Origin of the sequence: Streptomyces sp. NPDC048603 (assembly GCF_043199475.1) — a bacterium.
GTDB lineage: Bacteria > Actinomycetota > Actinomycetes > Streptomycetales > Streptomycetaceae > Streptomyces.
In genome coordinates, this window is the sequence record NZ_JBICVY010000027.1 from 1 (window position 1) to 52,024 (window position 52,024).

The 52,024-nt window shown below is 72.0% G+C and carries 49 protein-coding genes and 2 riboswitches; of the genes, 20 read left to right on the forward strand and 29 right to left on the reverse strand.

Annotation, left to right across the window (positions count from 1 at the left end; translation table 11 throughout):
- Nucleotides 1-356: 356 nt before the first annotated feature.
- The 10 genes from ACGFQ9_RS37860 to ACGFQ9_RS37905 all read right to left on the reverse strand — a co-directional run bounded on the left by ACGFQ9_RS37860 (nt 357) and on the right by ACGFQ9_RS37905 (nt 11,103).
- Nucleotides 357-1,223 carry a thioesterase family protein gene (locus tag ACGFQ9_RS37860; protein ID WP_393580403.1) on the reverse strand — a complete coding sequence of 289 codons (867 nt, stop codon included), beginning with the start codon at nt 1,221-1,223 and terminating at the stop codon, nt 357-359.
- A gap of 76 nt (nt 1,224-1,299) precedes the next feature.
- Entirely contained in the window at nt 1,300-1,956 is a 657-nt protein-coding gene (locus tag ACGFQ9_RS37865; RefSeq protein WP_393580404.1) for a trimeric intracellular cation channel family protein, read from the reverse strand.
- A gap of 126 nt (nt 1,957-2,082) precedes the next feature.
- A complete protein-coding gene (locus ACGFQ9_RS37870) occupies nt 2,083-3,210 on the reverse strand; it encodes an ABC transporter ATP-binding protein (RefSeq protein WP_393580405.1) in 1,128 nt (375 codons plus the stop codon).
- Complete coding sequence (locus ACGFQ9_RS37875) at nt 3,207-4,292, reverse strand: ABC transporter ATP-binding protein (protein ID WP_393580462.1); 1,086 nt, start codon at nt 4,290-4,292, stop codon at nt 3,207-3,209. The genes ACGFQ9_RS37870 and ACGFQ9_RS37875 overlap by 4 nt, the downstream gene beginning before the upstream one ends.
- Before the next feature lie 20 nt (nt 4,293-4,312).
- The gene (locus tag ACGFQ9_RS37880) at nt 4,313-5,314 is read right to left on the reverse strand and encodes an ABC transporter permease (RefSeq protein WP_393580406.1); all 1,002 of its coding nucleotides are present in this window, start codon (nt 5,312-5,314) and stop codon (nt 4,313-4,315) included.
- 117 nt (nt 5,315-5,431) lie between these two features.
- The gene (locus ACGFQ9_RS37885; RefSeq protein ID WP_393580407.1) at nt 5,432-7,213 is read right to left on the reverse strand and encodes an ABC transporter substrate-binding protein; all 1,782 of its coding nucleotides are present in this window, start codon (nt 7,211-7,213) and stop codon (nt 5,432-5,434) included.
- 24 nt (nt 7,214-7,237) lie between these two features.
- A complete protein-coding gene (locus ACGFQ9_RS37890) occupies nt 7,238-8,233 on the reverse strand; it encodes an ABC transporter permease (protein ID WP_393580409.1) in 996 nt (331 codons plus the stop codon).
- Between the two features lie 510 nt (nt 8,234-8,743).
- Nucleotides 8,744-9,484, reverse strand: a complete 741-nt coding sequence (locus ACGFQ9_RS37895) for an enhanced serine sensitivity protein SseB C-terminal domain-containing protein (protein WP_393580411.1) — start codon at nt 9,482-9,484, stop codon at nt 8,744-8,746.
- Between the two features lie 63 nt (nt 9,485-9,547).
- Nucleotides 9,548-10,285, reverse strand: coding sequence for an enhanced serine sensitivity protein SseB (locus tag ACGFQ9_RS37900; protein ID WP_393580412.1), 738 nt, complete (start codon nt 10,283-10,285; stop codon nt 9,548-9,550).
- Nucleotides 10,286-10,398: 113 nt separating this feature from the next.
- Nucleotides 10,399-11,103, reverse strand: a complete 705-nt coding sequence (locus ACGFQ9_RS37905) for an AAA family ATPase (RefSeq protein ID WP_393580414.1) — start codon at nt 11,101-11,103, stop codon at nt 10,399-10,401.
- A gap of 269 nt (nt 11,104-11,372) precedes the next feature.
- A riboswitch (glycine riboswitch) is annotated at nt 11,373-11,475 on the forward strand.
- A 208-nt stretch (nt 11,476-11,683) separates the two neighbouring features.
- On the opposite strand from ACGFQ9_RS37905, the gene gcvT reads away from it, so the two are divergent.
- From gcvT to ACGFQ9_RS37925, 4 genes are all read left to right on the forward strand, one after another.
- Nucleotides 11,684-12,799 (forward strand): glycine cleavage system aminomethyltransferase GcvT, encoded by a 1,116-nt coding sequence (gcvT, locus tag ACGFQ9_RS37910; RefSeq protein ID WP_393580416.1) that lies wholly within the window; start codon nt 11,684-11,686, stop codon nt 12,797-12,799.
- Between the two features lie 79 nt (nt 12,800-12,878).
- Complete coding sequence (gene gcvH / locus ACGFQ9_RS37915) at nt 12,879-13,259, forward strand: glycine cleavage system protein GcvH (RefSeq protein WP_393580417.1); 381 nt, start codon at nt 12,879-12,881, stop codon at nt 13,257-13,259.
- Nucleotides 13,260-13,283: 24 nt separating this feature from the next.
- Nucleotides 13,284-14,540, forward strand: coding sequence for a serine hydroxymethyltransferase (gene glyA, locus ACGFQ9_RS37920; protein ID WP_393580419.1), 1,257 nt, complete (start codon nt 13,284-13,286; stop codon nt 14,538-14,540).
- 369 nt (nt 14,541-14,909) lie between these two features.
- Nucleotides 14,910-16,292 (forward strand): L-serine ammonia-lyase, encoded by a 1,383-nt coding sequence (locus tag ACGFQ9_RS37925; RefSeq protein ID WP_393580420.1) that lies wholly within the window; start codon nt 14,910-14,912, stop codon nt 16,290-16,292.
- 72 nt (nt 16,293-16,364) lie between these two features.
- Here the strand turns inward: ACGFQ9_RS37925 and ACGFQ9_RS37930 are convergent, their stop codons facing one another.
- A complete protein-coding gene (locus ACGFQ9_RS37930; protein ID WP_393580421.1) occupies nt 16,365-17,069 on the reverse strand; it encodes a hypothetical protein in 705 nt (234 codons plus the stop codon).
- Nucleotides 17,070-17,234: 165 nt separating this feature from the next.
- On the opposite strand from ACGFQ9_RS37930, the gene ACGFQ9_RS37935 reads away from it, so the two are divergent.
- Entirely contained in the window at nt 17,235-17,783 is a 549-nt protein-coding gene (locus ACGFQ9_RS37935; RefSeq protein ID WP_393580422.1) for a hypothetical protein, read from the forward strand.
- 71 nt (nt 17,784-17,854) lie between these two features.
- On the opposite strand, the gene ACGFQ9_RS37940 is transcribed toward ACGFQ9_RS37935, so the two are convergent.
- Nucleotides 17,855-18,424 carry a DJ-1/PfpI family protein gene (locus tag ACGFQ9_RS37940; RefSeq protein ID WP_393580423.1) on the reverse strand — a complete coding sequence of 190 codons (570 nt, stop codon included), beginning with the start codon at nt 18,422-18,424 and terminating at the stop codon, nt 17,855-17,857.
- Nucleotides 18,425-18,533: 109 nt separating this feature from the next.
- Nucleotides 18,534-18,728: riboswitch (cobalamin riboswitch) on the forward strand.
- A gap of 28 nt (nt 18,729-18,756) precedes the next feature.
- Between ACGFQ9_RS37940 and ACGFQ9_RS37945 the strand changes: the two genes are divergently transcribed.
- From ACGFQ9_RS37945 to ACGFQ9_RS37960, 4 genes are read left to right on the forward strand one after another with little or no spacing between them, the layout of a single operon-like run.
- A complete protein-coding gene (locus ACGFQ9_RS37945; RefSeq protein ID WP_393580425.1) occupies nt 18,757-19,449 on the forward strand; it encodes an energy-coupling factor ABC transporter permease in 693 nt (230 codons plus the stop codon).
- Nucleotides 19,450-19,460: 11 nt separating this feature from the next.
- A complete protein-coding gene (locus ACGFQ9_RS37950; protein WP_393580464.1) occupies nt 19,461-19,820 on the forward strand; it encodes an energy-coupling factor ABC transporter substrate-binding protein in 360 nt (119 codons plus the stop codon).
- A 4-nt stretch (nt 19,821-19,824) separates the two neighbouring features.
- A complete protein-coding gene (cbiQ, locus tag ACGFQ9_RS37955) occupies nt 19,825-20,574 on the forward strand; it encodes a cobalt ECF transporter T component CbiQ (protein WP_393580426.1) in 750 nt (249 codons plus the stop codon).
- Nucleotides 20,565-21,389 carry an energy-coupling factor ABC transporter ATP-binding protein gene (locus tag ACGFQ9_RS37960; protein WP_393580466.1) on the forward strand — a complete coding sequence of 275 codons (825 nt, stop codon included), beginning with the start codon at nt 20,565-20,567 and terminating at the stop codon, nt 21,387-21,389. The genes cbiQ and ACGFQ9_RS37960 overlap by 10 nt, the downstream gene beginning before the upstream one ends.
- 137 nt (nt 21,390-21,526) lie before the next feature.
- Here ACGFQ9_RS37960 and ACGFQ9_RS37965 read toward each other — a convergent pair whose 3' ends face one another.
- Together ACGFQ9_RS37965 and ACGFQ9_RS37970 are read right to left on the reverse strand one after the other, a co-directional pair.
- Entirely contained in the window at nt 21,527-22,429 is a 903-nt protein-coding gene (locus ACGFQ9_RS37965) for an SGNH/GDSL hydrolase family protein (RefSeq protein WP_393580427.1), read from the reverse strand.
- A 108-nt stretch (nt 22,430-22,537) separates the two neighbouring features.
- Nucleotides 22,538-23,185 (reverse strand): TetR/AcrR family transcriptional regulator, encoded by a 648-nt coding sequence (locus ACGFQ9_RS37970; protein WP_393580428.1) that lies wholly within the window; start codon nt 23,183-23,185, stop codon nt 22,538-22,540.
- An 85-nt stretch (nt 23,186-23,270) separates the two neighbouring features.
- Here ACGFQ9_RS37970 and ACGFQ9_RS37975 point away from each other — a divergent pair, with 85 nt between their 5' ends.
- Nucleotides 23,271-23,849, forward strand: coding sequence for a PadR family transcriptional regulator (locus ACGFQ9_RS37975; RefSeq protein WP_393580429.1), 579 nt, complete (start codon nt 23,271-23,273; stop codon nt 23,847-23,849).
- Between the two features lie 75 nt (nt 23,850-23,924).
- Here the strand turns inward: ACGFQ9_RS37975 and ACGFQ9_RS37980 are convergent, their stop codons facing one another.
- The gene (locus tag ACGFQ9_RS37980) at nt 23,925-24,137 is read right to left on the reverse strand and encodes an EF-hand domain-containing protein (RefSeq protein WP_393580430.1); all 213 of its coding nucleotides are present in this window, start codon (nt 24,135-24,137) and stop codon (nt 23,925-23,927) included.
- A gap of 280 nt (nt 24,138-24,417) precedes the next feature.
- On the opposite strand from ACGFQ9_RS37980, the gene ACGFQ9_RS37985 reads away from it, so the two are divergent.
- Nucleotides 24,418-25,161, forward strand: a complete 744-nt coding sequence (locus ACGFQ9_RS37985; protein ID WP_393580431.1) for a tRNA-dependent cyclodipeptide synthase — start codon at nt 24,418-24,420, stop codon at nt 25,159-25,161.
- The gene (locus tag ACGFQ9_RS37990) at nt 25,151-26,344 is read left to right on the forward strand and encodes a cytochrome P450 (protein WP_393580468.1); all 1,194 of its coding nucleotides are present in this window, start codon (nt 25,151-25,153) and stop codon (nt 26,342-26,344) included. The genes ACGFQ9_RS37985 and ACGFQ9_RS37990 overlap by 11 nt, the downstream gene beginning before the upstream one ends.
- Before the next feature lie 81 nt (nt 26,345-26,425).
- On the opposite strand, the gene ACGFQ9_RS37995 is transcribed toward ACGFQ9_RS37990, so the two are convergent.
- The 8 genes from ACGFQ9_RS37995 to ACGFQ9_RS38030 form a co-directional block, all read right to left on the reverse strand.
- The gene (locus tag ACGFQ9_RS37995; RefSeq protein ID WP_393580432.1) at nt 26,426-27,610 is read right to left on the reverse strand and encodes a PQQ-binding-like beta-propeller repeat protein; all 1,185 of its coding nucleotides are present in this window, start codon (nt 27,608-27,610) and stop codon (nt 26,426-26,428) included.
- A complete protein-coding gene (locus ACGFQ9_RS38000) occupies nt 27,607-28,404 on the reverse strand; it encodes a polysaccharide deacetylase family protein (RefSeq protein WP_393580434.1) in 798 nt (265 codons plus the stop codon). Before ACGFQ9_RS38000 ends, ACGFQ9_RS37995 begins: the two co-directional genes overlap by 4 nt.
- A 393-nt stretch (nt 28,405-28,797) precedes the next feature.
- Nucleotides 28,798-29,301: an ATP-binding protein gene (locus ACGFQ9_RS38005; protein ID WP_393580435.1), complete on the reverse strand. Its 504-nt coding sequence runs from the start codon at nt 29,299-29,301 to the stop codon at nt 28,798-28,800.
- A 264-nt stretch (nt 29,302-29,565) separates the two neighbouring features.
- Nucleotides 29,566-30,333, reverse strand: a complete 768-nt coding sequence (locus ACGFQ9_RS38010) for an enoyl-CoA hydratase/isomerase family protein (protein WP_393580437.1) — start codon at nt 30,331-30,333, stop codon at nt 29,566-29,568.
- Between the two features lie 74 nt (nt 30,334-30,407).
- Nucleotides 30,408-31,616 (reverse strand): Ig-like domain-containing protein, encoded by a 1,209-nt coding sequence (locus ACGFQ9_RS38015; protein WP_393580438.1) that lies wholly within the window; start codon nt 31,614-31,616, stop codon nt 30,408-30,410.
- A 184-nt stretch (nt 31,617-31,800) separates the two neighbouring features.
- Nucleotides 31,801-32,478, reverse strand: a complete 678-nt coding sequence (locus ACGFQ9_RS38020) for a L,D-transpeptidase family protein (protein ID WP_393580469.1) — start codon at nt 32,476-32,478, stop codon at nt 31,801-31,803.
- A 178-nt stretch (nt 32,479-32,656) separates the two neighbouring features.
- Nucleotides 32,657-34,525: a choice-of-anchor A family protein gene (locus ACGFQ9_RS38025; protein WP_393580440.1), complete on the reverse strand. Its 1,869-nt coding sequence runs from the start codon at nt 34,523-34,525 to the stop codon at nt 32,657-32,659.
- Nucleotides 34,526-34,656: 131 nt separating this feature from the next.
- Nucleotides 34,657-35,913 carry an Ig-like domain-containing protein gene (locus ACGFQ9_RS38030; RefSeq protein WP_393580442.1) on the reverse strand — a complete coding sequence of 419 codons (1,257 nt, stop codon included), beginning with the start codon at nt 35,911-35,913 and terminating at the stop codon, nt 34,657-34,659.
- Between the two features lie 172 nt (nt 35,914-36,085).
- Between ACGFQ9_RS38030 and glgX the strand changes: the two genes are divergently transcribed.
- On the forward strand, nt 36,086-38,326 hold the full coding sequence (gene glgX / locus ACGFQ9_RS38035; RefSeq protein ID WP_393580443.1) for a glycogen debranching protein GlgX: 2,241 nt from the start codon (nt 36,086-36,088) through the stop codon (nt 38,324-38,326).
- Between the two features lie 389 nt (nt 38,327-38,715).
- Here glgX and ACGFQ9_RS38040 read toward each other — a convergent pair whose 3' ends face one another.
- Nucleotides 38,716-39,240, reverse strand: coding sequence for a MarR family winged helix-turn-helix transcriptional regulator (locus tag ACGFQ9_RS38040; RefSeq protein ID WP_393580445.1), 525 nt, complete (start codon nt 39,238-39,240; stop codon nt 38,716-38,718).
- 69 nt (nt 39,241-39,309) lie between these two features.
- On the opposite strand from ACGFQ9_RS38040, the gene ACGFQ9_RS38045 reads away from it, so the two are divergent.
- Nucleotides 39,310-40,509 carry an MFS transporter gene (locus tag ACGFQ9_RS38045; RefSeq protein ID WP_393580447.1) on the forward strand — a complete coding sequence of 400 codons (1,200 nt, stop codon included), beginning with the start codon at nt 39,310-39,312 and terminating at the stop codon, nt 40,507-40,509.
- 51 nt (nt 40,510-40,560) lie between these two features.
- The gene (locus ACGFQ9_RS38050) at nt 40,561-41,283 is read left to right on the forward strand and encodes a CDP-alcohol phosphatidyltransferase family protein (RefSeq protein ID WP_393580449.1); all 723 of its coding nucleotides are present in this window, start codon (nt 40,561-40,563) and stop codon (nt 41,281-41,283) included.
- On the opposite strand, the gene ACGFQ9_RS38055 is transcribed toward ACGFQ9_RS38050, so the two are convergent.
- The gene (locus ACGFQ9_RS38055) at nt 41,264-41,746 is read right to left on the reverse strand and encodes an adenylyltransferase/cytidyltransferase family protein (RefSeq protein WP_393580450.1); all 483 of its coding nucleotides are present in this window, start codon (nt 41,744-41,746) and stop codon (nt 41,264-41,266) included. The genes ACGFQ9_RS38050 and ACGFQ9_RS38055 overlap by 20 nt on opposite strands.
- Before the next feature lie 171 nt (nt 41,747-41,917).
- On the opposite strand from ACGFQ9_RS38055, the gene ACGFQ9_RS38060 reads away from it, so the two are divergent.
- From ACGFQ9_RS38060 to ACGFQ9_RS38070, 3 genes are read left to right on the forward strand one after another with little or no spacing between them, the layout of a single operon-like run.
- A complete protein-coding gene (locus ACGFQ9_RS38060; RefSeq protein WP_393580471.1) occupies nt 41,918-43,123 on the forward strand; it encodes a glycosyltransferase family 4 protein in 1,206 nt (401 codons plus the stop codon).
- The gene (locus tag ACGFQ9_RS38065) at nt 43,120-44,859 is read left to right on the forward strand and encodes a lipopolysaccharide biosynthesis protein (RefSeq protein ID WP_393580451.1); all 1,740 of its coding nucleotides are present in this window, start codon (nt 43,120-43,122) and stop codon (nt 44,857-44,859) included. The genes ACGFQ9_RS38060 and ACGFQ9_RS38065 overlap by 4 nt, the downstream gene beginning before the upstream one ends.
- Complete coding sequence (locus ACGFQ9_RS38070; protein ID WP_393580453.1) at nt 44,856-46,073, forward strand: hypothetical protein; 1,218 nt, start codon at nt 44,856-44,858, stop codon at nt 46,071-46,073. The genes ACGFQ9_RS38065 and ACGFQ9_RS38070 overlap by 4 nt, the downstream gene beginning before the upstream one ends.
- A 28-nt stretch (nt 46,074-46,101) precedes the next feature.
- Here the strand turns inward: ACGFQ9_RS38070 and ACGFQ9_RS38075 are convergent, their stop codons facing one another.
- Nucleotides 46,102-47,631, reverse strand: coding sequence for a hypothetical protein (locus tag ACGFQ9_RS38075; RefSeq protein WP_393580455.1), 1,530 nt, complete (start codon nt 47,629-47,631; stop codon nt 46,102-46,104).
- 86 nt (nt 47,632-47,717) lie between these two features.
- Here ACGFQ9_RS38075 and ACGFQ9_RS38080 point away from each other — a divergent pair, with 86 nt between their 5' ends.
- Together ACGFQ9_RS38080 and ACGFQ9_RS38085 are read left to right on the forward strand one after the other, a co-directional pair.
- Nucleotides 47,718-48,260 (forward strand): WcaF family extracellular polysaccharide biosynthesis acetyltransferase, encoded by a 543-nt coding sequence (locus ACGFQ9_RS38080; RefSeq protein WP_393580456.1) that lies wholly within the window; start codon nt 47,718-47,720, stop codon nt 48,258-48,260.
- Nucleotides 48,257-49,384, forward strand: coding sequence for a glycosyltransferase (locus ACGFQ9_RS38085; protein WP_393580457.1), 1,128 nt, complete (start codon nt 48,257-48,259; stop codon nt 49,382-49,384). The genes ACGFQ9_RS38080 and ACGFQ9_RS38085 overlap by 4 nt, the downstream gene beginning before the upstream one ends.
- A 63-nt stretch (nt 49,385-49,447) precedes the next feature.
- On the opposite strand, the gene ACGFQ9_RS38090 is transcribed toward ACGFQ9_RS38085, so the two are convergent.
- The 3 genes from ACGFQ9_RS38090 to ACGFQ9_RS38100 form a co-directional block, all read right to left on the reverse strand.
- The gene (locus ACGFQ9_RS38090; RefSeq protein WP_393580458.1) at nt 49,448-50,284 is read right to left on the reverse strand and encodes a DUF4097 domain-containing protein; all 837 of its coding nucleotides are present in this window, start codon (nt 50,282-50,284) and stop codon (nt 49,448-49,450) included.
- A gap of 59 nt (nt 50,285-50,343) precedes the next feature.
- On the reverse strand, nt 50,344-50,874 hold the full coding sequence (locus ACGFQ9_RS38095) for a hypothetical protein (RefSeq protein WP_393580460.1): 531 nt from the start codon (nt 50,872-50,874) through the stop codon (nt 50,344-50,346).
- A 248-nt stretch (nt 50,875-51,122) separates the two neighbouring features.
- Nucleotides 51,123-51,809 carry a hypothetical protein gene (locus ACGFQ9_RS38100; protein ID WP_393580461.1) on the reverse strand — a complete coding sequence of 229 codons (687 nt, stop codon included), beginning with the start codon at nt 51,807-51,809 and terminating at the stop codon, nt 51,123-51,125.
- Nucleotides 51,810-52,024 lie beyond the last annotated feature (215 nt).

Here is a 52,024-nt window from a genome sequence, read left to right on the forward strand (position 1 = left end):
CCGCCGTGTGGGCAGGCGTGCCGCAGGGCGGCACGGGTGGGCACACGGCACACCGGCCCGCGCCGGACGCGCAGCGTGTGCCTGCACCCCGACCCCGCTCACGGGTCGGACCCCGTCCGGGCGGAGCTCCGCTCCGGGTGGTGCCGGGTCGGGCGGAGCCCCGCCCCGGGGCAGCGGCTGCGGCCAAGCCAGCCATCGCTTCGGTGGGGCGGGAGCGTTGCCTGCGGAGCGGCGTTCCGGTGTGCCCACCCTCCCCCAAGCTCTCGACTTCGCTCGAGCAGGGGGCACCCCCATCGCCCTGCGGAACGCCTGCCCACACCTTCCGCGGAGCCGCGCCCGCAGCTTTCACGGAGCGGTCAGCGGGGGGCGCGGGCCAGTTGGCGGGACTGGGCCACCAGGTGGTCTGCCGAGTCCCAGATCTCCGCGTCCTCCTCCAGGAAGCCACCGGCCAGGTTCCGCGTGGTGATGGAGACGCGGAGCGGGCCGGGGGCCGGGCGGCGGCGGATGTGGGTGGTGAGTTCGACCGTCGGGGCCCAGCCGACCAGGCCGAGGTCGAAGGCGGTCGGCGGCAGGGCGTCGACGGCGAGGAGGAGGGACAGCGGGTCGGCGTCGCGGCCGTCGGCGAGTTCGAACCACGCGCGCATGTCGCCCTTGCCGGAGGGGGCTCCGACGGCCCAGCCCGCGGTCGCCGGGTCCAGGCGGAGGCGGAGCCGGTCCACGATGGCGGTGCTGCCCGGGATGGGCGCCGGGCCGGCCTCGGCGCCGAGGCAGTGCTCGTACGCGGGGATGGCCGGCGGCAGCGCGGTGGTGCGGACGTCGTCGGGCAGGGCGTCCAGGTCGCCGTAGGAGGCGAGGACCCGGATGCGTTCGATCTCCGCGCCCGTCTCCGGGTCGTACTGCAGCAGGCTGGCCTGGCCGGTGGAGAGGGTGCGGCCGGACCGGACGACCTCGGTGCGGATCACCGCCGGGCCCGGCACCGAGGCGCTCAGGTAGTGCGCGGAGACGGTGAAGGGGTCGGGGTGCGGCAGGGCCGCGGAGAGCGCACGGCCGACGAGGGCGAGCAGGTAGCCGCCGTTCACGGCGCTGATGATCGTCCAGCCGGCGGAGAGTTCGGCGTCGTACACCCCGGGCTGGTCCGCGCGCGGAGTGACCGCGGTGTCGCGGTCGAATTCGCTGTCACCGATGGGTGCCGAGGTGCTGGTGTCGGCCGCTGCGTGCGTCATGGAGCGACCGTACACCGTTCTATTACTAAGCGGTAGCTTTTTGAGGGCCCGGCCCCGGCCCCCGCGGCTTCCCCTTCTACGGCTCCTCCTTCACCGACGAGCGGCGGTTCCAGGCCAGCGGGGCCTTCCAGTGCAGCCGCATCGCGCCCAGCCGCAGGACGAAGGTGGTGATCACGGCGATGGCCGTGGTCATGGTGTCGAGCGCGTCGAAGGCGATGAACAGCGCGACCATGGTGGCGCCGACCAGGGCCGGCACGGCGTACATCTCGCGGTCGCGGAGCAGCGAGGGCACCTCGTTGGCGAGCACGTCGCGCAGCACACCGCCGCCGACGGCCGTGGCCACACCCAGGGCCGCCGAGGCGGTCAGCCCGAGTCCGTACTCGTACGCCTTGGTCGTGCCGGTCACGCAGAACAGCCCGAGACCCGCCGCGTCGAAGACGTTGATGGCCCGGTTGATCCGCTGGACCTCGGGGTGCAGGAAGAAGACGATCGCCGCGGCGATCAGCGGGGTGACGAAGAAGCTGAGCTCGCCGAAGGCGGCCGGCGGGACGGCTCCGATGACGAGGTCGCGGAAGAGGCCGCCGCCGAGCGCCGTCACCAGCGCGAGGACCGCGATGCCGAAGACGTCGAAGTTCTTGCGTACGGCGAGCAGGGCGCCGGCGGTGGCGAAGACGAAGATGCCCGCGAGGTCCAGGGCGTGCTGGATGCCGGGCGGGAAGAGATCGTGAAGCACCGGCCCATTGTGTCCCGGTCGGGGCCCGGCCCTGGAATGCGGGCCTCCGCACACGCCCGCGCGGCGGGGCGGGTGGCTGGTCCACCCGCCCCGCCGCGCGGTCGGTGCGGTGCGTTGCGTACGGCGTCAGGCCGAGGGAGACGGGGCCGGAGCCTCCGCCGCCTCCGGGAGGGCCGCGTCGCCCGGCGCCTGGTCCGGGCCGTTCTCCGGGTGGTGGCAGGCCACCTGGTGACCGGTCTTCAGCGCCAGCAGCGGGGGCTCCTGCGTCTTGCAGATCTGCGTCGCCTTCCAGCAGCGCGTGTGGAAGCGGCAGCCGCTCGGCGGGGCGATCGGCGAGGGCACGTCGCCCTTCAGCAGGATCCGGCCGCTCTTCGCCCCGCGCCGGCGGGGGTCCGGGACCGGGACCGCCGACAGCAGGGCGTTGGTGTACGGGTGCATCGGGGACTCGTAGAGCGAGCTGCGGTCCGCCAGCTCCACGATCTTGCCCAGGTACATGACCGCGATGCGGTCCGAGACGTGCCGGATGACCGAGAGGTCGTGGGCGATGATCACGTAGGTGAGGCCCAGCTCCTCCTGGAGGTCGTCCAGCAGGTTGACCACCTGGGCCTGGATCGACACGTCCAGCGCGGACACCGGCTCGTCCGCGACGACCAGCTTCGGCTTGAGCGCGAGCGCGCGGGCGATGCCGATGCGCTGGCGCTGGCCGCCGGAGAACTCGTGCGGGTAGCGGTTGTAGTGCTCCGGGTTCAGGCCCACCAGGGACAGCAGCCGCTGGACCTCCGCCTTGACCCCGCCCTCCGGGGTGACCCCCTGGAGCTTGAACGGGGCCGAGACGATCGCGCCGACGGTGTGGCGCGGGTTCAGCGAGCCGTACGGGTCCTGGAAGATCATCTGTACGTCGCGGCGGAGCGGGCGCATGCCCGAGACGCCGAGGTGCGTGATGTCCCTGCCCTCGAACTCGATCTTTCCGCCCGTGGGCTCCAGCAGCCGCGTGATCAGCCGGCCCATCGTCGACTTGCCGCAGCCGGACTCGCCGACCACGCCGAGGGTCTCACCGCGGCGGACGTCGAAGTCGATGCCGTCGACGGCCTTGACGGCGCCCACCTGGCGGCGCAGCAGCCCCTTGCTGATGGGGAAGTGCTTGACCAGGCCGGTCACCTTGAGCAGGGGTTCCGGGGAGGCCGCGGACTGTGCGGGAAGCGTCGCGGCGCCGCTCTGCTCGGCGTCGGCGCCCGTCTTCTTGATGTCGGTCACAGCTTCGGCGCAATCTCTTCGGTCCAGATCCGGGTCCGCTCCTCCTGCGACATGTGGCAGGCGGACCAGTGCCGGTCGCCGTCCGGGGTCACCAGCTCCGGACGCACCGTCCGGGTCAGGTTGTCCTTCGGTACGTCGGCGTACGGGCAGCGCGGGTTGAAGGCGCAGCCGCTCGGGATGTTGATCAGGCTGGGCGGGGAGCCCTTCACCGGGATCAGGCGCTCGGTCTGGTCGCGGTCGATGCGCGGCATCGAGCCGAGCAGGCCCCAGGTGTAGGGGTGCTTGGGCTCGTAGAACACCTTCTCGGCGGAACCGCGCTCCACGCACCGGCCGCCGTACATCACCAGGATGTCGTCGGCCATCTCGGCGACCACCCCGAGATCGTGCGTGATCATGATGACGGCGGAGCCGAACTCCTTCTGCAGGTCCCGGATCAGGTCCAGGATCTGCGCCTGGACGGTGACGTCCAGGGCGGTGGTCGGCTCGTCCGCGATCAGCAACTCGGGGTTGTTGACCAGGGCCATCGCGATCATCGCGCGCTGGCGCATGCCGCCGGAGAACTCGTGCGGGTAGGCGTCGACGCGCTGGCCCGGCTCGGGGATGCCGACGCGGTCGAGCATCTCGACCGCCCGCTTCTTCGCGGTCTTCTTGTCGACGTCGTGGTGCGTCCGGTACGCCTCGATGATCTGGTGCCCGACCGTGTAGTACGGGTGCATGGCGCTCAGCGGGTCCTGGAAGACCATCGCCATCTTGCGGCCGCGCAGCCGGCGTACCTCGTCGGCGTCGGCGCGGAGCAGCTCCTCGCCGTCGAGCCAGACCTCGCCGCCGATGGTGGGGCGGCTGCGCGCGTTGCCGGTGCGGTGCAGACCCATGAGGGCCAGCGAGGTCACCGACTTGCCGGAGCCGGACTCGCCGACGATGCCGAGGGTCTTCCCGCGCTCCAGGTCGAAGGAGAGCCCGTCGACGGACTTGACCAGGCCGTCGTCGGTCGGGAAGTGGACCTTGAGGTCGCGGACGGAGAGGAAGGCCTCCCGGGTCTCGCCGCCGGTCTCACTGCGGGGCCCCGACTGCTCCGGGATCAGGGGGGTGGTGCGGTTCTCGGTCACGTCAGCCTCACGCGCGGGTCGATGACGGCGTACAGCATGTCCACGATCAGGTTCGCCATCACGACGAAGAGCGCCGCGAGCAGGGTGACACCCATGATCACGGGCAGGTCGCCGTCCCTGATCGCGCCGACTGCCGCCGTGCCCAGGCCCTGGAAGTTGAAGGTGGTCTCGGTGAGGACGGCGCCGCCGAGGAGTCCGCCGAAGTCCAGGCCGAACATGGTGACGAGCGGGGTGAGGGTGGAGCGCAGGGCGTGCTTGCGGATGACCACCCGCTCGGTGAGCCCCTTGGCGCGGGCCGTGCGGATGTAGTCCTCGCCGAGCACCTCCAGCATCGTGGCGCGGGTGATGCGGGCGTAGGTGGCGGCGAAGAGGAAGGCCAGGGTGACCCAGGGGAGGATCATGCTGTTGAGCCAGGCTGCCGGGTCTTCGGTGAGCGGCCGGTAGTTGGAGACGTCCAGCCAGCCCAGGCCGTAGACGAGGACCGCCGGGGCGAGCATGCCGGTGAAGAAGATCGGCAGCGAGACACCGGCCAGGGCGCCGACCATCACTGTCCGGTCGATCGCCGTCCGGCGTTTGAGTGCCGAGATGACGCCGGTCATGACTCCCGCGAGGACCCAGATCACGGCCGCGCCCAGGGCGAGCGAGACGGTGACCGGGATACGGTCCAGCATCATGTCCCACACCGGCGTCTCGCTCTTGAACGAGTAGCCGAAGCAGGGGGCCGGGCAGTGCGTCGTGTCGACGCCGTTGTCGTAGTCCCGGCCTGCGACGATGCCCTTCACGAAGAGCAAGTACTGCTCGGAGATGGGCTTGTCGAAGCCCATCTTCACGCGGATGCCCGCCAGGGCGGTCTCATTGGTCTCGCGGCCGGCGTACATCAGCGCGGGATCGGACCCGGTGATCTTCGGCACCGCGAAGAAGATGCCGAAGGTGACCACGGAGACCACCAGCAGCGTGGCGACGACGTTGAAGAGTCGCCGGATGAGGTAGACGAGCACTGCAGTCGGCCGCCAGGGCCGGCGGCCGCCGCCCCTTGTGGGGACGGCAGCCGCCGCCTGCGGCCTTCACCTGCCCTTCGGACTAGCGCATGTGCGGTGAAGGCACGTGCCTGACTGTTACTTGACGACGCCCACGGTGGCGAGGTCGATCTTGCCCAGGGACTCGTTGAAGTAGACGTTCGTCAGACGCGGGTTGTGGTAGACGAAGGCCTTGTCGAAGTTGATGGGCAGGTACAGGGCCTTCTCCATCACCTTCTTGTTGATGTCCGTGTAGAACGGCGCGGCCTCTTCGGGGGTCTTGGCGGCAGCGGCGTCGTCGAACAGCTTGTTGATCTCCGGGTCGTTGATCTCGGAGTAGTTGTTGTTGCCGTTCGGCAGGATGAAGGAGCCGTCGACCAGCGGCTGCAGGAAGCCCGCGCCGGAGTTGTAGTCGGCGCCCCAGCCCATGACGATGATGCCGTAGCCCTTCTTCTTCACGTTCTCGGGCGAGCCGATCGTGGAGGAGGAGAGCTTGCCGTCGTACTGGTCGATCTTGGCCTTGATGCCGACCTTGTCGAGCGCGGCCTGCAGGGACTCGGCGGTCTTGACCTCGGCGGCACGGTTGTTGCGGACCGCGATGGTGGTCTCGAAGCCGTCAGGCTTGCCGCACGCCTTCAGGGCCTCCTTGGCCTTGTCGGTCTGCGGCTCGCCCTTGGTCAGGCCCCACGGGTCGTAGGACTTGTCGGAGCCGGGGATGCCGGGCGGCAGCATGTTCGCGCCGAGGTCACCGGAGGTCGGGCCGCCACGGGCGGTCTGCAGGGACTTCGGGTCGGCCGCGTAGATGACGGCCTTGCGGCACTCGATGTTGTCGAACGGCGCCACGGTCTGCGGGAAGACCATGTAGCGGATGTAGCCCGTGAACGGGTTGTCCGCGTGCTGCTTGAGCTTCTCGTCCTTGAGGACCTTGTTCTTCGCCGCGGTGAGCAGACCGGTGCCGTCGACCGCGAGGTCGATGTCGCCGTTGAGCAGGCGCTGGTCCATGTCCTCGGCGTTGGTGGTCACCGTGAAGGAGACCTTGTCCGGCAGACCCTTGCGGATCGTGTCGGTCTTCGGGTCCCAGTGCTCGTTGCGGACCAGGGTCGCGCCCTTGCCGGCGGTGAAGCTCTCGACCTTGTACGGGCCGGTGGAGACCGGCTGGTTGGTGTACTTGGCGCCGGTGTCCTTGGCCGCCGGGACCGGCGAGGAGGACGGCATGGCCAGCAGGTAGCTGAAGTCCGAGTTTGCGGACGCAAGGTTGAAGACGATGGTCTTGTCGTCCGGCGTCTGGACCGACTTCAGACCCATCTTGTTCGGGTCGGTGTCCTTGTACGGGCCGGGGTACTTCTGGCCCTGGTCGAGGACGTCGATCAGGTACGTCGGACCGCCGGACAGCACGTCCTGCGCGAAGACGCGCTCGATGCCGTACTTGATGTCCTTCGAGGTGATCGGCGTGCCGTCCTCGAACTTCACGCCGTCCTTGAGCTTCAGCGTGTAGGTCTTGCCGTCGTTGCTGATCTCGGGCAGCGACTGCGCGAGGTCCGGGACCAGCTTGGTGCCGTCCTTGCCGGGCTTGCTGTCGTACGCGAGCAGCTGGCGCACGTACAGGCGCTGCATGTTCCACACGAAGCCGTAGTAGGCACGCGCCGGGTCGAGGTAGTCGACGTCCTGCGGCGACCAGAGCTTGAGCTCGCCGCCCTTCTTGTCGGACGCGTTCACGACGCCCTTGGTCGCGGCGTCGAAGGCGGCACCGGAGGCGCCGCCCTTGTCGGCCTTGGTGTCATCGCCGTCGCCACCGCACGCGGCGGTCAGCGACAGAGCGGCGATCACTGCGGTGATCGCGAGTGCCTGCTTTCTGCGGATCACGATGGGTCCAACCTCCATGAGTGGGTGAATCGTTGAAGCGGTTCAGCTGCCCTTGGGGTCGAGTGCGTCACGCAGCCCGTCCCCGAAGAGGTTGAACGCCAGGACGGTGATGAAGATCGCGAGACCGGGGACGACCATGAACATGGGGGCGTCCTGGTAAATGGGGACGGCGTCGGACAGCATCTTTCCCCACGACGCGGTGGGAGGCTTGACGCCGGCACCGAGGAAGCTGAGGGCCGCCTCCGTCAGGATGTTGGTCGGGATGATCAGCGTGGTGTAGACGAGGATCGGCGCGACCAGGTTGGGCAGCAGCTCCTTGATCAGGATGTAGCCCCGTCCGGCGCCGAGGCTGCGGGCGGCCTCGACGTACTCGCGCTCGCGCATCGAGATGGTCTGGCCTCGGACGATGCGCCCGATGTACGGCCAGCCGAAGAAGCCGATGACGATGACCAGGACGCCCATCCGGACGCCGGTGCCCTCGAAGCCCCAGACGGAGTTGGGGACAACGGAGACCAGGGCGATGGTGAAGAGCAGCTGCGGGAAGGCCAGCAGCAGGTCCATCACCCGGCTGATCAGTGCGTCGACCCAGCCACCGAGGAAGCCCGCGAGGGCGCCCAGCAGGCTGCCGATGATCACCGAGACGAAGGCGGCCAGGAAGGCCACGGTCAGGGAGATGCGCGCGCCGTAGACGATCCGGCTGAAGATGTCGCGGCCGTTGACCGGCTCCACGCCCAGCAGGTAGTCCGAGCTCATGCCCCCGAAGGAGCCGATGGGGGTGCCGAACTCGGGGTCGATCATCTCCTCGTGGAACTCGTTGGGCGGGTGGCCCAGCAGGCTCACGATCTGCGGCGCGAAGACCGCCACCAGGACCAGGAAGATCACGACGATGCCGCCGGTCAGTGCGACCTTGTCGCGCTTGAGCCGCATCCAGGCGATCCGGCCCGGTGAGCGGCCTTCGATGGCCTTGGCTGGGACGTCGGCTACGGCAACGGCCGCGGGTGCTTGTTCCGCGCTCGTGTCATGCAGTGGTGCCGTCATCGTGGTGGGGACCCCTCTCGGCCGACGGGTGAGCCGGCCCATGCCCGCCGCTGTGGCGGCGTTGGTGCGGAGTGGCGCTGTGAGTGCGAGTACAGGGCAGTGCGATTGCTGCAGAGTGCTGCGAGTGGTACGGCGAACGGTGGTGCAGTAGGTGCTGCGGATGCCGCGTGCGAACTGCGCGCGCCGACCCCTCGGTTGGGAGGACTGATCGGCTCTTGGTGGGGGAGTCTTCATCGGGCCGTCGACCAGCCGCCAGACCCGCAGATGAATGGATGCGCAACCGTGATGTGAGGGTCGGGTTCCCGTTATCCGGACTTCATTGCCGTCTCAGCGGAGCAACACAGTCCGTTCGGTACGGAAGTGGACATCGTGCCCAACTGTCGCCAGCTGTGCGTTATTTGGGCCCAAGGACCGCCCAAATCCGGACAACACAAAGGCCGCACAGAACGATCTGTTCCGTGCGGCCCGATGCCGGCGCGCGGACCACCCCGGAGGGGGTCGCGGGATGTCTCAGTAGCCGGACGCCTGCGCCTCGCGGTCGTAGAAGGGGCGCGCCTGGGCCCTCAGCCACATCGCGACCGGGTCGTGCTCGTCGGCGAGCGCGACCGTGCAGACCGGCACGCCCTCGGGGACGGCGGTCACCGACTGGCGCATCATCTCGCGCACCGACTCCAGTGCCGCGGGCGAGGCGTCGTACAGGTCGAGCCCGACGGCGAGGTACGGCTGGCCGAGGGCCGGCTGCACCCAGGCCCGGCGGAGCGAGCGGACGGCGGGGGTGCGGTGCGCGTGCTGGGTCAGCAGCCCGTAGAACTGCGGCAGCTCCAGCGCGGGCTCCGAGAGCCGCAGCGGCCCGGCCGGCATCCGGTCCAGGCCGGTGGCCACGCGGCGCAGGTCGGCCCAGGGGATGCCGAGGCCGCCGCCCGGGTCGTGCGGGTTGATCCACAGGCCCCAGCGGTCGGGGTAGAGGGCGCGGGCGATGTCCCGGCCGGTGACCACCTCGTACGCGCGGTTCCAGCCGCTCGCGGCGAGCTCCTGCGGGGAGGTCACACAGGGCGCGTAGCCGAGCCCCTCGACCTCCATGCCGCCGTACTGGGCGTCCGGGGAACCGGGCTGCCCTTGCCAGAGCAGCATCCACAGCCGGCCCTCGCCGAGCGCGTGCAGCAGTGACTCATAGCTGTCATAACGCCCGGGGGCCACCTGGCGCAGCATGTGCTCGACCCGCCCGGCCGCGGCCGTGCCTGACGCACTCACCCGGTACCCCTCTTCGTCTCTTTGTCCGCCCGTCAGCCCGGAAGGCCACCAGCTTACGGGTGCCTAGGGCAGATAGAACGGGCGCACGCGCTCGCGGATGTGCTCGGCCACCAGATCGTCGGTGGCGTCGAGCAGGATCAGGTGTACCGGCCACGGCGGCTGGACCCGGTTCAGGGCGCGGGCCAGGGCGTCGAGCGGGACGTCCCGCTCCTCGGGCCGCTGTCCCAGCAGACGGACACCGATGTAGAGCTCGGGGGCTCCGCCCTCGACGCTGGCGAGGCAGCGGTGGGCGGAGGCGACGACGCCGGTGGCCCGGAACTCCTCCCCCGCGGCGGCGAGGAAGTCGACGGGGTCCTCCTGCCAGTCCGGCTCGAACAGCCGGACCCGGCCTCCGCTGGGGCCGCCGTACGGGACCTGGCCGGCCCGGCAGAGCTCGGCGACGGCGGGCGGCGGCAGCGGGACGCCGACGGCACCCTCGGGGTTCAGGGCGATGCCGAGCTGCGGGGGCAGGCCGCGGGCGAACTCGGCTGCCGGGGCGACGGCGAAGTCCATGCCGGGGCCGGCGCAGGCGAGGAACTGCTGCTCGCTGGAGTACACGGGGACGTAGGCCGCTCCGCCGATGTCCATGGTGGGCAGCCGCAGGCTGGCGCTGTCCGGCCCGCCGCCGGCCGGCAGGGGCACCCAGACACTGCTCCGGGCGAGGACCTCCAGAATGCGGGGCCCGGCCTCCGGGTCGCCCAGCGCGGCCCCCAGCACCTGCTCCAGCTCGTTGGCGGGCCAGCCGCCCTCCTGCCCCTGCATCCCTGCGCCTCCCTGCTCCTGCGTTCGTGCCCGAGGTTAGAGCACCGCCCTGCGGCACGATCGCCCACACCTCGGCGGAGGTGCCCGCACCGGGCCGGGGCCGGCGGGACCGGCTACCCGCGGAAGGCCATGCGGGTGAGGCGGTTGGCCGCGGCGCGGTCCAGGAGGGTCGCGGAGGCGCAGCCCGCCGGGAGCCGGCCGGCCGCGACGGAGCCGAGCAGCCGGCCGACGGCGCCCCGGTGCCGGGCGAAGGCGTACGCCGTGACGCCCCGGCCCCGGGCCGCCTGCCCGGACAGCGCCTCCGCCGGGCTTGCGTCCAGCAGGACCAGGTGGAGGTCGCGGCCCCGGCGCCGGGCCGCGCGGGCCAGCAGGCCGCGGACCCAGGCCTGGGTGCCGCAGTCGTGGACCACCACGGAGCGGCCGGAGCGCAGGACCCGGGCCAGGCCGGCGTAGTGCGCGATCCGGACCAGCGGGCGGTACAGCCCGTAGGGCAGGGCGGCCGGCATCCGGTGCTCCCAGCGCTCGCGGACGTCCTGCGAGTCGATGGCGGCGTCCTCTTCCGCGACCGTCCGCTTGATCAGCGTGCTCTTGCCGCCGCCGGGCAGCCCGGACACCACCACGATGTCGCCCTCGGCGAAGCCCAGGCAGGACGGGCCCGCGGCGCGGCCCCGCAGGTCGCGGACCGCGGTCACGGGGGCCGTGCCCTCCGCCGCCCGCGCCGGGACCCCGCGCTGCACCGGTACGCCCGCCGCCGCGGCCGACGTCGCCGCCGCCGATGCCGCCGCCGTCGCCGTCGCCGTCAGTCCGAGTCTCCGCACCGCACTCGCCTCCCCCGAATCGGGTCACCGGGATTCACCAGGAGTTCCCAGGACCCTTTCCCACTGAGTGTAAAGAGACGGTAATCCCGCGGTTCCGGTTCCGCCGGGCCCGTCCGGCCTTCGAGACCGCGGGAGGGCCGTCGGGCAGCCCGGCGGGCGGGGTCGCGGGACGTGGCCTCCCGCACACACTTCCGGGCCCGGCCGCCCATCCGGCCGCATCCCGTGCAATGATGTGCGCCAACTGGACACCCAACTGCATACCGGCCGCTTGAATCCGCGCGGGAGAGTCCCGGCAGCCCCTTCGAGGGCGCCGGGCGCCGAAGGAGCAAGAACCTCCCTTGAATCTCTCAGGCCCCGCACCGCGTGGATGAGGCAGATCTGAAAAGCGAGCCGCGCTCCGCCGCGGTTCCACCCAAGGTGCAAGCCGAGCCCGACCCCGTACGCGATCCGGTCCACGGGTGACCGATCCGGTTCCGTACGTGACAGAGACTCTCGGCGAACCTCTCAGGTTCCGATGACAGATGGGGAGGATCGTCCTCGTCATGTCATGCCGATGCCCTGGGACCTGGGAGCCGTACCGATGAGCAATGCCCCCCGTCTGACCGCGCTCGACGCGCTGCACCGTGAGCTCGGTGCCACCATGACCGACTTCGCGGGCTGGGACATGCCCCTGCGGTACGCCAGTGAGCGCGACGAGCACAACGCCGTCCGCACCAAGGCGGGCCTGTTCGACCTCTCCCACATGGGCGAGATCACCCTCACCGGCCCCGAGGCCGTCAAGGCCCTGGACTACGCGCTGGTGGGCAACATCTCCACGGTCGGCGTGGGCCGCGCCCGCTACACCCACATCTGCCGGGAGGACGGCGGAATCCTGGACGACCTGATCGTCTACCGCCTGGGCGAGACCGAGTACATGGTCGTCGCCAACGCCTCCAACGCCCAGATCGTGCTCGACGCCCTGACCGAGCGCGCCGCCGGCTTCGACACCGAGGTCCGCGACGACCGCGACGCCTACGCGCTGCTCGCCGTCCAGGGCCCGGAGTCCCCCGGCATCCTCAAGCAGCTGACCGACGCCGACCTGGACGGCCTGAAGTACTACGCGGGCCTGCCCGGCACCGTGGCCGGGGTGCCCGCGCTGATCGCGCGCACCGGCTACACCGGCGAGGACGGCTTCGAGCTGTTCGTGAAGCCCGAGCACGCCGTGGCGCTGTGGCAGGCGCTGACCGAGGCGGGCGCGGACGCCGGCCTGGTCCCGTGCGGCCTGTCCTGCCGGGACACCCTGCGCCTGGAGGCGGGCATGCCGCTCTACGGGCACGAGCTGACCACCGCGCTGACCCCGTTCGACGCGGGCCTGGGCCGGGTCGTGAAGTTCGAGAAGGAGGGCGACTTCGTCGGCCGCTCGGCCCTGCAGGCCGCCGCCGAGCTCTCCGAGACCAAGGCCCCGCGCAAGCTCGTCGGCCTGATCGCGGAAGGCCGCCGCGTGCCGCGCGCGGGCTTCGCGGTGGTCGCCGGCGGCCAGGTGATCGGCGAGGTCACCTCGGGCGCCCCGTCCCCCACCCTGGGCAAGCCGATCGCGATGGCGTACGTCGACGCGGAGCACGCCGCGCCCGGCACCTCCGGCGTCGGTGTGGACATTCGAGGTACCCATGAGGCGTACGAGGTCGTCGCGCTGCCCTTCTACAAGCGGCAGAAGTGACGCCGTTCCCTTCCGGGACCCGTCTCACGTTTCAAGACCAACGTTCATCAGCACTCCCCTCATCCAGGAGAATCAGGTCATGAGCAACCCCCAGCAGCTGCGCTTCACCAAGGAACACGAGTGGGTCACGGAGGTCGACGCGGACGGCGTCGCCACCGTCGGCATCACCGAGTACGCGGCCAACGCCCTCGGTGACGTCGTCTTCGCCCAGCTCCCCGAGGTGGGCGACACCATCACCGCCGGCGAGACCTGCGGCGAGCTGGAGTCCACCAAGTCGGTCAGCGACCTGTTCGCCCCGGTGACCGGTGAGGTCACCGCGGCCAACCAGGACGTCGTGGACGACCCGGCGCTCGTGAACACCGCCCCGTTCGAGGGCGGCTGGCTGTTCAAGGTCAAGATCACGGGCGGCGAGGACGACCTGCTGTCCGCCGACGAGTACACCGCGTTCACCGCGGGCTGACCTCCCACCACACCAGGGATAGAGATGTCTGTACTGAACACCCCTCTGCACGAGCTTGACCCGGACGTCGCCGCCGCCGTCGACGCCGAGCTCGTGCGCCAGCAGTCGACCCTGGAAATGATCGCGTCGGAGAACTTCGCTCCGGTCGCCGTCATGGAGGCCCAGGGTTCCGTCCTCACCAACAAGTACGCCGAGGGCTACCCGGGCCGCCGCTACTACGGCGGCTGCGAGCACGTCGACGTGGTCGAGCAGATCGCCATCGACCGGATCAAGGCGCTGTTCGGCGCCGAGCACGCGAACGTGCAGCCCCACTCGGGCGCACAGGCCAACGCCGCCGCGATGTTCGCGCTGCTCAAGCCGGGTGACACGATCATGGGCCTGAACCTGGCCCACGGCGGTCACCTGACCCACGGCATGAAGATCAACTTCTCCGGCAAGCTCTACAACGTGGTCCCGTACCACGTCGGCGAGGACGGCCAGGTCGACATGGCCGAGGTCGAGCGCCTGGCCAAGGAGTCCAAGCCGCAGCTGATCGTGGCCGGCTGGTCCGCGTACCCGCGCCAGCTGGACTTCGCCGCCTTCCGCCGGATCGCGGACGAGGTCGGCGCGTACCTGATGGTCGACATGGCCCACTTCGCGGGCCTGGTCGCCGCGGGCCTGCACCCGAACCCGGTGCCGCACGCCCACGTGGTCACCACCACCACGCACAAGACCCTCGGCGGTCCGCGCGGCGGTGTCATCCTGTCGACGGCCGAGCTCGCCAAGAAGATCAACTCCGCGGTCTTCCCCGGCCAGCAGGGCGGTCCGCTGGAGCACGTGATCGCGGCCAAGGCGGTCTCCTTCAAGGTCGCCGCCTCGGAGGAGTTCAAGGAGCGCCAGGAGCGCACCCTGGAGGGCGCGAAGATCCTCGCCGCCCGCCTGGTGCAGGACGACGTGAAGGCCGTGGGCGTGGACGTGCTCACCGGCGGCACGGACGTGCACCTGGTCCTGGTCGACCTGCGCAACTCCGAGCTGGACGGCCAGCAGGCCGAGGACCGCCTCCACGAGGTCGGCATCACGGTCAACCGGAACGCGATCCCGAACGACCCGCGGCCGCCGATGGTCACCTCGGGCCTGCGGATCGGCACCCCGGCCCTGGCCACCCGCGGTTTCGGCGCCGAGGACTTCACCGAGGTCGCCGACATCATCGCCGAGGCCCTCAAGCCGACGTACGACGTCCAGGCCCTGCGGGCCCGCGTCACCGCGCTGGCCGAGAAGCACCCGCTGTACCCGTCGCTGTAACAGGCGTCGGTTCCAGGGGCCCGGCCTTGTTCTCCACAGGCCGGGCCCTTTTCCTTCCCGTGCCGGCCGTACGCCGGCGCCGTGCAGGGCCCTGGGCGGACCCGCACGGGTCACGCGCGGGCTCCACGCGGACCCGACCGCCCCGGTACCGGACCCGCAGCCCGGCACCGCACCCCTCCAGCAGCACACCGGCCGGCCTCGACGGCGGCCGGAGAGCGTGAGCCGATTCACGCCCGGCCGACCCCTCACGGCCCCCTTCCGCAAGCGAGTCGTTCACGTCGGCGCGATACGCTCGTCTGCCGGACAAAATCCACAAAAATCACCTCTCCTGCCCTCCCACCCCACGAGCAGACAAGGGAGTCCGCCACCGTGGCCATTTCCGTCTTCGATCTCTTCTCGATCGGCATCGGTCCCTCCTCCTCCCACACCGTCGGGCCGATGCGTGCCGCCCGCATGTTCGTGAACCGGCTCAAGAAGGACGGCCTGCTCGCCCAGACCGTCTCGGTCCGGGCCGAGCTGTACGGCTCCCTGGGCGCGACCGGCCACGGCCACGGCACCCCCAAGGCCGTCCTCCTGGGTCTGGAGGGTTACTCCCCGCGTACGGTCGACGTCGAGAAGGCCGACGACGAGGTCGAGCGCATCCGGCAGAACAAGAGGCTGCGGCTGCTCGGCGCGGAGATAGGCGACGTGCACGAGATCGACTTCGACGAGCCGAACCAGCTGATCCTGCACCGCCGCCGCTCACTGCCGTACCACGCCAACGGCATGACCCTCTTCGCCTACGACGAGGCGGGCGCCCCGCTGCTGGAGAAGACGTACTACTCGGTCGGCGGCGGCTTCGTGGTCGACGAGGACGCGGTCGGCGAGGACCGGATCAAGCTCGACGACACCGTGCTGAAGTACCCCTTCCGCTCCGGTGACGAGATGCTCCGGCTGACCCGCGAGACCGGCCTGTCGATCTCCTCCCTGATGCTGGAGAACGAGAAGGCCTGGCGCACCGAGGAGGAGATCCGCGAGGGGCTGCTGGAGATCTGGCGGGTCATGCAGGCCTGCGTCTCCCGCGGCATGTCCCGCGAGGGCATCCTGCCGGGCGGTCTGCGGGTCAAGCGGCGCGCCGCCGCCACCGCCCGCCAGCTGCGCACCGAGGGCGACCCGCTGCTGCACCGCAGCGAGTGGACGACGATCTACGCGATGGCGGTGAACGAGGAGAACGCGGCCGGCGGCCGGGTCGTGACCGCCCCGACGAACGGCGCCGCGGGCGTGCTCCCGGCCGTCCTGCACTACTACGTGAACTTCGTCCCGGGCGCCGACGAGGACGGCGTGGTCCGCTTCCTCCTCGCCGCGGGCGCGATCGGCATGCTGTTCAAGGAGAACGCCTCGATCTCCGGCGCCGAGGTCGGCTGCCAGGGCGAGGTCGGCTCCGCCTGCTCCATGGCGGCGGGCGCGCTGGCCGAGGTGCTCGGCGGCACCCCGGAGCAGGTGGAGAACGCGGCCGAGATCGGCATGGAGCACAACCTCGGCCTGACCTGCGACCCGGTCGGCGGCCTGGTCCAGATCCCGTGCATCGAGCGCAACGGCATGGCCGCGGTGAAGGCCGTCACCGCGGCGAGGATGGCGATGCGCGGGGACGGCAGCCACAAGGTCTCGCTGGACAAGGTCATCAAGACCATGAAGGAGACCGGCGCCGACATGAAGGTCAAGTACAAGGAGACCGCGCGCGGCGGCCTCGCGGTCAACGTCATCGAGTGCTGAGAGTGCCGACGCTCACCGCTCGCTGATACCGGTGGGGTGCGGGCCCGGCGGGGCGCGCACCCCACCGTCGCGTCAGGAGACGGCGTACCACTGGCTGGCCCAGCCGGTGTTGATGGTGCTGGTGGACTGCTGGGTGAGGTCCAGGGTGGCGGGCAGGGCGGTCTGCCCGGTGAGCACGGTGCTGTAGCGCAGGTTCGGCGGGGTCAGGCCCGCGTTCACCGAGATACCGGCCCCGGTGGCCTTCAGGGTCAGCAGGTTGGTGGCCCAGCTGCCGTTCAGCAGCAGCGCGATGAAGTAGGTGCCCGGCTCGGCGGTGAAGGGCTTCTGGAGGGCCAGCGGCTTGGCGATCGCGTCGGTCATCAGCTGCGGGGAGACGTCAGCGGTGGATCCGCGGAGGACGCCCTTGGCGTCGTACACGCCGAGGTAGCAGTCGGCCAGCTGGGCGTTCGGGTCGATCCCGGCCAGTCCCAGCCAGATGTTCGACCAGCTGGTCCGCTCGCGCAGGACGATCCGGACCAGGGTCACCCGGCCGCCGACCCCGGCGGAGGACTGGGCCGTGACATGGCCGGCGTCGTTCGGGTCGCCGGTCCAGGCCAGCAGGTTCTGGTCCTGCGGGCGCGGCTCCGGGTCGAGCTCGGCCGGGCCGCCCGGCGGGGCCTGGGTGACCCCCGCGGACGCGGTCTTCTCCGGCTTCGCCGCCGGCGTGCTGCAGCCGGCCAGCAGGGCCGCGGCGGCGGTGGCCGCCACCAGGCCGGCGACGGTACGGGTGATGCGCATGGTCCCCCCAGGAACACGAGTTGCTCAGGGGGCCATGGTCACATCCCGGCGCACCGATCCGAACCCGCCACATTTCCCGTGCGCGGCCGGAACCGCACGGCGACGATGGATGTCTCCATGGTTGTCAGCATTGTCCCCTTACATCCGGAGAAACCGGGGGACGCAATGAAGCTCACCCGCCCCGTCCACCGCATACGCCGCCGGCAGCTCGTGGCCCTGGCCACGGGTGCCCTCCTCACCGCCGGAATCGGGTTCGCCGCGCCTGCCTCGGCGCAGCTCCCGGCCGCGGAGCCGGCCACCACCGCCACCTGGAGCACGACGCCGCTCGTGGTCAACGCCCGCTGGGGCGGCCACTGCACGTACGACCGGCTCGTCATCGACGTGAAGGGGTACGTCCCCGACGTCGCCGTCCGCAGGACCGCCAAGCTGTACTACGACGGGTCCGGCAAGCCGGTCCCGCTCGCGGGGAAGTACTTCCTGGAGATCCGCCTCCACCCGGCCGCCGCCCACAACGACGCGGGACAGTCCGTCTACAAGGGGCCGAAGCTCCAGCGGATCTGGCTGCCCAAGCTCAAGGGCATCGCCATGACCGGCGACTACGAGGGGTACGTGACCTTCGGCGCCGCCTTCAACACCTATCCCGTCTACAAGACGTTCAAGCTGCACAATCCGGAGCGGTTCGTGCTGGACGTCAGGCACGCCAACGTCTGCTGAGCGAGCAGCACCTGGCCGGGCCCCGGGGTCGTCGCACGCCCCGGGGCCCGGCCGGTTCCGCAGGTCCCGGGTCAGCCGCCGACCGGTGCCTTGGAACGCAGGACCGTCAGGAACTCGCGCATCCACGCCGGGTGGTCGGGCCAGGCACGGGCCGAGACCAGGGTGCCGTCGACCACCGCCTCGGAGTTCTCGAAGGCCCCGCCGGCGCCCCGCATGTCGAGCTCCAGCGCCGGGTAGGCGGTGACCCGCCGCCCGTCCAGGCTCCCGGCGGCGGCGGTCATCAGCGGACCGTGGCAGATCTGCGCGACCGGCTTGTCCGCCCCGGTGAAGGCGGCGATGATCCGCTTCACCTCGGGGTCGTTGCGCAGGTACTCGGGGGCCCGCCCGCCGGGGATCACCAGCGCCGCGTACTGCCCCGGGTCGACGTCCGCGAACGCCACGTCGGCCGGCCAGGTGTAGCCGGGCTTCTCGGTGTACGTGTCGAAGCCGTCCTCGAAGTCGTGCACCACGAAGCGGAGTTTCTTCACCGCCGGGGCCGCGATGTGCACCTCGTACCCCTCTTCGAGGAGCCGCTGGTACGGATAGAGGACCTCCAGCGACTCCGCCGCGTCACCGGTGACGATCAGGACCTTCACTGCCATGGGCTGCTCCCGTGATGTGGGACACGTACGGACCCCGGCGACCCTGCCCGCGCGGGGGCCGCCCAAACCGACCGGGAGGGGGCGGGTTGTGGCGCGTACGGGCGGACGACTAGGGTCATCTGGCCTTGGTGTACGGGAAACCGGTGGAAAACCGGTGCGGCCCTCGCCACTGTGATCGGGAAGTCCGGCTCCACTCCGTACGGAAGCCACTGGGCCGCCGTGGGAGACCGCACGGCCCGGGAAGGCGGAGCCAGGGCATCAGCACCCGTGAGCCAGGAGACCGGCCGGGGCGCGTTGTCCATCCACGAGGTGCTGGAGAGGTCTCCCAACCCATGCATATTGCCGAGGGGTTCCTGCCCCCATTGCACGCGGTCGCCTGGGGCGCCGCGTCCGCTCCCTTCGTCGTCCACGGTGTCCGTGCGCTGACCCGTGAGGTCAAGGAGAACCCCGAGAGCACACTGCTCCTCGGCGCGTCCGGAGCGTTCACCTTCGTCCTCTCCGCCCTGAAGATCCCCTCGGTGACGGGCAGTTGTTCCCACCCGACCGGGACGGGGCTGGGGGCGATCCTGTTCCGGCCCCCGATCATGGCCGTGCTGGGCACGATCACCCTGCTCTTCCAGGCCCTGCTGCTGGCCCACGGCGGACTGACCACCCTGGGCGCCAACGTCTTCTCGATGGCGATCGCCGGCCCCTGGGCGGGCTATGCCGTCTACCGCCTGCTGCAGAAGACCGGGACCCCGCTGATGGTCTCGGTCTTCTTCGGTGCCTTCTTCGCCGACCTGGTCACCTACTGCGTGACCTCGGTCCAGCTGGCGCTGGCCTTCCCCGACCCGGGCAGCGGCTTCGCGGGCGCGCTCGCGAAGTTCGGCGGCATCTTCGCGGTCACCCAGATCCCGCTCGCCGTCAGCGAGGGCCTGCTCACGGTGCTGGTGATGCGGCTGCTGATGCAGTCCAGCAAGTCGGACCTGGTCCGGCTGGGCGTCGCGAAGTTCACCAAGAAGCAGGAGCAGGAGGCCGCGGTCTGATGGCGAAGGGCATGTCGAAGAACGCGAAGATCAATTCCCTGCTGCTGCTCCTGGTGGCGGCGCTGGCCGTACTGCCGCTCGCCCTGGGGCTCGGTGACGACAAGGAAGAGCCGTTCGCCGGTGCGGACGCGCAGGCCGAGGCGGCGATCACCGAGCTGAAGCCGGACTACGAGCCGTGGTTCTCCCCCCTCTACGAGCCCCCGTCCGGCGAGGTGGAGTCGGCGCTGTTCGCCCTGCAGGCGGCGATCGGCGCGGGCGTGCTCGCGTACTACTTCGGGCTGCGGCGCGGCCGGCGGCAGGGCGCGGCGGCCGGAGCGGCCGACGGGTCCGCCCCGGACTCCGCCAAGGCCCCGGCCGCCACGGAGTCCTGAGCCCGTGCTCCCGATCGACGCGGCCGCGCACAGCAGTCGCTGGCGCGGCCGCCACCCGCTGGAGAAGGCCCTGCTGGGCCTGGGCCTGACGGTCGCCGCGGTATGCCTGCCGCCCTGGCCCGGCGGGCCGCTGGTGGCCGCGGCCACGCTGGCCGTGCTGCTCGGCCCGGCCGGGGTGCCCGGCCGCCGGCTGTGGCGGGCGTTCCGGATCCCGCTCGGTTTCTGCTTCACCGGTGCCGTGCCGCTGCTGTTCTCGGTGGGCGGCCCGGACGGCTGGCTCGCGCTCGCCCCGGACGGGCCCCGGCACGCGGCCGACCTGCTGCTCCGTACGTCGGCGGCCTCGCTCGGCGTGCTGCTGTTCGCGTTCACCACCCCGGTCTCGGACGTGCTGCCGCGGCTGGTGCGGGCCGGGGTCCCGGCGCCGGTGGTGGACGTGGCCCTGGTGATGTACCGGATCGGCTTCCTGCTGCTGGACTCCCTCGCCCAGGTGCGGACCGCGCAGGCGGCCCGGCTGGGGAACACCGGCCGGGCCGCGGCCTGGCGTTCGGTGGCCGGTCTGGCCGCGACCGCCTTCGTCCGGGCCTTCGAGCGCGCGGCACGGCTCCAGGCGGGGCTGGCGGGCCGCGGCTACGACGGCACCCTGCGGGTGCTGGTGCCGGAGGCGGCGGTGTCGTGGCGGTTCCTGGCGGCGTCCGGCGCCCTGCTGTCCGCCGTGACCGGCGCGACCCTCGTACTGAAAGGACTCTGGCTTTGAAGCCGTTGGTGGAACTGTCGGGCGCGGCCTACGCGTACGAGGACGGCCCGACGGTGCTGTCCGGCCTGGACTTCGGGATCGCGCGGGGCCGCTCGCTGGCCCTGCTGGGCCGCAACGGCAGCGGCAAGACCACCCTGATGCGGCTGCTGAGCGGGGGGCTGCGGCCCGTCGCCGGCGAACTGCGGCTGGACGGCTCGCCCGTGCGGTACGACCGCGCGGGCCTGACCCGGCTGCGGACCTCGGTCCAGCTGGTCGTGCAGGACCCCGACGACCAGCTGTTCGCCGCCTCGGTGGAGCAGGACGTGTCCTTCGGACCGCTGAACCTGGGGCTGGAGGTCGCGGAGGTGCGCGCTCGCGTGGACGCCGCGCTCGCCGCGCTGGACATCACCGCGCTCCGGGACCGCCCCACCCACCTGCTGTCCTACGGCCAGCGCAAGCGGGCGGCGATCGCGGGCGCGGTCGCGATGCGGCCGAGGGTGCTGATCCTGGACGAGCCGACGGCCGGGCTGGACCCGGACGGGCAGGAGCGGCTGCTGGACGTCCTGGCCGGGCTGACGGACACCACGGTGGTGATGGCCACCCACGACGTGGACCTGGCAGTGCGGTGGGCCGACGACGCGGCGGTGCTCACGCCGGACGGGATCCGCACCGGCCCGTCCGCCGACCTCCTCTCCGACCCGGAGCTGCTGGCCTCGGCCGGGCTCCGGCAGGCGTGGTCACCTGCGGTGACCGCGTTCCTCCGGACCCGGGGGATGCTCGACGCCGCCGCACCCGGCCCCCGCACCCCCGAGGCCCTGTCGGTCTGGCCGGCCTGACCCCGCCTACCGGGCGAGCAGCGCCCGGACGGTCTTCCCCGGGCCCCCGCCCCGGCCGTGGGTGACGGCGTCCGCGGCCGGTTCCGCCACGACCGCCACCGCCGCGTCCGGGGCGGGTGTGCCGTATGCGCCTCCCGCTAACGCAGGGCGGCGAGGGTGGCCTCGGCCATGGCCCGTTCGCCGCGGGCGTTGGGGTGGATCGGGACCGCGGGATCCCGGGGGAGGATGCCCTCGATCCAGCGGTCCTCCGGGTCCTGGCAGATGTCGTGGCCGATGGTGGGCGTGTAGGTGTCCACGAAGGTCGCGCCGTTCGCCTCGGCCTGCCGGGCCAGGGTGCGGTTGAGTCTCTTGACGGTGGTGCGCAGGAAGGCCGCGTCGTAGACCGTGATGGGCTGCTTGAAGAGGCAGTCCCACTCGTTCTCCGGCAGGACGGCGGGGTAGCCGACCACCATGATCTTCGCCTGTGGCGCGCGCCGGCGGATCTCCCGGACGGTGGACGCGACCCCGCTTCCCGCTGAGGCGATCCGGCCGTCGAGCGTGGTGCCGTAGGACCGCTTGCAGGGCGCGCCGAGGGGCGAGACGAACGACAGGGACACGCACTTGAGGATGACCTCGGCCACGCCGAGGTCGCTCGCGCCGAGGTCGTTGCCGCCGATGGTGAGCGTGACCAGCCGGGTGTCGGCGGTGACGGCGTTCAGCTGGGGGGCGTTGACCGTCCCGATGACGGGGTAGATCTGCGCCTCGGTCATGTGCTTGGTCTTGGCGGCGGCGCAGGTCACATCGCGTACGCCGGTGAATCCGGCCTGCCGGGCCAGGACCGACGGGTAGTTGCGGTCCGACCGCAGGCACAGGCCGGCGGACTGGCCGGGGACGCCGGCCGCGGAGGCGTACGAGTCGCCGAGGGCCACGTACGGGCCGGAGACCGCCGCTGCGGAGGTCCCGGATTCCGTAGCCGCGGCCGAGGAGGCGGGCAGGGCGGCGACGGGCAGGGCGGTGGCGACGGCCACGGCGCAGGCGAGCGTGGAGCGACGTGCGGGCACAGCTCCTCCATAGGGGGGTGGGGGGCCTACCTACCACCAGGTAGGTAATGGAGGATGCGCCCGGTTACCGTCGGGTACAACCGACGGGTAAGTAAAGGGTGAGTCAACTCACTCCGGGTGCAGGGGCGTTGAGGGGGTGGGCCATACCGTTTCGGCGCCCAGCACCCGGGCCAGCGTGCCTACCAGCCCGGGCATGTCGATCACCTCGACATCGTGCAGCCACTGCATCTGCAGCCCGTCGAAGACCGCGATCAGGAGCGGGGCGGCCGCGTCCACCGGGAGCCCGCTCGGCAGGTGTTCGCCGTACTTGGCGCGCAGCCGCCCTTCCACCACCGCGCGCAGTCGCACGTACCGGTCCCTGAAGTAGTCGCCGGCCGGGTGGTCCTCGGTGACGCTGTCGCCCAGCAGGCCGGCGAAACACTGCACGAGTCCCCGGCGCCCGGCGTTGACCTCGGCCAGCCGCACGGCCGCCGCCAGCGGGTCGTGGTCCGCCGTCACAGGGCCGGCGGTATGGAGTGCCTCCCGGTCGAGCCGGTCGCGCAGCTCCAGCACCTCCTGCAGGAGCCGTTCCTTCGTGGGGAAGTAGTGCAGCACTCCCTGCTGCGTCAGCCCGACCCGCTTGGCGAGCATCGCGAAGGAGGTGCCGCGGTATCCGTGCTCACCGAAGAGGGCCAGGGCGGCCCGGATGATCTCCTCACGCCGCCCGGCACCCCGCGCCCCCCGCGCATCCCGCGCGCCCGCCCCACGCCCGTCCATTCCCGCTCCCCTTCGCCCGGCGGCGGGCATCAGCCCGGTGCTGCGACGCCGGGGCCCGATCCGGTCCGATCCGTACGATGGCCGCATGTCGCTGCCGCATGCCATTCTCACCGCCCTGCTGGAGAAGCCCTCGTCGGGGCTGGAGCTGACGCGGCGGTTCGACCGGTCCATCGGGTACTTCTGGTCGGCGACGCACCAGCAGATCTACCGGGAGCTGGGGAAACTGGAGGAGGGCGGGCTGATCCGGGCGCTGCCCAGTGCGCAGCCCGCCCGGGGGCAGAAGAAGGAGTTCGAGGTGCTGCCCGCGGGGCGGGCGGAACTCGCCCGGTGGGTCGGGGAGAGCCAGGACCCGAAGTCCATCCGGGACCCGCTGCTGCTGCGGATCCGGGCCGCCGCCATGGTGGGCACGCAGGGTCTCCTCGCGGAGCTGCGACGCCATCTGGAGCTGCACCGGCAGCAGCTGGCCCTGTACGAGGCCATCGAGGAGCGGGACTTCCCGCCCGGCCGGGACGCGCCCGAGGACCGGCTGCGCCGGCTGGTGCTGCACGGCGGGACCGCCCTGGAGACCTTCTGGCTGAGCTGGCTGGAAGAGGCGCTGGCCGAGGTCGAGGCCCTGGAGAAGGAGCAGGCCGGCCCGCAGACGGGCGCGGCGGCCCCGAACTGAACTCGGCCCCGGCGCGGGCCCGTGAGGGCCGCGCCGGGGCCGGCGAAGGGGTTGGCCCGCAGCCGGGCCGTGCCACTACTTGTTCAGGGAGTTCCAGAACTCGTCGAAGGACAGGAGCTTGTCGCCGTTCTCGTCCTTGGCCTTGATGATCGCCTCGGCCACCGGGCCGGTCACGGCGAAGTCGCCCATCTTGGCCATGGCCTCGCGGTACTCGTCGGCCGTGACGAAGCCGTCGCCGTCCTTGTCGAAGCTGTCGAACGTCGCCTTGGCGCTCTCGCGGTCCGCCACTGGGATCCACCCCTTCTCGGTGCTGGTGTGACCGGCTCAGGGTAGCGGCACCCCCGCCACCGCCACAGTCGGGGTCCCGGTCGGACGCTCGGAATTCATTCAATTACCCTTCCGTAACACGGAATACGGACACCCGCCCGGCGGCGGAACGAATAATTCCAGCGAACAGGCCCACATTCCCCTTGTCACGCTCCGGGGCCGCCGAATAACGTACCGCCATTGCCGCCACACCAGGAGCGCAGGGCTCCCAGGGACAAGTGGCAAACAAGGGCGTTCAAAAGTGACGATCACAGCTGACGCAACATTCGAGGTCCTGCCCTTCACCCGCACCTGCCGTCATATCTGGGAAGACGGCGACCATGTGCTCATCGGCGTGAGTCCCGGCAACAGCTACTTCAGCGCCGAGCGCATCGCAGACCTCGCCAGATGGGCCATGAGCCGCTTCGCACAAGTGGACTTCGTCTACGCGGACCTCCACGTGGACCGAATGTTCGCCGCGTTCGGGTACACCCCGGAGCATGCGGCCAAGCGCGCCGCGAAGGAGATCAAGGCGGTCCGGCGGAGGATCATCAAAGGCATCGGGGAATCAGGGACGGAGAGACCCGAGATACGGGTGAGGGCTCTGTCCGAATTCCAGGACAATCCCGTGTACCAGCTCCTGCGCCGCCGCGTGCTGCATTTCCTGGCAACCGATGACGAATTCCGCAAGGGTTGCGAGGAGATGGCCCTGCACTTCGTCGGGTCGAAGCTTCCGGACGGCGAATCGATCACCGATGGGCAGCTCCGGGTGTGTTTCGACTACCTCGCGGCGGAACTTCCCTTCTTCATCGATACGCCCAGCATTCTCGACGTTCCGTCGTCGGTCGCGGCGTACCACGTGCAGATGCCGATGACCGAGGTGCTGTTCGGCCGCGGCGGAGGTCTGCGGGCCACCCGGAACCAGGCGTACGCCGTCGTACGCCCCGAAACCACAGAAGCCACCGAACCCGCCGGAGGGGATCCCGTTGACCAGCGTGCAGCTTGACTTTCCGCTCTCCCGGCGGGGCGACGTGCTCCCCGACGAGTGCACCTGGCTGCGCGAGAAGGCCCCGGTGGCCCGCGTGCGCACCCTCACCGGGGACACCGCCTGGCTGGTGAGCAGCCACGCGCTGGCCAAGCAGGTCCTGGAGGACGAGCGGTTCAGCCTCAAGGACACCGCGAACGCCGGTGTGCCGCGCCAGTACGCTCTGACGATCCCGCCCGAGGTCGTCAACAACATGGGCAACATCAACAGCGCGGGGCTCCGCAACGCCGTGATGAAGTCCCTCAACCCGCGCCAGGAGGGTCTCGACGGGTTCCTGCGCGCCACCGCGCACCGGCTGGTGGACGACATCGTGGCCGAGGGCGGCCCGGTCGACCTGCGGGCGGCCTTCGCCGACCCGTACTCGGCGGCCCTGCACTGCGAGGTGCTGGGGGTGCCCCTGACGGACTGGCGCCGGCTGATGTCGGGCCTGGACGTCGCGTTCATGACGGCGCGCGAACCCTTCGCCGACTCGGCCCTCAACTGGTACAAGGACGTCGGCTACTTCGTCGACCGGTTCCACGAACAGCTCGTACGGGACGCCGACACCCGTACGGGGCTGCTGGGCCGGTTCGCCGGACTGCGCGAGGCGGACCCGGAGTCGGCCCATCTGACCGACGACATGTTCGCCACCGTGGCCGTCTCCCTGTTCGGGGCGGGCGCGGTGTCCACCTCGGCCTTCCTCGTCCTCGCCGTGCTGGCGCTGCTCCGGCACCCGGAGCTCATCGGCACGCTCCGCGCCCGTCCCGAGCTGATGGGGAAGGCGGTCGACGAACTGCTGCGCTGGAACCTGTCGGTGGGCGACGGGCTGCCGCGCATCGCGCTGGCCGACGTCCGGCTCGGCGACGTGCTGGTGCGCGAGGGAGAGCTGGTGCTGGTGCTGATCGAGGGCGCCAACTTCGACCCTGCGGTGTTCGCGCACCCGGAGCGGCTCGACTTCGAGCGCGAGCAGAACCCGCACCTCGCCTTCGGCGGCGGCCGGCACTTCTGCCCGGCCTCGGCGCTCGGCCGGGTCCACGCGGAGATCGCGCTGGAGGTGCTGGTCGAGCGGCTGCCCGAGCTGCGCCTGGCGGTCCCCGCGGAGAACCTCGTCTGGCGCACGGGCTTCATCAAGCGACTGCCGGAGCGGCTCCCGGTCGCCTGGTGATGCGGGACGGCGCCCCGGGAAGGGTGTCCCGGGGCGCCGTCGACCACTCTCCGGCCGCGACCGTTCTCCGGCCGCCGCCGCTCAGCGGAAGATGCCGGTGTGGCCCAGCGAGTAGCGGCCGGGCTGCGGGTACACCGCCAGCCCGTGCGGCCCGTTGCCCACCTTGATCCGGGCCAGCTGCTTGCCGGTCGTGGTGTCGATCGCGTAGACCTCGCCGTCGTAGCGGCCGGAGAGCCACAGCACCTTGCCGTCGGCGGAGACCCCGCCCATGTCGGGGCTGCCGCCGCCCGGCAGCTCCCACTTCTTGGTGAGCCTGTTCTTCGGGAAGTCGAAGACCGAGACGGTGCCCTCGCCGCGGTTGGAGATGTACATCTCCCTGGAGTCCCGGCTGACGTACAGGCCGTGACAGCCCTTGCCGGTGGGCAGCAGCTTGGGGACGGTGAACTTCTCCCCGTCCAGCACCCACATGCCGTCCGCCATCATGTCGGCGACGTAGAAGGTCTTTCCGTCCGGGGAGATCTTCACGTCCTGCGGCATGGCGCCCTCGAAGGGGAGCTTCTGCTGGCCGACGACCTCCATCTTCTCCGTGTCCACCTTGAGGAGTTCGCCGGAGAACTCACAGGACACGATGAAGTACCGGCCGTCCGCCGAGAAGTCCGCGTGGTTGACCCCGTAGCAGCTGACCGGCACGGTCTTCACGCGGTCCATGGTGTGCGGGTCCCGGAAGACCAGCTCGCGGTCCAGTGAGGCCATGACCACCGCGTACTTGCCGTGCGGCGTGAAGTACAGGTTGTACGGGTCGTGCACCTCGACGGCGTCGCCCGCCTGGCCGGTCGCCGGGTTGATCGGGGTCAGGGTGTGCCCCCGGTTGTTGTTGACCCAGAGGGTCTTCAGGTCCCAGGACGGCACCACGTGCTGCGGCTGGACGCCGACCGGGATGGTGTCGATCACCTGGTAGGTGGCCGGGTCGATCACCGAGACCGTGTTGGAGCCGGTGTTGGGCACGTACACCCGGGACGGGAAGTCCTTGACCACCGGGGAGAGCTTCCCCGGCCGGTCCGCCGCGTAGACGTCCTTCGGGTCCAGCAGGGGCGGCATCCCGGGCAGTCCCGGCGGGGCGGCGGGCACCTTGGCCTGCCGGGCCGCGGCGTTGGTGCCGAGCGCCTCGGGACTGCCCTTGCCGTCGGATCCGCAGCCGGCCAGGGCGGCGAGGAGCAGTCCGGCCAGCAGCACGCCGGCCTTGCGGTGGAGGCGGGTGGTCGTCATGGGGTCAGCAGCTCCGTGGTGGTCACCGCGCGCAGGTCGCGGCGCGCGAGTTCTTCGAGGAGGGAGGGCATCGCGTCGACCGTGTCCGCGTAGCCGAAGTGCAGGCTCACCACCGATCCGGGAAGGATCTCCCCGGTGACGTTGCGGATGACGGCCGCGGCGCCGGGCGAGGTGAAGTCGAGGGAGTCCACGTCGTAGGAGAGGACGTGCGGATAGCCGGCCCGCCGGGCCGCCTTCAGTACCGGCGCGGCGGCGTACTGCGTCCTGGAGGGCCGGAACCAGGTGCCGATGGAGCCGGTGAGCCGCTTCAGCCGCTGTGCGCAGGCGGTGATCTCGGCGTGCGCCGCCTCCTCGGTCATGGTGTTGATGTCGGCGTGGCGCTGGGTGTGGTTGCCGAGGTCGTGCCCGCCGTCCAGGATCCGGCGGGCGAGCTCCGGGTGGGCGTCGAGCCACTCCCCCACGGCCAGTACGGTCACCCGCGCGCCCGCCCGCGCGGCCTCGGCCAGTACCGCGCGGGCGGTGGCGGGGTCCCCGTTGCCGTGGAAGGTGAGGGCGACCCGGCGCCGGGTGCGCGGGCCGTGGTCGATCTGGTCCGGCTGCCCGCGGAAGGCGCGGGGGGCGGGCGCGGCCGGCGGGGCGGCCGGGCGGGCCGGGGGCGGCGCACCGGAAGGGGAGCCGGGAGCGGAACCGGCCGGGGCGGCCGGGCCGGGGGCGCCGCAGGCGGCGGTGAGGGCCCCGGCGGCGAAGGCGGCGCCGGTGCGGAGGGCCGTTCGGCGGTCCGGGTGGCAGATCACCTGCTCATTTAAGAGCCGAGACGCCTGGAAGGTAACGATTGACCCAATTCAGGCTCTTTCGCGCGCCCCTCCCGATCGACGCCCGTCCGGTATTCGATCAACGAAGTATGCGGAGCGTTCGATATTTGTTCATCGATTGCCAGGCGAGTGGCCCACCTCACCTAAGATTTAGCTAGAAACTCTTGCTATATGCACACTTATGTCCGACTCGGGACTTTTGGCGTTTTGGGCGTCCGTCTGCCATAGTCGGAGTCGCGCCTTCCCATTGACCCGAGCGAATGCGCCAACGCCGAGGATCACACACCCCATTGGATCCTCGGCGAACTCATGAAGCTCCCACGACGCCCACCACGGCGGACAGGGAGCTTCTGGTTTTTCCGGCCGGCGCCGGCGTCAGCGGTCGGCGACGCGCATCTCGAACCAGGTCGTCTTGCCGCGCGGCAGCAGGTCCGCGCCCCAGCGGTCGGACAGCTTGTCCACCAGGAACAGCCCACGCCCGGTGACGTCCATCTCGTGCACCGGCATCAGGCAGGGCAGCCCGCGCGAGGGGTCCCTCACCTCCACCCTGATCCAGCCGCGACGGCGCAGCAGCTTCAGCCCGAACGACCGGGCCCCGGTATGCCGGACCGCGTTGCCCACCAGCTCCGACACCAGCAGCACCACGTGCTCGGCCACCTGCGGGGAGAGCCCCCACATCCGGACCACCGCGTACTGGGTGAGCCGGCGCGCGGCGCCCGCCGATTCGGGTCGCGACGGCAGGGTCACCTCGCCCTCGGCCGGGTTCCCGTACAACTCCAGGGCCTTCAGCCCCTGTTCGTCCTCAAGAGCCGCCGTCAGCCGTAAAGCGGAAGCGCCACTGCGCTGCCGCGGTTGTTCCACACCCTCCAGGCCCGCCATGCACCCATCATGGAGGGCGCGGGCGCCCCTCCGGGCCGTTCCTCGCGAAAACACCCCCTGGAACCGGAAGGCCCGAGGGGGTGTTTCGTCATATGCCAGAGGCACCGGGTGAGGGCAAAAACCGTATCCGACCTGCGATGACAGACCGTTCGGAGATCATCACGGTGAGTGGATCTCCAGGCTCCCTTAAGGCTGCCTTAAGGCCTGGCTAATCCACCCGCAGGAGCTATCCCGGGCGCCACACCCGCGCCATCCCGCCCGGGACTAAAGGAACTTGGCCTTGCCCGGGCCCTCCTCGACGAAGCTGCGCATGCCGCGCTCACGGTCCTCGGTGGCGAACAGGCCCGCGAACCAGTTGCGTTCGATGGCGAGACCGGTGTCGATGTCGGCCTCCAGACCCGCGTCCACGCACTCCTTCGCCGCGCGCAGCGCGATGGCCGGGCCCTGGGCCAGCTTGGCGGCCCAGGCGTGCGCCTGCTCGTACACCTCGGCGGCCGGTACCACCCGGTCGACCAGGCCGAGGGTGAGCGCCTCGTCGGCCTTCACCATCCGGCCCGTGAAGATGAGGTCCTTGGCCCGGGAGGGGCCGATCAGCCGGGACAGTCGCTGGGTGCCGCCGGCGCCGGGGATCAGGCCGAGCAGGATCTCGGGCTGCCCGAGCTTGGCGTTGTCCGCGGCGATGCGGTAGTCCGCGCACAGCGCGAGCTCGCAGCCGCCGCCCAGGGCGTAGCCGGTGACGGCCGCCACCACCGGCTTGGGGATCCGCGCCACCGCGGTGAAGGAGTCCTGCAGGGCCCGGGACCGCGCGATCATCGCCGCGTGGTCCATGACCTGCATCTCCTTGATGTCCGCCCCGGCCGCGAACACCTTCTCGCCGCCGTAGAGGATCACCGCGCGGACGTCGGCGCGGTCGGTGGCCTCCGCCGCCAGCTCGCGCAGCCGGTCCTGGGTCGCGATGTCCAGGGCGTTCATGGGCGGCCGGTCCAGGCGGATGGTGCCGACGCCTTCGGAGACTTCGAGAGAGATGGTCATACGGGCACGTTAGTGCCCGTTAACCGGCTTCGGTAGCAGGGGTGACCGGGGTTACCCCAGCCACCGGCCGACCACTACTTGATCCACTCCGACCAGGGCATGTTCCAGCCGTTGAGGCCGTTCTCCGGGGCGATCTTCTTGTCCTTGGAGTTCTTCACGATCACCACGTCGCCGATGATCGAGTTGTCGTAGAACCAGGCGGCGGGGGCCTCGGGGTCACCGGCGCCGCGCACGTCGCGCAGGCCGACGCAGCCGTGGCTGACGTTCTCCGAACCGAAGGTGCTCGACGCGGCCCAGTAGTTGCCGTGCACGAAGGTGCCCGAGGTGGACAGGCGCATCGCGTGCGGCACGTCCTTGATGTCGTACTCGCCGCCGAAGCCGACGGTGGCGCCGTTCATCCGGGTCACCTTGAACTTCTCGCTGATGACCATCTCACCGTTGTAGGTGGTGGTCGACGGGGCGCCCGCGGTGATCGGAAGGTTCTTGAACACCTGGCCGTCGCGGACGACCTGCATCTGGTGGGTGCTCGCGTCGACGGTGGAGACCTGGGAGCGGCCGATCCTGAACTGCACCGTGCGGGTCTGCTTGCCGTAGACCCCGGGGCGGCCCTCGACGCCGTCCAGGTTCAGCTTGACGGTCACCTTGGTGCCCGCCGCCCAGTACTTCTCCGGGCGGAAGTCGAGCCGGTCGTTGCCGAACCAGTGGCCCTCGATCGGCACCGAGGGCTCGGAGGTCACGGTGATCGCCTTCTCCACGGCCTCCGGGTTGGTGATGCCGCGGCTGAAGTTGACGGAGACGGGCATGCCCACGCCGACCTCGGCGCCGTCCTCGGGGGTGTAGTGCCCGATGAAGGTGTTCTTCGGGGTGAGGGTGGTGAAGGTGACGTCCTTCGCGGACTCCCGGCCGGCTCCGTCCTTGGCCACCGCGTGCACCTTGTACTCGGTGGCCGAGCCCAGGTGCCGGGCCGGCTCCCACGTGGTGCCGTCGGCCGACAGCTTGCCCTCGACCTGGTTGCCCTTGGTGTCGGCGACCGCGACGGTGGACAGCTTGCCGCCCGTCGCGGAGATCTTCAGGACGCCGCTGGTCGCGACCTCCTTGGCGCCGTTCTCCGGCTTGATGCTGACGACGGCCTGGGACGCCTCGGTCCCCGTCTTGCCGCTGCCGCCGCCCTTGCCGTTGTCACCGCCGCTGCCGGTGCTGCCGCCGCCGCTGCACGCCGAGGTGAGCAGCAGAGCCGCCCCCAGCACCAGGGCCGACAGGGCACGTGTCGGCTGCAGGTTCACTCTTCTTCTCCCCCATGTCCCCCGCGCGCAGACAGTCGCGCGCTATGGAAACAGGTAATCACACGGGAGGATGACGAAGAGCCACGGATTTGTCACCGTTCGGTCCCAACCGGGGCCGACCTCGCAGGATGCCCCGCCCAGGTCCGGTCCGCCCCGGTCCGGTCCGGTCCGGTCCGGCGGACGGTCAGCCGTCCGTGCCGAACTTGGTCCCCCACACGTAGACGGCGTCCCCCTCGGTCAGCAGGTCCCAGAGCCGGGCCGCGTCCTTGGGGTACAGGTTGACGCAGCCGGCCGAGCCGCCGTACGCGTAGAGGTCCCCGTAGGCCCCGTGGATGGCCTGGCCGCCGTTGAAGAACTGGGCGTGGGGCATGGGGGTGTCGTAGAGGGTGGAGACGTGGTCCTTGTTCCGCCAGTAGATCTCGTGCCAGCCGAGCCGGGTCTCCTGGTCGTCCCGGCCGGTGCGGATCGGCACGGGCGGGAAGACCACCTTGGATCCGCGCTGCACCCAGAGCAGCTGACGGTCCATGTCGATGCAGGTCACCCGGTGGTTCCGGACCGGGCACTTGCCGGCCTTGTTCGGGTTGGGGCGGGCCTGTACGACGAGCATCTCGCGGTGGGTGGCGACGTCCGGGTAGCCGTCGGCGGGGCTGAGCCCGTTGGCCTCCTGGAACTGCCGGATCGCCGCGCAGTCCTCGGGGGACTGCACCCCGTCCACCTTCCGGCCGAGGTGGGCCTCCAGCTCCCGCTGGTAGGGCCCGGTGCGCGCGGTGCAGGGTGCCGCCGCGGCGGCACCCGCCGCGGCGGCCGGCGGGGCCGCGGCCAGGCCCGTCAGGCCGGCCAGGCCGGTCAGGGCGAGCGTCATGGCCAGGGTCAGGCCCGCGGTGCTCCCGGCCCGGCGGTTCCCCGCCGGCTGCCCGCTGCGCTGTCGGTGCGTCATGGCCCCAGCGAACCGCGCGGGGACGGCCGGGGCGCGCCCGGGTGCTCCGATGCGGTGAGCGGGTCATCACATCGGAGCACCGGGGCAGGGCCGGGCGGGCGGGTCAGTCCTCCTTGGAGGAGGACGGCTCCTTGCCGTAGTCGTCCCGCTTGTTGAACACCGTGATCTCGACGCGGTGGTCCGGGGTGGCGTCGTCCAGGGTGAGCGGGCCGGTCACGTCCTTGTCCGGGAGCACGTACGCCTCGGGGACGTCGGTCTCCCACAGGTAGTACCGGCCGGAGTAGAGCGGGCCGAACTCGCACACCCCGGCGCCGTCGGTGGCGCAGCCCTGGCCGACGCGGTGGTCGGGGTTGATGCCGGTGGTCTGGAGACCGGCGGTGCTGTTGGACTCCCGCCACACCTCGAAGACCGCGCCGCGCAGCGGCCGCTTGGTCTTGGCGTCCTTCTTCACTACGCGGATGAAGCCCTGGTACTGCTGCTCCCGTGTGTTGGGGACGGTCGTGGTGACGCCCTGGGCGGCGTTGTCCGCGGTCAGTACGACCGGCCCGCTGACCGGTGCGGCCGGGGGCTGATACCCGTCGGGGGCCCGGGTCTCGAGCCAGTAGTAGCTGCCCGGCGGCACGGTGGCGCCGCAGCGGCCGTCGGCGGCCGTGACGCACTCGCCGGAGACGAGCTCGTCGGGGGTGGCGCCGTCGGCCTGCAGGCCGGCCGTGCCGTTGGTCTCCCGCCACAGCTGGAAGCGGGCCCCGGCCAGCGCGGCGCCGGACTCCGCGTCGGTCTTGCGGACCCAGAGGGAGCCCTCGGCCGGCTCGGGCGGCACGGGCGGCTCGGTCCCGCACTCGGGCAGGCTGCCCGTGAAGGGATAGGAGTGGAACTCCTGGCCGAACCCGCCGGTGGTGCTCGGGCCGGTGTGGGTGAGGTCGCCCGCGGTGAGGAAGCGGCCGTTCACACCGGGCAGCTGGACGGAGGCCTCGGAGAACGGCTCGGCGATCAGGGTGGAGCCTTCGAGCTGAGCGGTGCCGTGCAGCCGTACGGTGGCCGCGTCGGGGAAGTTCCACAGCAGCCGGTGGCGCAGCCCGGCCGGGAAGCTGCCGTTGTTGAACGAGACGAGCGGGTCCTCGCCCAGCACGTTGACCAGCACGGTGGCGCCGTCCGGGATGCCGGTGAACCGGACGAAGACCTGGCCGCCGGCGGAGGTCGCCAGGTCGGTGCCGGCGGGGACGTTGAAGACCTGGAGCGCGGAGCTGCCGTCGCCCGTGAACAGGGCCTCGGTGGGGCTGACCGCGACGGTGCCGGTGGCCGGCCGGGGCTGCCCGTCGACCCGGGCGTAGCACTTGCCGGCCGCGGTGAGGCGGGCGCGGACCGCGGCGTAGGGCGCGGTGGCACCGGGGTCCCGGGTCAGGGTGCCGGTCACCGTGCCGGTGACGGTGCCCGCGTAGCGGACCACGCCCCCGTCGGCGAGGAGCCGCTGGCCCTGCGCGACCCGGACGCTGCCGCCGACCGTGAGGAAGTCCGCCCCGTTTTCGGGCGGGACGCGGGAGCCGACGCCGACGATGCCGACGTTGTAGACGTCGCTGGTGGTGGGGGAGCCCAGCTTCTCCATGTCGAAGTCGCCGAGGACGACGACCCGGCCCTCGGCCTCGGCCGCGCCCCGGCGTACGTTGAAGTCGTCCCCGACGAAGATGTTCACGGCGTTGTCCCGGCCGGTGAACGGCCCGTTGTCGGGCTCCGGCCAGACCGGCGGACAGGAGCCCGGCACGCAGGGTCCGAGGCCGTCGGGAAGCGGGGCCCGCAGCGCTCCCGCGGCGGCGGCCCGCGCCGCGGACGCCGTGGTGACCGCGGCGGTGGAGGTGCCCGGGTCCCCGGTGCGGACCGGGCCGGCCGCGAGGGCGGGGGCCGCCGCGGCCAGCAACGCGGTGATCGCGAGGCCGAGCGGCCACGCCCTTGCTGTCCTGACGATCCTGACAGTCATGACACTCCGTCCGTTTCCCGCCGTCGGTGGCGCCCTGACAGGCTGGGCGCACTCGTGTGCGGGACGGGGCCGGACACTCCCCCGTTACGGCAAACCGGGCACACCAATCACCCTCATGCGACCGGCCGGCCTCAGGCGATCGCCGAGCCGGCGATCCACTCGACCCAGGACATGTTCCAGCCGCCCATTCCGTTGTCCGGGGCGACGGTCTTGTCGGTCGAGTTGACGACCTCGACGACGTCCCCGACGAGGGTGCGGTCGAAGAACCAGCCGGCCGGGGTGTCGGAGCCGCCGCCCTTGTCGTCGCGCAGGCCCACGCAGCCGTGGCTGGTGTTGGCGGAACCGAAGGTGCTCGGGTGGGCCCAGTAGTTCCCGTGCAGGAAGGTGCCGGAGCCGGTGAGCCGGAGGGCGTGCGGCACGTCGGGGATGTCGTACTCGCCCTTGCCGTCCTCGGCCGTGAAGCCGACGGTCGCCCCGTTCATCCGGGTCACGTCGAACATCTCGGTGACCACCATCTTGCCGTTGTAGGTGGGGGACTTCGGGGAGCCGGCGGTGACCGGGAGGGTGGAGAGGACCTCGCCGTCGCGCCGGACGGTCATGGTGTGGTCCTCGGCGTCGACCGTGGAGACCTGGTGCCGGCCCACGGTGAAGCGGATGGTCTTGTCCTGGATCCCGTACGAGCCGGGGGCGCCCTCGACGTCGCGCAGCCTGATGGCGACGGTGACCTCGGTCCCGGGCTTCCAGTACTCCTTGGGCCGGAAGTCCAGGCGGTCGCCCCCGAACCAGTGGCCGGAGACCTCCACCGCCGGCTTCGCGGTGACCGAGACGGCGCGTTCGACGTCGGCGCGGTTCTTGATGGACTTGCTGAACCGGAAGGAGACGATCATCCCGGTGCCGACGGTGGAGCGGTTCTCGGGCTTGAAGTAGCCGATGAACCGCTCCTCGGGCACGTAGGTGGTGAAGGTGGTGTGCCGGGCCTGGCGGCGGTCGTGCCCGTCGACGGCCACCGCGTCCACGGTGTACTTGGCGGCCAGCGAGAGCTTCCCGTGCTCCGGGTCGGGGCTCCAGCTGAGCCCGTCGGGGGCGATCGTCCCGGGGACCTGTTCCTGCTGGGCGTCCTCCACCTTGGTCACCGCCACCCGTTCCAGCCTGCCCTCGGGGACGGACACGCTCAGCGGGCCGTCGGCCGGGACTGCCTTGGCGTTGTCCTCCGGGGTGATCCTGATGGCTTCCTCCGGGGACCGGGGTTTGCCGGGCAGTGCCACCTCCACCGGGGATCCGCCGTCCGCGGTACAGCCGGAAAGTCCGCCCAGCAGCCCCGCCCATGCCACCACGCCGGCCACGGCCGCCGCTGCCCGCCTCGCCCGCCCGGACGTCAGAAGTCTCACGATCCTCCCAACGACGGGGGCCCGCCGGGGGAAACGTGACGGTGGCCCACGTTCCTGGCAGCCCGGTCCGGGCAGAACAGTGAGGAGGACCAGACGGGGGCGGGCCCCGACCGGGACGCCGGGGCCGCACACCCTCCCCCGCCGGGCCTCCGACAGCCGTGGAGGCGGTCAGGTGTCGAGCGCAGCCGAGCAAGAGGTGGTGGAGGGCGGTCACGTGGCGCCCGCACACCGGGTGAACGGATCCGTACGGGCGTCCGCGCGCCCGGGGCCTCCGGTGTGGCCGGGGTCCTCGCATCCGCTGGGGGCGCGGTACCGGGCGGGGCCGGACGGGGTCGCGGGCACGAACTTCGCCGTGTGGGCGCAGGGCGCCGAGGCGGTGGAGCTGTGCCTGTTCGACGACCGCGGCGGCGAGACCCGGTGCGCGCTGACCGAGCTGACCCACGAGATCTGGCACGGGTTCGTGCCGGGGGTGATGCCCGGCAGGCGGTACGGGTTCCGGGTGCACGGCCGCTGGGACCCCTGGACCGGCGCCCGCTACAACCCGGCGAAACTGCTGCTGGACCCGTACGCGCGGGCCGTCGACGGGGACTTCGTGCTGCCGCCGGAGGTGTACGGGCACGTCCGGGACTGGCCGCAGCAGTACATCGCGGACACCGTGCGGGACGACCGGGACTCCGCGCCGTTCGTCCCCAAGGGGGTGGTGGTGCACGATGACGACGACTGGGCGGACGACGTCCGTCCGAAGACCCCCTGGGCGGACTCGGTCATCTACGAGCTGCACGTGCGCGGGTTCACCATGCGGCACCCGGACGTGCCGCCGGAGCTGCGCGGCACGTACGCGGGGCTGGCGCATCCGGCGGCGGTCGAGCACCTGACGCGGCTCGGGGTGACGGCGGTGGAGCTGCTGCCGGTGCACCAGTTCGCGCACGAGGACCATCTGCTGCGGCGGGGGCTGCGGAACCACTGGGGCTACAACTCGATCGGCTACTTCGCCCCGCACGCCGGGTACTCCTCCAGCGGGACGGCCGGCCAGCAGGTCGGCGAGTTCAAGCGGATGGTGCGGGCGCTGCACGCGGCCGGGATCGAGGTGATCCTGGACGTGGTCTACAACCACACGGCGGAGGCCGGTGAGCTCGGGCCCACGCTCTCGCTGCGCGGCATCGACAACCGCGGCTACTACCGGCTCCAGCACGACCAGCGGCGGTACGCCGACTACACGGGCTGCGGGAACACCCTGCACGCGGGCCGGCCGCACGTGCTCCGGCTGATCACGGACTCGCTGCGGTACTGGGTGACGGAGATGGGGGTGGACGGCTTCCGCTTCGATCTGGCGGCGGCGCTGGCCCGCTCCATGCACGACGTGGACATGCTCTCGCCCTTCCTCGCCGTCATCGCCCAGGACCCGGTGCTGCGCCGGGTGAAGCTGATCGCCGAGCCGTGGGACGTGGGCTCGGGCGGCTACCAGGTGGGCGCGTTCCCGCCGCTGTGGACGGAGTGGAACGACCGTTACCGGGACGCGGTGCGGGACTTCTGGCGGGGCGCGCTGCCCGACGTACGGGACCTGGGGTACCGGCTGTCGGGGTCCAGCGACCTGTACGCGTGGGGCGGCAGGCGGCCGTACGCCTCGGTGAACTTCGTGACCGCGCACGACGGGTTCACCCTGCGCGACCTGGTGTCGTACGAGCGGAAGCACAACGAGGCCAACGGGGAGGCCAACCGGGACGGGACGAACGACAACCGGTCGTGGAACTGCGGGGTGGAGGGCGAGACGGACGACCCGCGGATCGCGGCGCTGCGCCGGCGGCAGCTGCGGAACCTGCTGACCACCCTGCTGCTGTCCACCGGGGTGCCGATGCTGGTGGCGGGGGACGAGTTCGGGCGCACCCAGGGCGGCAACAACAACGCGTACTGCCAGGACAACGAGACCGGGTGGGTGGACTGGTCACTGCTGTCGGACCCGGGCTGGCAGAACCTGTTCGCGCTGACCCGGCGGCTGCTGGCGCTGCGGCGGAAGCATCCGGTGCTGCGGCGGCGGGCGTTCTTCTCGGGCCGGCCGCAGGGCGCGGACGGGCTGCGGGACCTGGCCTGGTTCACCCCGGCGGGGGCGGAGATGACGGAGCGGGACTGGTACGCGCCGGCGGCCTCGCTGGGCCTGTACCTGTCGGGGCGTGACATCCCGGGCCGGGACGAGCGGGGCCGGCAGGTGACGGACGACAGCTTCCTGGCGCTGCTGCACGCGGGGGACCGGCCGGTGTCCTGGATCCTGCCGGGCCCGCCGTGGGCCTCGGCGTACGAGGTGGTGCTGGACACCTCGCGTGAGGACCAGGCGGCGGTTCCGGGGGCCCGGTTCCGCGGCGGCCAGACCGTCACCGTGCCCGCGCGCGCGGTGCTCTTGCTGCGCGTGGCGGCCTGACCCCTACCGCCGCGTAGGCAGGCGTGCCGTTCACGCCGCCGTGGGCGCAGGCGTGCCGTTCACGCCGCCGTGGGCGCAGGCGTGCCGTTCACGCGGCCGTGTGGGCAGGCGTGCCGCAGGGCGATGGGGGTCCCCCCTGCTCGAGCGAAGCCGAGAGCTTGGGGGTGGGGGTCCCCCCGGACGGAGTCTGGGGGAGGTGGGCACACGGCACGACGGCCCGCGCCGGTCGCGCAGCGTGTGCCTGTGCCCCGACCCCGCTGACGGGGTCGGACCCCGCTGCGGCGGAGCCGAGGCATCGCTTCGGTGGGGCGGGAGCGAGCCTGCTGGGCGGCGTTCCGGTGTGCCCACCCGTTCCGCCCTGCGGAACGCCTGCCCACACCTCGGTGGGGCTACCCCTCCACGTGCAGCAGCATGCGCTTGAGCAGGGCCGCGAGTTCGGCCGTCTCGGCCGGGGCGAAGGGCTCCAGCATGGCGGTCTCGGCCAGGCCGCGCAGCCGCATCGCGGCGAGCCAGCGGGTGCGGCCCTCCCCGGTGAGTTCCACGTCGACCCGCCGGCGGTCGTCGGCGGCCCGCAGGCGGCGGACCAGTCCCGCCTTCTCCAGGGTGTCCAGGCGGCCGGTCACCCCCGCCGGGGACAGGAGCAGTTCGGCGGCGAGCTCGGAGGGCGTGGCCCGCCAGGGTTCACCGCGGGAGGCGAGCCGGTGCAGGGTCTCGAACTCGAAGGGCTGCAGCCCGGTCTCGGCCAGGGCGCGTTCCTTGGCCCGCTGCACGTGTTTGGCCAGCAGCTGGATGCGGGTGATGACCTCCTCCGTGGGCACGTCGAACGGCACCTTGCCGCGCCACCGCGCGATGTGCCGGTCGACGGAGTCCTCCGTCGGGGTCGGGCCCTGCCCGCTGCCCGGTTGCTCGCTCATCCCGGCATTATCGCGCCACCCGAAGATATTTCGTTGACGAACGATTCGGTGGCGAAATACCTTCGCCCGATGATCCCCACCCTGTGGCGGCTGCTCGCGGGCCGCACCTTCGCCGCCTTCGCCACCGCCCTCATCCCGACCACGCTCACCCTCGCCGTGGTCGGTACCGGCTCCGCCGGCGACCTGGGTCTCGTACTGGCCTGCGAGATGGTCCCGATGCTGGTGCTGCTGCCGGTCGCGGGCGTGGCCGCCGACCGGTTCCCCGCCCGGCGGGTGGTGCTCGCGGCCGACCTCGTCCGGGCCGCCGCGCAACTGGCCGTCGGCGTCCTGCTGCTGACCGGTCCGGTACGCGTGCCCGCCCTGGCGGCCCTCTCCGCCGTGACCGGGGCGGCGGTGGCCTTCGGCACCCCGGCGGCCCGCACCCTGGTGGCCGCCGTGGTGGCCGGGCCCGAGCGGCTGCGGGCCAACTCCCGGCTGATGGTGGCCCAGGGACTGGCCTCGGTCGCCGGTCCGGGAGCCGCGGGCGCACTGATGATGGGCATCGGAGCCGGCTGGTCCTCCCTGCTGACCGGCGCGCTCTTCGTCTGCTCCGCGGTCACCCTCGGCGGCCTGCGCACCCCGCACCGGGCGCCGGCCGGAGACCGTCCCGGCTTCCTGGCCGAGCTGCGCGAGGGCTGGGCCGAGACCCGGCGGCACCCCTGGTTCCTCGCGAACGTCCTGGGCCACGGCGTCTGGCACCTGGCGGCCGGACTGCTGCTCACCCTCGGCCCGCTGATCGCGGTGGAGTCCCTCGGCGGCGAGGCCGCCTGGGTGGTCATCGCCCAGGCAGGCACGGCCGGGATGCTCGCCGGGGCCTGGGCGGCCGGCCGGCTGCCGGTGCGGCGGCCGCTGGTCTGGGTGGCCGTCGCCTCGGCAGCCTTCGGCCTCGCCCTCGCCGCACTGGGGCTGCGGCTGCCGACCCCGGTGGTGGCCGCCGCGTACTTCCTCGGCCTGGGCGGGGTCGGCCTGCTCAGCCCGCTCTGGGAGACCGTGATCCAGCAGCGGGTGCCGGCCGGGGCGCTCGGGCGGGTCGGCTCCTTCGACACCCTGATCTCGTTCGCCGCCCGGCCGCTGGGACTGGCCGTGGCGGCCCCGCTCGCCGCCGTCGCCGGCACCACCGGCCCGCTGCTGGCCGCCGCGGTGCTGGTGGCCGCGGCCAATCTGGGCGTGCTGCTGGTTCCGGACGTGCGGGAACATCGGGAACGGGAGCACACATTCGCCCTGCGATGATGTGTGCGATCGGGGGCCGTGCAGGGAATGTCGTGCAAGGGGTGTGAACGAATGGCGAGTGTGGGGACCGCGTTGCGGGAACTGCGCGGGGCACAGAAGTCGGCGAAGGGGGTCTCGCTCTACTCCCGGTTCGTCAACCGGCCTTCCGGGCGGTACCTGGCCGCCGGCTCGTACGCGCTGGGGCTCACCCCGAACCAGGTGACGCTGGTCAGCGCCGCCTTCAGCTTCGCCGCGGTGGCCGCGGTCGCGCTCGCCGCTCCCTCGTGGGGGCTGGGCCTGGCCGTGTGGGCCGCGCTCGCCGTCGGATTCGCCTTCGACTCGGCGGACGGGCAGCTGGCCCGGCTGCGCGGCGGGGGCAGCGCGGCGGGCGAATGGCTCGACCACGTGGTGGACGCCGCCAAGCTGACCGCGCTGCACACCTGCGTGCTGATCGCCTTCTACCGCTTCCCCGAGGCGTACGGGACGGAGGCCGACGGCTGGCTGCTGGTGCCGCTCGGCTTCCAGTTCGCCGCCGTGGTGACCTTCTTCGGCGGGCTCCTGACCGAGAAGCTGAAGCCGAAGCCCGCCCCCGGGGAGGCCGTCGCCGCCCCCTCCACGCTGCGCGCGGTGGCGCTGCTGCCGGTGGACTACGGCGTGTTCTGCCTGGTGTTCCTGCTTCTCGGCGGCGGGGAGCTGTTCTCCTGGGCCTACGCCGGACTGGGCGCGGTGGCGGGCCTGTTCCTGCTGGCGTTCCTGGCGAAGTGGTTCCGGGAGCTCAGCGCCGTTCGGCGGTGAGGGTCTCCGGGAGGGGCTCGGCGAGCGCGTCCAGCGCCCGGCGCAGCTGGGTGCTGGAGGTGTGCACGGTGTACGGGAAGTAGACGACGTCCACGCCGACGGCCGCGAAGTCGGCCTCCAGCTTGTCGCCCTTGGGCGTGCCCCGCCAGTCGTCGCCCTTGAAGATGACGTCGAACCGGACCTGCTTCCAGGTCTCGACCTTGTCCGGCACCGTCTCGACGAAGGCGGCGTCGACGTACTTGACGCTGCGGACGATTTCCAGCCGCTCGACGAGCGGGATCATCGGGCGGCGGCCCTTGGCCAGCTCCGCCATCTCGTCGGAGACCACTCCGGCCACCAGGTAGTCGCACTGACTCCGGGCATGGCGAAGGATGTTCAGGTGTCCGATGTGAAACAGATCGTATGCACCCGGTGCATAGCCCACTCGGTAGGGCCTGCGCGCGGGCACGCCAAGGTCGGACATGTCCTGCTCCGTCATCTGTTACCCCCCAGCGACCGCACCCCCCGGTGCGGTGGATTAGCAGACAATAGCGTGCACGTTCCGCGCCGTGCGGATGAACGATTAGGGTGGCGTGCGCATCGATCAGGGGGAAGGGGACTGTCAGTGTCCGCATCCGGTCACCGGCGCCTGCTGCTGGTTTCCACCAATTACGCTCCCGAGCACGCGGGTATCGGTCCGTACGCCACACAGATCGCCGAACACTGGGCGAATTCCGGCCACGAGACGCACGTGTTCGCAGGCATGCCGCACTACCCCTCCTGGTCACTTGAGCCGGAGTACAAGGGGGCGCTCCGGCGCACGGAGGAGCGCGCGGGGGTCACTGTGCACCGGCGTGCGCACACCGTCCCGGCACGCCAGACCGCGGTGAAGCGGGCGTTGTTCGAAGGATCGATCCTGCTGCACGGTGCCGCGGCCCCGCCGCGGATCCCCAAGCCGGACGCGATCCTCGCCCAGATGCCCAGCCTGGCCGGCGGGGTGCTGGCGGCGCGGATGGCCGCGCGCTGGAAGGTCCCGTACGTCCCGGTGGTCCAGGACCTGATGGGCGCGGCCGCGGCGCAGAGCGGCATCAGCGGCGGCGACAAGGCCGCGGCGCTGGCCGGGCGCGCGGAGGCGTACGCGCTGAAGCGGGCCACCCTGGTCGGCGTGATCCACGAGACCTTCGTCGACCGGGTGGTGGGCATGGGCGTGGACCCGGACCGGATCCGCCTGGTGCCCAACTGGTCGCACGTGCCCTCCCCCACCAAGCCGCGCGGTGAGACCCGTCGCCACCTGGGCTGGGCGCCCGGCCAGACGGTCGTCCTGCACTCGGGGAACATGGGGCTGAAGCAGGGCCTGGAGGTCCTGGTGAACGCCGCGCGCCTGGACCCCGCGGTCCGCTACGTGCTGATGGGCGACGGAAGCCAGCGGGCCGCGCTCGCCGAGATGTCGGCCGACGTTCCCAACCTCGACATCATCCCCCCTGCCGGGGACGAGGACTTCCCCGATATCCTCGCGGCGGCGGACGTGCTCGCGGTCACGCAGCACGCGGCTGTGCTGGACATGAGCGTGCCGTCGAAACTCACCTCCTACTTCGCGGCCGGCCGGCCGGTCGTCGCCTCCGTGGCGGCCGAGGGCGGCACCGCGCAGGAGGTGGAGCGTTCGGGTGCCGGTGTGCTCGTACCGCCGGAGGACCCGCAGGCACTGCTGAAGGCCGTACGGTCCCTGGCCGAGGACCCGGCGGGCGCGGACGCGCTGGGCGCGGCCGGTCCCCGTCATGTGACGGCGCACCTGAGCCGTGAGGCGGGCCTGGCCCGCATCGACGCACTGATCGACGAAGCACTGGGGGGAACCCGGCCGTGAACGACAAACACCGCCCGGTGGCGATAGCGGCCGAAGACGAGCCGGACCTCCTCAGGGACCAGTTCAAGCAGCTGCTGCGCTACCGCAGGCTGCTGGGCGCCGGCATCGGCATCGGCCTGCTGGGCGGTGTCTACCTCGGCATATCGACGGCCGACACCTATGTGGCGACCGCGGACGTGGTGCTGCGCACCCCGACCGATGACCCGTTCAACCCGTCCATCGCGGCGGACAAGACGGTCAACATCGGTTCGGAACGGCAGACGGCGCTCAGCCGCTCCATCGCCGAGGAAGCGGCCAAGAAGCTCAACATCGCGGACTCCGGGCTCCCGGCGCTGCGCACCGGCCTCCAGGTGACCAACCCACCGCAGTCCATGGTGCTGAGGTTCACGTACACCGCCGACAGCCCGCGGGAGGCGGCCCGCCGGGCGAACGCCCTGACGGAGGCGTACCTGTCCAAGCGCCAGGAGTCGCTCGACGCCACCCGCGACAAGATGGTCAAGAGCTACGAGAAGCAGCGCGACCCGATCGCCAAGCAGCTCGACGAACTGGCCAAGGACATCTCCCGGATGCCGGCCGGTGCCGCCCGTGACGCCGCCGCCTCCCAGAAGACGGACCTGCAGAGCAAGGTGGGCCAGTTCAACGGGCAGATCTCCAAGCTGGACGCCCTGGACATGACCCCGGGCCGGATCACCAGCAAGGCCACCCCGCCGTCCGCCTCGGACGGCCCCGGCCTGCCCATGTCCCTCGCCCTGGGCGCGGCCGTGGGTCTGGCCCTGGGCCTGCTCGCGGCCTGGGTGCGGCTGGTCTTCGACCCTGCGCCGCGCTCCGACGGCGACGTCTCGCGGGCCCTGCGGGCGCCCGTCCTGGGCTCGCTGCCGCGGGACAAGAGCGCCGGCGGGCCGCTGCTGGCGGCCGGAGAGGAAGACCCGCGGCTGGCGGAGGAGTTCCGCTCGGTGGCCTTCCGCCTCGCCTACGACTCCCGCTTCGCCGACCGGCGCCGGCTGCTCGTGGTGGCACCGCGCGGCAGCAGCGAGATCGCCGCGGCGGTCGCCGTGAACCTGGCCGCCTCCTTCGCGGAGACCGGCAAGGACGTGCTGCTGATCGAGGCGGACCTGCGCACTCCGGTGCTGGCCAGCCAGCTGCCGACGGACGCGGGTGGCCGGCCCCGGTGGAGCCAGATGCCGGGCGGGCCCGGCCAGAACCCGGCCGGACACGCCGAGTCGGACTGGCCCGACGGGCGCCAGTTGGTCGTGGACGCCGGCGAGTCCGGTTCCTTCGACCTCATCCCCGGCGACCGGGTCCGCAACGTGGCCCGCGCGCTCACCTCGGCCCGCGCCTCCCGCCTCATCTCCGAGGCGGACTCCCCCAACTCCACGGTGGTCGTGCTGGCTCCGCCGGTGCTGTCGTACGCCGACGCCCTCGCGCTGGTCGACCGGGTCGACGGCGTGCTGGTGGTCTGCGACCCGCGGGCGGTGCAGCGCACCGACCTGGCCCGGATCCGCGAGCTGATCACCGGCGCGGGCGGCACGGTGCTCGGCGCGGTGCTCCACGGGCCGCTGCCGGACGACAAGAAGGGCGGCGGCCCGCGCCGCGGCAAGCGCACCCCGGGCAACGCCCCCGCGGCCACCCCCGCCCCGGCCCCGCGCCCCCGCCCGACCCTGCCCGTCGAACAGCACATCCCGGGCGACGGCACGGACACGGTGGCGCTGCGGACGGTCCGCACGGGCCAGCGGTGAGCGGACGTCGCGGTATCGCGGCGCTCGCCTCGGTCCTGGACCAGGCGGCCTCCAGCGCCACCAACATCCTGGTCCTGGTGCTGGCGGCCCGCCTGTCCTCCGCCTCCGGCTTCGCCGCCTTCTCGATGGTGTACGTCACGTTCACGGTCCTGCTGGGCCTGAACATGGCGTACGTCGGCCAGACCGTGGTCCTGGAGAAGGCGGAGGAACGCCTCGGCACGGTCTGCCGCTCGGCCGTCGCGTTCACGGCCGCGGCCTCGGTCGCGGCCGGCGTGGCCCTGGCCGGCGTCGGCATGCTGCTCCCCGGAGCGACGGGCGGGGCCTTCGAGGCCCTCGGCAAGGTCCTCCCCCTGGTCCTGCTCCAGGACGGCCTCCGCTACTGCTTCTCGGCGCTGAGGGCCCCGGAACGGGCCCTCGCGGCGGACACCCTCCGCCTGGCCTGCGTGGTCGCGGCCCTGCTGTCGCTCCCGTCCGGGACCTCGGCGCAACGCCTGGTCCAGGTCTGGGGCCTCTCCGCCCTCCCCGCGCTGCTCCTCGGTCTGGCCCTGCTGTGGCCGTACGTCAGGGGCGCGCGCACGCACCTCGCCCCGTACCTGCGCCGCGGCCACCTGGGGCAGCGGTTCGTCGTGGAGTACGCGGTGGGCCAGGGCTCCAGCCAGCTGGCCGTGCTCGGCCTGGGCGCCTTCGCGACCCCGCTCGCGGTCGGTGCGCTGCGCGGCGCGACCACCCTCTTCGGGCCCCTGAACGTCCTGTTCAACTCGGCGAACGCGTTCGCCCCGCCGTTCCTGAACCGGCTCACCGGCAAGCGGGCGGTCGTACGGTCCACCCTGACGCTGGGTCTGACCCTGGGGGCCCTGGCGGCAACGGTGGCCGCCGGGCTCTACGCCCTGCCCGGCTCCTGGGGCCGCGAACTGCTGGGCGACACCTGGCCCGCGGCGGCGGCCCTGCTCCCCGCGACAGGCGCCCAGTACGCGGTGATGGCCCTGGGCACCTCCGCCCTGCTCACCCTCCGCGTCCTGGACCCGAAGGCCACCCTCTCGGTCCAGGTGGTCTTCTCGCTCCTCTCGGTGGCCTTCCTCCTCGCGGGCTACGCCGCCTGGGGCGTCACCGGCGCCGCCTGGGGCCTGGCCCTGGGCTCCGCCCTGAAGGCCGCAGCCGCCTGGTGGCGCGTCACCCGCGTCCCGGCCGCGCTCCCGGCCCGGCAGCCGGCCTGATCCGCCCCGGCCCCGCCGGCGGCCGAGCTCAGCGGAGCGTCTTGTTCTTGTCCGTGCGGTACGTAGCCACCAGCGCGAGGCACAGCGCTGCGATGGCCACACGGCCCGAGGCCTGGAGCAGGGGCCCCCGGAGCAGGATGAAGGAGTAGCCCGCGACCAGCGGGACGACCACGGTGATGAGCGAGCCCGGCGGCGTACTGCGCCGGGCTCGCTTGGCGTAGCGGCGGTCGACGCGGGCGGCGGCGTAGCCCATGGCCATCAGGCCGCCGGTCATGCCGATCGAGCCGAAGTCGATCCACAGCTCCGCCCAGATCGGGGAGGAGAGGTTGGTGTTGACCGTGCCCATCCACTGGCCGACCATCACGCCGGTGTCCCGCGGCTTGTCCGCCCAGACCGAGCGCGGCACCGCGAAGAAGACGGAGCCGGCCAGCTGGCGGCCGTAGAAGTGGCCGGGGCCGGAGTCGACGTAGGTGATGGTGTTGGCGAACATGCCGATCTGGTCGTAGTCCTTCAGGGCCATCGGCTCCAGGAAGGAGGTCGTCTCGACCGGCTTGTAGTTCTTCTCGTCGTAGCGGAAGCGGTCCGCGAACGGGAAGATCAGGAGCGCCACCACCACGGCCATGGACAGGGCGACCCGGTACATCGCGGCGCTCACCGGGAAGACGGTGAAGAGCATCGCGAACATCACCGTCAGGAACCAGTAGCGCGGGTTCGAGATGGGGTTGTTGACGATCAGGTTGAGCACGCACAGCGCCGCCCAGGTGGCGATGACCACCGGCTTGCGGCGGGCGTAGACCGAGGTGACCAGCCAGCGGGTGTAGAGCAGCCAGGCGAGCAGGGCCGGGACGGTGCCGAAGCCGCGCAGGAACGCCTGGCCGGCCTGGCCGTCGCCGTTGGAGACGCCCGCCTCCTCGATGCCGGCGATGATCTCCTGGCGGCTGCTGAAGAAGACCGCCGGGCCGCCCAGCTTCATGATGAACACGCCGCTGAACAGGAAGGCCAGCAGCGTGAGCAGTTGGAGGCGGCGGCGGTGCGTCATCACCGGGCGCGGTTCCTTCTGCGTGCCGAACACCCCGCCGGCCGGCCGGTGCCGGGCCAGCAGCACCCCCACGTCGAAGGCGATGCAGCCGATCAGCACCAGGGCGATGGCCCAGGTGAGGTCGGAGCGGGGGCCGACGACGGGGGTCGGGACCTGCCCGAGCACCGCCTGGGCCAGCGGGGCCACGCCCATCGCCATGTAGACGAACAGCCAGAAGGAGCCCTGGAGCAGCTTGCGGCGGCTGGTGAGGACCATCGCGGAGAGCCGTGCGCCCGCGTACACGGTGAGCGCGAGCTGCACCCAGAACGCGGCGTCGTCGACGCCGGCTCCGGGCTGCACGGCCACCATCAGCGGCAGGAAGACGGTGAAGCCCAGCGCGAGCGGCACCGACAGGGCGCGGGAGAGCAAAGTGCGCGGGGTGGTGACCTGGCCCCACTGGGCGGCGTCCTCCTCCGGGGGGACCGGGACGCGGGGCGGCTGCGGCTTGCGAATGTCCGTTGCCACCGTGCCTGCCCCCACCCCTGTGCGCTCTCCGGGCGCAGTCTAGTCTGAGCGCGCGGCGCCTGGGGAGGCGCCGACCGGGGGTCGAGCTCGAAGGGGGGCAAGTGGCACGCAATCTCACGGCCTTCACGCTGGCCGGCTACGACAAGGGACGCGGGTTCCTGACCCAGGCCCTGTGGTTCGCCGTGCTCAACACGGTGTTCATGGCCTGGTTCTGTCCGGCCCGGCTGCGCGTGGCCCTGCTGCGGGCCTTCGGCGCGGACATCGGCGAGGGCGTGTTCATCCGGCACAAGGTGCGGGTGCTGTGGCCGTGGAAGCTGACGGTCGGTGACCACAGCTGGATCGGTGAGGGCGCCTGGCTGCTGAACCTGGAGCCGGTGACCATAGGCGCCCATGTGTGCGTCTCGCAGGAGGCCATGCTCTGCACCGGCTCGCACGACCACCGGGCCGAGGACTTCCGCTACCGCAACGCCCCGATCACGGTCGAGGACGGTGCCTGGGTGGCGGTACGGGCGACCGTGCTCGCCGGGGTGACCATCGGCCGGCACGCGGTCGCGGGCGCCGGGGCGATCGTGCACAAGGACCTGCCCGAGCTGACCCTGCAGACCGCGGACGGCACCCGCCGGCCGGTGGAGGAGCCGAAGTGAGAGTCCTGCACGCGGTCACGCTGCACTCCCCGCAGAATGCTTTCGGCGGCCCGGTGCGGGTGGCTCTGAACCTCGCGAAGGGGCTGCGCGAACGCGGGCACGAGCCGAGGCTGCTGGCGCTCGGCGAGGGCTTCGGCGACCCCTGGCCCACGGATGTGGAAGGGGTTCCGGCCACGCTGTTCCCGGCCCGCCGGCTGCTGCCGCTGGGCTTTTCCGGGATGACCTCGCCGGCGCTGCTGGCCTCGGCCGGCCGGCTGGTCCGGGACGCGGACGTGGTGCACGTGCACCTGGCCCGCGACCTGGTGACCCTTCCGGTGGCGCTGGCGGCCCTGAGGGCCGGGCGTCCGCTGGTGCTGCAGACCCACGGCATGGTGGACCCCAGCGACAAGGCCCTGGCGAAGGTGCTGGACGCGCTGGCGGTCCGCCGGCTGCTGCGCGGCGCGGGCGCGGTGCTGTACCTGACCGGGCACGAGAAGCAGGGGCTGGAGGCCGTGGTCGGCGGTGCGCTGCCGCAGGCGGTCCGGCTGGTCAACGGCACCCCCGCACAGGAGGAGCGGCCCGCGCCGTCGGGTCCGCCGCGGATCCTGTACGCGGCGCGGCTGCAGGCCCGTAAGCGGCCGGTGGACTTCGTGGACGCGGTGCCGGAGATCCTCCGCTCGCACCCGGACGCCGAGTTCGTGGTGGCCGGCCCGGACGAGGGCGAGCAGGCCGCCGTACTGCGCCGGATCGCGGAACTGGGGGTGGCGGACCGGGTGTCCGTGCCGGGGCCGCTGAGCGGCCGGAACGTGCTGCGGGAGCTGCGCCGGGCGCACGTGTACGTCCTGCCGTCGGTGGACGAGCCGTTCCCGATGTCGGTACTGGAGGCGCTGTCGGTGGGCGTGCCCTCGGTGGTGACCCACTCCAACGGCCTGGCCCGGGACATCGCGGAGGCGGGTGCCGGTCACGCCGTCACCCCGGGACCCGAGGGGGTCGCCGGGGCGGTTTCGGCCCTGCTGGACCCGGAGGCGAACCGGGCCGCGTCGCTGGCCGCCCGGAAGCTGGCGGCGGAGGCGTTCTCGATGGACGCGGTCCTGGACACGCTGCTGCCGGTGTACGAGCGGCTGCGCAGGCCGGGGACGGCCTGAGCGGACTCCCCGGGCGGACTTCCTGGGCGGGACCGCGTGAACCGGCTCCCCGGGGCCGCCCGGTCAGGCGCGGCGGATCACGATGTCGCCGTAGCCGCTGCGCACCCTGATCTCCGCGGTCTCGTCGGTGGCGGCGGGACCGGCGGTCTGGCCCAGGGTGTTGTGCAGGGCGCCGAAGTCGGTGTGGACGTCGAGCCAGGCGGCGGTGGCCTGGCGGATGCCGACCTCGACCTCGCCGACTCCGGTCTCCAGCACCACCCGGCCGCGCGCGACCTGCCCGATCCGGATCGCCCCGTTGGAGGACCTGGCCTCGACGCCGGCCCCGGCGGTGCCGACGGTGATCGGGCCGTTGGAGGACTTGGCGCGCAGCTCGCCGAGGACCTCGCCGAGGAGGGTCTCGCCGTTCCCGTTGCCGACGAGGGCCCGGCCGGCGATGCTCACGACCTCGGTCCGGCCCGAGCCGGTGATGTCGGCGTCGCCGGCGACCTCGCCGACGCGGATCTCGCCGTGCTCGTTCCGGAGGTTCACGTGGTGCGCCGCCTCGACCCGGAGGTCGCCGGAGGCGGTCCGCAGCCGGCAGTCGCCGAGCGGGCCGGCGGCGAGGATGTCGCCGACGGCGGTGACGGCCTCGACGTGGGAGCCGGCGGGCAGTTCGACGACCACCTGGACGGAGGGGGCCCGTCCGAACAGGACCCGCTTGCTCGGTCCGCGGACGGTGAGCGCGTCACCGGAGAAGGAGACCTCGGTGGCCTCGGCGGCCCGCACGTCGGCGTCGCTGCCGGGCCTGCCGGGGGTCACCTCGACGACCGTGTCCTCGCGCTTGCCTGCGGTGATCCGGATCGAGCCGACCTCGATGCCGATGGTGGCGGTGATGGCTTCGGGCGTGGCGAAAGAGGGCATGGCCGTGCCGTCCTTTGGACTCGGTGGGGTGTGGCGCGGTGCGGCGGCGGGCCGCCGGGTCAGCGGACCCAGCCGGTGAAGCCCTGCTCGCCGCGGCGGAAGCGGGCGGGTGCGGCCGGGGCCGCGGGCTGGAGGGCGGTGGAGACGGCCCGTACCAGCCAGGCGTTTACGGAGAGGCCCTCGCCGGCGGCGGCCTCCTCGACCCGGCCCTTGAGGTGGGCGGGGAGCCGGAAGTTGATCCGGGCGGTGGTGCCGTCCTCCGCGTCGGCGGGTACGACCGGGGCCGGGGGCGGGGGCGGCGTCGGCGGGGCGACCGGGGCGCTCTCGGCGCCGGTGCCGGTGCCGGTCGGCGGGGCGGTGACGACGAACTCGGGGTCCAGACCCCGCAGCCGTACGTCGACCGAGCCGGGCGCCAGGTCCCGGGTGACCTCGACCATGGCGGCCGAGAGGGCGTTCAGGAGGGTGAGGCGGGCGGCGGACTCCAGCGGAGCGGTGAGCCGCTCGGCGAGGGCGCGCGCTTCGTCACCGCCGGCGTTGGCGGCGACCGCGAGCTCCTGTCGGAGGTGGTCGACGTAGGGGGTGAGGTCCATGATGCCATGATGGCACGGCATTGGCACCACACGCAAGGGAAGCGGCACCAAAGTGGCATCACTTGGGGGTACGACAACTCACCGCGCGCCATCTCCGCAGGTCAGCCCGTCAGGCTGAACCGGCGCCAACTTGGCTCCGGATGGCGCCATACCGCGCCAAGAGATGGCGCCCAGGCGCACCCCGCATCACCGCTGCCCGGGCACGCGGAAGCCCCCGGCGCGGGCCGGGGGCTTCGCGGGAGGTCGGGTCAGGCCGGGAGCCAGGCGTAGCAGCCCGCCGAAACGAACTCGGACGTGCCGGCCGGGATCTTCGCCGTGACCGGGGCGCCCGGCTTGGCGCCGGGCTCGGGGCCGGAGGCCAGCACCGCCCCGGCCGCGGACTTCGCCTGCCAGGCGCACGACGGGGTCGGGCTCGCCGCCCGGTAGGTCCCGGCCGCCGGGGACTTGCGGGTGCCGTCCCCGAAGCCCTTCTCCGCCGCCGCCAGCACCGGCTTCTGCTCCGGGCAGAGGTGGGTGATCGCGTCCTTGGCGCCCGCGATCTCGCCCGAGACCACCGCCGCCACCGCGGCGTCCTTGTCGCGCTTCGCCGTGCGCGCGATGCGCTGGCACGCCTCCTGCCCAGTCTGCAGCACCGCCGCCGGGTCCGTCTTCTCCGGCACCCGGCCGCTCAGGTACTTCTTCTCGTTCTCCTTGAACGAGCCCGTGGCCGGCGTCAGCTTCGCGTCCGGCAGCACCGGACCGGTCGGCTTCGCCGCCGGCGAGGACGGCGCCGCCGGAGCGGCGGAGGAGTCCGCCGGGTCCGGGACCGAGGACGCGGCCGGAGGCTTCGGCTTCGCCTCCGCGGCCGGCTTGTCCCCGTCCGAGCTGCAGGCGGTGAGGGACAGGGACAGGACGGTGGCCAGCAGAACAGCAGCCGTAGCCGGGCGTCGGTACATCACAGGGCTCCCGTGGTACTGGGGCAGGGTGTGCGGAGAGTGCAGGGTGCGGAGAACGCGGAGAACGCGGAAGGTTCGGGTACGTCGGCGGGGCCCCGCCCCGGGGCCGGGGCCCCCCCCCCCCCCCCGTTACGTTCGCCGCAGGTGTGGATCAGCTGCGGGGTGCCCACCGCCCCCGCGGCCGCGCTGGTCCAGCTCCAAAGCGGGGGGGGGGC

Coding starts and splice junctions, on each gene's coding strand:
- ACGFQ9_RS37885 (WP_393580407.1), bottom strand. CDS start 7,213: ATGGAGGTTGGACCCATCGTGATCCGCAGAAAGCAGGCACTCGCGATC.
- ACGFQ9_RS38050 (WP_393580449.1), top strand. CDS start 40,561: ATGGCGAGTGTGGGGACCGCGTTGCGGGAACTGCGCGGGGCACAGAAG.
- ACGFQ9_RS38095 (WP_393580460.1), bottom strand. CDS start 50,874: ATGGACCTCACCCCCTACGTCGACCACCTCCGACAGGAGCTCGCGGTC.
- ACGFQ9_RS37950 (WP_393580464.1), top strand. CDS start 19,461: ATGTCGAAGAACGCGAAGATCAATTCCCTGCTGCTGCTCCTGGTGGCG.
- glyA (WP_393580419.1), top strand. CDS start 13,284: ATGTCTGTACTGAACACCCCTCTGCACGAGCTTGACCCGGACGTCGCC.
- ACGFQ9_RS38040 (WP_393580445.1), bottom strand. CDS start 39,240: ATGAGCGAGCAACCGGGCAGCGGGCAGGGCCCGACCCCGACGGAGGAC.
- ACGFQ9_RS38020 (WP_393580469.1), bottom strand. CDS start 32,478: ATGACGCTCGCCCTGACCGGCCTGGCCGGCCTGACGGGCCTGGCCGCG.
- ACGFQ9_RS38090 (WP_393580458.1), bottom strand. CDS start 50,284: ATGCCCTCTTTCGCCACGCCCGAAGCCATCACCGCCACCATCGGCATC.
- ACGFQ9_RS37995 (WP_393580432.1), bottom strand. CDS start 27,610: ATGACGACCACCCGCCTCCACCGCAAGGCCGGCGTGCTGCTGGCCGGA.
- ACGFQ9_RS38055 (WP_393580450.1), bottom strand. CDS start 41,746: ATGTCCGACCTTGGCGTGCCCGCGCGCAGGCCCTACCGAGTGGGCTAT.
- ACGFQ9_RS37940 (WP_393580423.1), bottom strand. CDS start 18,424: ATGGCAGTGAAGGTCCTGATCGTCACCGGTGACGCGGCGGAGTCGCTG.
- ACGFQ9_RS38010 (WP_393580437.1), bottom strand. CDS start 30,333: ATGACCATCTCTCTCGAAGTCTCCGAAGGCGTCGGCACCATCCGCCTG.
- ACGFQ9_RS37935 (WP_393580422.1), top strand. CDS start 17,235: ATGAAGCTCACCCGCCCCGTCCACCGCATACGCCGCCGGCAGCTCGTG.
- ACGFQ9_RS38045 (WP_393580447.1), top strand. CDS start 39,310: ATGATCCCCACCCTGTGGCGGCTGCTCGCGGGCCGCACCTTCGCCGCC.
- ACGFQ9_RS37930 (WP_393580421.1), bottom strand. CDS start 17,069: ATGCGCATCACCCGTACCGTCGCCGGCCTGGTGGCGGCCACCGCCGCC.
- gcvH (WP_393580417.1), top strand. CDS start 12,879: ATGAGCAACCCCCAGCAGCTGCGCTTCACCAAGGAACACGAGTGGGTC.
- ACGFQ9_RS38100 (WP_393580461.1), bottom strand. CDS start 51,809: ATGTACCGACGCCCGGCTACGGCTGCTGTTCTGCTGGCCACCGTCCTG.
- gcvT (WP_393580416.1), top strand. CDS start 11,684: ATGAGCAATGCCCCCCGTCTGACCGCGCTCGACGCGCTGCACCGTGAG.
- ACGFQ9_RS37975 (WP_393580429.1), top strand. CDS start 23,271: ATGTCGCTGCCGCATGCCATTCTCACCGCCCTGCTGGAGAAGCCCTCG.
- ACGFQ9_RS37970 (WP_393580428.1), bottom strand. CDS start 23,185: ATGGACGGGCGTGGGGCGGGCGCGCGGGATGCGCGGGGGGCGCGGGGT.
- ACGFQ9_RS37860 (WP_393580403.1), bottom strand. CDS start 1,223: ATGACGCACGCAGCGGCCGACACCAGCACCTCGGCACCCATCGGTGAC.
- ACGFQ9_RS37900 (WP_393580412.1), bottom strand. CDS start 10,285: ATGCAGGGGCAGGAGGGCGGCTGGCCCGCCAACGAGCTGGAGCAGGTG.
- ACGFQ9_RS37890 (WP_393580409.1), bottom strand. CDS start 8,233: ATGACGGCACCACTGCATGACACGAGCGCGGAACAAGCACCCGCGGCC.
- ACGFQ9_RS38005 (WP_393580435.1), bottom strand. CDS start 29,301: ATGGCGGGCCTGGAGGGTGTGGAACAACCGCGGCAGCGCAGTGGCGCT.
- ACGFQ9_RS38025 (WP_393580440.1), bottom strand. CDS start 34,525: ATGACTGTCAGGATCGTCAGGACAGCAAGGGCGTGGCCGCTCGGCCTC.
- ACGFQ9_RS37945 (WP_393580425.1), top strand. CDS start 18,757: ATGCATATTGCCGAGGGGTTCCTGCCCCCATTGCACGCGGTCGCCTGG.